Annotated in this window: 50 protein-coding genes (2 of these 50 cut by a window edge); 32 read left to right on the top strand and 18 right to left on the bottom strand. The window is 67.0% G+C overall.

Features of this window, described 5'->3' with window-relative positions; translation table 11 throughout:
• From FBY30_RS18095 to FBY30_RS18085, 3 genes are all read right to left on the bottom strand, one after another.
• On the bottom strand, positions 1-59 hold the 5' portion of the coding sequence (locus tag FBY30_RS18095) for a hypothetical protein (protein ID WP_142133968.1). 184 nt of this gene lie to the left of the window's left edge; only the first 59 of its 243 coding nucleotides appear in the window; the start codon lies at positions 57-59; its stop codon lies beyond the left edge, outside the window.
• Between the two features lie 19 nt (positions 60-78).
• Entirely contained in the window at positions 79-1,512 is a 1,434-nt protein-coding gene (locus FBY30_RS18090; RefSeq protein ID WP_142133967.1) for a flotillin family protein, read from the bottom strand.
• A 247-nt stretch (positions 1,513-1,759) separates the two neighbouring features.
• Positions 1,760-2,548, bottom strand: coding sequence for an IclR family transcriptional regulator (locus tag FBY30_RS18085; protein WP_142133966.1), 789 nt, complete (start codon positions 2,546-2,548; stop codon positions 1,760-1,762).
• Positions 2,549-2,761: 213 nt separating this feature from the next.
• On the opposite strand from FBY30_RS18085, the gene FBY30_RS18080 reads away from it, so the two are divergent.
• From FBY30_RS18080 to FBY30_RS18070, 3 genes are read left to right on the top strand one after another with little or no spacing between them, the layout of a single operon-like run.
• Complete coding sequence (locus tag FBY30_RS18080) at positions 2,762-4,084, top strand: MFS transporter (RefSeq protein WP_142133965.1); 1,323 nt, start codon at positions 2,762-2,764, stop codon at positions 4,082-4,084.
• 5 nt (positions 4,085-4,089) lie between these two features.
• On the top strand, positions 4,090-4,725 hold the full coding sequence (locus FBY30_RS18075) for a flavin reductase family protein (RefSeq protein WP_142133964.1): 636 nt from the start codon (positions 4,090-4,092) through the stop codon (positions 4,723-4,725).
• Between the two features lie 17 nt (positions 4,726-4,742).
• Positions 4,743-5,501 (top strand): enoyl-CoA hydratase/isomerase family protein, encoded by a 759-nt coding sequence (locus FBY30_RS18070; RefSeq protein ID WP_160141492.1) that lies wholly within the window; start codon positions 4,743-4,745, stop codon positions 5,499-5,501.
• 11 nt (positions 5,502-5,512) lie between these two features.
• Here FBY30_RS18070 and FBY30_RS18065 read toward each other — a convergent pair whose 3' ends face one another.
• Together FBY30_RS18065 and FBY30_RS18060 are read right to left on the bottom strand one after the other, a co-directional pair.
• Entirely contained in the window at positions 5,513-6,412 is a 900-nt protein-coding gene (locus tag FBY30_RS18065; RefSeq protein WP_142133962.1) for an SDR family oxidoreductase, read from the bottom strand.
• Between the two features lie 46 nt (positions 6,413-6,458).
• Positions 6,459-9,044 carry an excinuclease ABC subunit UvrA gene (locus FBY30_RS18060; RefSeq protein WP_142135417.1) on the bottom strand — a complete coding sequence of 862 codons (2,586 nt, stop codon included), beginning with the start codon at positions 9,042-9,044 and terminating at the stop codon, positions 6,459-6,461.
• 184 nt (positions 9,045-9,228) lie between these two features.
• Between FBY30_RS18060 and FBY30_RS18055 the strand changes: the two genes are divergently transcribed.
• Positions 9,229-10,053, top strand: coding sequence for a DUF1206 domain-containing protein (locus tag FBY30_RS18055; RefSeq protein ID WP_142133961.1), 825 nt, complete (start codon positions 9,229-9,231; stop codon positions 10,051-10,053).
• A 27-nt stretch (positions 10,054-10,080) separates the two neighbouring features.
• Here FBY30_RS18055 and FBY30_RS18050 read toward each other — a convergent pair whose 3' ends face one another.
• A complete protein-coding gene (locus FBY30_RS18050) occupies positions 10,081-10,860 on the bottom strand; it encodes an MBL fold metallo-hydrolase (protein ID WP_142133960.1) in 780 nt (259 codons plus the stop codon).
• A 241-nt stretch (positions 10,861-11,101) separates the two neighbouring features.
• Here FBY30_RS18050 and FBY30_RS18045 point away from each other — a divergent pair, with 241 nt between their 5' ends.
• Positions 11,102-11,845, top strand: coding sequence for an SGNH/GDSL hydrolase family protein (locus FBY30_RS18045; protein ID WP_142133959.1), 744 nt, complete (start codon positions 11,102-11,104; stop codon positions 11,843-11,845).
• Positions 11,846-11,899: 54 nt separating this feature from the next.
• On the opposite strand, the gene FBY30_RS18040 is transcribed toward FBY30_RS18045, so the two are convergent.
• Complete coding sequence (locus FBY30_RS18040; protein ID WP_142133958.1) at positions 11,900-12,601, bottom strand: SCO1664 family protein; 702 nt, start codon at positions 12,599-12,601, stop codon at positions 11,900-11,902.
• Between the two features lie 28 nt (positions 12,602-12,629).
• Positions 12,630-13,259, bottom strand: coding sequence for an MSMEG_4193 family putative phosphomutase (locus tag FBY30_RS18035; RefSeq protein ID WP_142133957.1), 630 nt, complete (start codon positions 13,257-13,259; stop codon positions 12,630-12,632).
• 79 nt (positions 13,260-13,338) lie between these two features.
• Here FBY30_RS18035 and FBY30_RS18030 point away from each other — a divergent pair, with 79 nt between their 5' ends.
• The 3 genes from FBY30_RS18030 to FBY30_RS18020 are packed head-to-tail and all read left to right on the top strand — an operon-like array spanning position 13,339 to position 17,357.
• Entirely contained in the window at positions 13,339-14,727 is a 1,389-nt protein-coding gene (locus tag FBY30_RS18030; protein ID WP_142133956.1) for a sigma 54-interacting transcriptional regulator, read from the top strand.
• Between the two features lie 14 nt (positions 14,728-14,741).
• On the top strand, positions 14,742-16,742 hold the full coding sequence (locus FBY30_RS18025) for a vWA domain-containing protein (protein ID WP_142133955.1): 2,001 nt from the start codon (positions 14,742-14,744) through the stop codon (positions 16,740-16,742).
• Between the two features lie 6 nt (positions 16,743-16,748).
• Positions 16,749-17,357, top strand: a complete 609-nt coding sequence (locus FBY30_RS18020) for a dihydrofolate reductase family protein (protein WP_142133954.1) — start codon at positions 16,749-16,751, stop codon at positions 17,355-17,357.
• A gap of 16 nt (positions 17,358-17,373) precedes the next feature.
• Here the strand turns inward: FBY30_RS18020 and FBY30_RS18015 are convergent, their stop codons facing one another.
• Complete coding sequence (locus FBY30_RS18015; RefSeq protein WP_142133953.1) at positions 17,374-18,669, bottom strand: BNR-4 repeat-containing protein; 1,296 nt, start codon at positions 18,667-18,669, stop codon at positions 17,374-17,376.
• Positions 18,670-18,825: 156 nt separating this feature from the next.
• Between FBY30_RS18015 and FBY30_RS18010 the strand changes: the two genes are divergently transcribed.
• From FBY30_RS18010 to hrpB, 5 genes are all read left to right on the top strand, one after another.
• Positions 18,826-19,764 carry a 5'-3' exonuclease gene (locus FBY30_RS18010; protein WP_142133952.1) on the top strand — a complete coding sequence of 313 codons (939 nt, stop codon included), beginning with the start codon at positions 18,826-18,828 and terminating at the stop codon, positions 19,762-19,764.
• 199 nt (positions 19,765-19,963) lie between these two features.
• Positions 19,964-20,479 carry a flavin reductase family protein gene (locus FBY30_RS18005; protein WP_142133951.1) on the top strand — a complete coding sequence of 172 codons (516 nt, stop codon included), beginning with the start codon at positions 19,964-19,966 and terminating at the stop codon, positions 20,477-20,479.
• Between the two features lie 149 nt (positions 20,480-20,628).
• Positions 20,629-20,931 (top strand): hypothetical protein, encoded by a 303-nt coding sequence (locus tag FBY30_RS18000; RefSeq protein WP_142133950.1) that lies wholly within the window; start codon positions 20,629-20,631, stop codon positions 20,929-20,931.
• Positions 20,921-21,538, top strand: a complete 618-nt coding sequence (locus FBY30_RS17995) for a hypothetical protein (RefSeq protein WP_235009486.1) — start codon at positions 20,921-20,923, stop codon at positions 21,536-21,538. The genes FBY30_RS18000 and FBY30_RS17995 overlap by 11 nt, the downstream gene beginning before the upstream one ends.
• A 43-nt stretch (positions 21,539-21,581) precedes the next feature.
• On the top strand, positions 21,582-24,218 hold the full coding sequence (hrpB, locus tag FBY30_RS17990; protein WP_142133949.1) for an ATP-dependent helicase HrpB: 2,637 nt from the start codon (positions 21,582-21,584) through the stop codon (positions 24,216-24,218).
• Between the two features lie 17 nt (positions 24,219-24,235).
• On the opposite strand, the gene FBY30_RS17985 is transcribed toward hrpB, so the two are convergent.
• Complete coding sequence (locus tag FBY30_RS17985) at positions 24,236-24,913, bottom strand: alpha/beta hydrolase family protein (protein WP_142133948.1); 678 nt, start codon at positions 24,911-24,913, stop codon at positions 24,236-24,238.
• 68 nt (positions 24,914-24,981) lie between these two features.
• Here FBY30_RS17985 and ligD point away from each other — a divergent pair, with 68 nt between their 5' ends.
• A complete protein-coding gene (ligD, locus tag FBY30_RS17980) occupies positions 24,982-26,004 on the top strand; it encodes a non-homologous end-joining DNA ligase (protein ID WP_200830716.1) in 1,023 nt (340 codons plus the stop codon).
• A 117-nt stretch (positions 26,005-26,121) separates the two neighbouring features.
• Here the strand turns inward: ligD and FBY30_RS17975 are convergent, their stop codons facing one another.
• The gene (locus FBY30_RS17975; protein WP_142133947.1) at positions 26,122-26,742 is read right to left on the bottom strand and encodes an L-threonylcarbamoyladenylate synthase; all 621 of its coding nucleotides are present in this window, start codon (positions 26,740-26,742) and stop codon (positions 26,122-26,124) included.
• 105 nt (positions 26,743-26,847) lie between these two features.
• Between FBY30_RS17975 and FBY30_RS17970 the strand changes: the two genes are divergently transcribed.
• The 8 genes from FBY30_RS17970 (at position 26,848) to FBY30_RS17935 (ending at position 33,668) form a co-directional block, all read left to right on the top strand.
• Complete coding sequence (locus tag FBY30_RS17970; protein ID WP_235009485.1) at positions 26,848-28,851, top strand: DUF4118 domain-containing protein; 2,004 nt, start codon at positions 26,848-26,850, stop codon at positions 28,849-28,851.
• Positions 28,848-29,564, top strand: coding sequence for a response regulator (locus FBY30_RS17965; RefSeq protein ID WP_142133945.1), 717 nt, complete (start codon positions 28,848-28,850; stop codon positions 29,562-29,564). The genes FBY30_RS17970 and FBY30_RS17965 overlap by 4 nt, the downstream gene beginning before the upstream one ends.
• 111 nt (positions 29,565-29,675) lie before the next feature.
• Positions 29,676-30,107, top strand: coding sequence for a VOC family protein (locus FBY30_RS17960; RefSeq protein ID WP_142133944.1), 432 nt, complete (start codon positions 29,676-29,678; stop codon positions 30,105-30,107).
• Between the two features lie 91 nt (positions 30,108-30,198).
• Complete coding sequence (locus FBY30_RS17955; protein ID WP_200830715.1) at positions 30,199-30,873, top strand: hypothetical protein; 675 nt, start codon at positions 30,199-30,201, stop codon at positions 30,871-30,873.
• A 15-nt stretch (positions 30,874-30,888) separates the two neighbouring features.
• On the top strand, positions 30,889-31,395 hold the full coding sequence (locus FBY30_RS17950) for an HAD domain-containing protein (protein WP_142133942.1): 507 nt from the start codon (positions 30,889-30,891) through the stop codon (positions 31,393-31,395).
• A 152-nt stretch (positions 31,396-31,547) separates the two neighbouring features.
• A complete protein-coding gene (locus FBY30_RS17945) occupies positions 31,548-32,807 on the top strand; it encodes an inorganic phosphate transporter (RefSeq protein ID WP_142133941.1) in 1,260 nt (419 codons plus the stop codon).
• Positions 32,804-33,025: a hypothetical protein gene (locus FBY30_RS17940; RefSeq protein WP_142133940.1), complete on the top strand. Its 222-nt coding sequence runs from the start codon at positions 32,804-32,806 to the stop codon at positions 33,023-33,025. Before FBY30_RS17945 ends, FBY30_RS17940 begins: the two co-directional genes overlap by 4 nt.
• A gap of 82 nt (positions 33,026-33,107) precedes the next feature.
• Complete coding sequence (locus FBY30_RS17935) at positions 33,108-33,668, top strand: dihydrofolate reductase family protein (RefSeq protein WP_142133939.1); 561 nt, start codon at positions 33,108-33,110, stop codon at positions 33,666-33,668.
• A 24-nt stretch (positions 33,669-33,692) separates the two neighbouring features.
• Here the strand turns inward: FBY30_RS17935 and FBY30_RS17930 are convergent, their stop codons facing one another.
• On the bottom strand, positions 33,693-34,157 hold the full coding sequence (locus FBY30_RS17930) for a hotdog fold thioesterase (protein WP_142133938.1): 465 nt from the start codon (positions 34,155-34,157) through the stop codon (positions 33,693-33,695).
• Positions 34,158-34,374: 217 nt separating this feature from the next.
• Between FBY30_RS17930 and polA the strand changes: the two genes are divergently transcribed.
• The 3 genes from polA (at position 34,375) to rpsA (ending at position 40,105) form a co-directional block, all read left to right on the top strand.
• A complete protein-coding gene (gene polA / locus FBY30_RS17925; protein WP_235009574.1) occupies positions 34,375-37,017 on the top strand; it encodes a DNA polymerase I in 2,643 nt (880 codons plus the stop codon).
• Between the two features lie 77 nt (positions 37,018-37,094).
• The gene (locus tag FBY30_RS17920; RefSeq protein WP_142133936.1) at positions 37,095-38,390 is read left to right on the top strand and encodes a GNAT family N-acetyltransferase; all 1,296 of its coding nucleotides are present in this window, start codon (positions 37,095-37,097) and stop codon (positions 38,388-38,390) included.
• A 239-nt stretch (positions 38,391-38,629) separates the two neighbouring features.
• Positions 38,630-40,105 (top strand): 30S ribosomal protein S1, encoded by a 1,476-nt coding sequence (gene rpsA / locus FBY30_RS17915; protein ID WP_142133935.1) that lies wholly within the window; start codon positions 38,630-38,632, stop codon positions 40,103-40,105.
• Between the two features lie 135 nt (positions 40,106-40,240).
• Here rpsA and FBY30_RS17910 read toward each other — a convergent pair whose 3' ends face one another.
• The gene (locus FBY30_RS17910) at positions 40,241-40,738 is read right to left on the bottom strand and encodes a GNAT family N-acetyltransferase (protein WP_142133934.1); all 498 of its coding nucleotides are present in this window, start codon (positions 40,736-40,738) and stop codon (positions 40,241-40,243) included.
• Positions 40,722-41,432 carry an IMPACT family protein gene (locus tag FBY30_RS17905; protein WP_235009484.1) on the bottom strand — a complete coding sequence of 237 codons (711 nt, stop codon included), beginning with the start codon at positions 41,430-41,432 and terminating at the stop codon, positions 40,722-40,724. The genes FBY30_RS17910 and FBY30_RS17905 overlap by 17 nt, the downstream gene beginning before the upstream one ends.
• Positions 41,433-41,508: 76 nt before the next feature.
• Here FBY30_RS17905 and FBY30_RS17900 point away from each other — a divergent pair, with 76 nt between their 5' ends.
• From FBY30_RS17900 to uvrB, 3 genes are all read left to right on the top strand, one after another.
• The gene (locus FBY30_RS17900; protein ID WP_142133933.1) at positions 41,509-42,144 is read left to right on the top strand and encodes an SRPBCC family protein; all 636 of its coding nucleotides are present in this window, start codon (positions 41,509-41,511) and stop codon (positions 42,142-42,144) included.
• A gap of 59 nt (positions 42,145-42,203) precedes the next feature.
• Entirely contained in the window at positions 42,204-43,418 is a 1,215-nt protein-coding gene (gene coaE, locus FBY30_RS17895) for a dephospho-CoA kinase (protein WP_142133932.1), read from the top strand.
• An 80-nt stretch (positions 43,419-43,498) separates the two neighbouring features.
• On the top strand, positions 43,499-45,622 hold the full coding sequence (uvrB, locus tag FBY30_RS17890; protein ID WP_142133931.1) for an excinuclease ABC subunit UvrB: 2,124 nt from the start codon (positions 43,499-43,501) through the stop codon (positions 45,620-45,622).
• A gap of 116 nt (positions 45,623-45,738) precedes the next feature.
• Here the strand turns inward: uvrB and FBY30_RS17885 are convergent, their stop codons facing one another.
• Positions 45,739-47,061 (bottom strand): ABC transporter substrate-binding protein, encoded by a 1,323-nt coding sequence (locus FBY30_RS17885; protein ID WP_235009483.1) that lies wholly within the window; start codon positions 47,059-47,061, stop codon positions 45,739-45,741.
• Between the two features lie 330 nt (positions 47,062-47,391).
• Here FBY30_RS17885 and FBY30_RS17880 point away from each other — a divergent pair, with 330 nt between their 5' ends.
• Complete coding sequence (locus FBY30_RS17880; protein WP_142133930.1) at positions 47,392-48,420, top strand: TerC family protein; 1,029 nt, start codon at positions 47,392-47,394, stop codon at positions 48,418-48,420.
• Positions 48,421-48,551: 131 nt separating this feature from the next.
• Entirely contained in the window at positions 48,552-49,931 is a 1,380-nt protein-coding gene (locus tag FBY30_RS17875; RefSeq protein WP_142133929.1) for an MFS transporter, read from the top strand.
• On the opposite strand, the gene FBY30_RS17870 is transcribed toward FBY30_RS17875, so the two are convergent.
• From FBY30_RS17870 to FBY30_RS17860, 3 genes are all read right to left on the bottom strand, one after another.
• Positions 49,917-51,182: an alpha/beta fold hydrolase gene (locus FBY30_RS17870; protein WP_142133928.1), complete on the bottom strand. Its 1,266-nt coding sequence runs from the start codon at positions 51,180-51,182 to the stop codon at positions 49,917-49,919. The two genes, FBY30_RS17875 and FBY30_RS17870, sit on opposite strands and share 15 nt — an antisense overlap.
• Positions 51,183-51,246: 64 nt before the next feature.
• Positions 51,247-51,753: a GNAT family N-acetyltransferase gene (locus FBY30_RS17865; protein WP_142133927.1), complete on the bottom strand. Its 507-nt coding sequence runs from the start codon at positions 51,751-51,753 to the stop codon at positions 51,247-51,249.
• Positions 51,754-51,829: 76 nt separating this feature from the next.
• A complete protein-coding gene (locus FBY30_RS17860) occupies positions 51,830-54,373 on the bottom strand; it encodes a DEAD/DEAH box helicase (protein WP_142133926.1) in 2,544 nt (847 codons plus the stop codon).
• Positions 54,374-54,470: 97 nt separating this feature from the next.
• Here FBY30_RS17860 and FBY30_RS17855 point away from each other — a divergent pair, with 97 nt between their 5' ends.
• Positions 54,471-55,253: a trans-aconitate 2-methyltransferase gene (locus tag FBY30_RS17855; protein WP_142133925.1), complete on the top strand. Its 783-nt coding sequence runs from the start codon at positions 54,471-54,473 to the stop codon at positions 55,251-55,253.
• A 139-nt stretch (positions 55,254-55,392) separates the two neighbouring features.
• On the top strand, positions 55,393-56,878 hold the 5' portion of the coding sequence (locus tag FBY30_RS17850) for an ABC transporter ATP-binding protein (protein WP_235009482.1). It continues 269 nt past the right edge of the window; 1,486 of the gene's 1,755 nt are visible here — the first part of the coding sequence; it begins with the start codon at positions 55,393-55,395; its stop codon lies off the right edge, out of view.

Below are 56,878 nucleotides of genomic sequence, written 5' to 3'. Positions count from 1 at the left end.
ATCCGCCCGGTCACCCGGCCGATTTTTCCGGTCAGGCTTCGATCAACGTTCTTGCGCATCCAGTGATCCTCAAACCCGCTAGGAGCCCTGTGCCCTGGCCGGGCGCTTGGCGTCTTCGCCCTTGCGCAGCGCGGACGCGAGGGCGGGGAGGTAGTCGCCTGCCTGGGCCAGGATTCCGCCCAGCATCTGGTTGACGCCCTCTCCGCCGTTCAGGACGGTCATGTTGCCCACGTGGGAGAAAGGCTCGGCCGCCGCGGCAATGATGGCCGGCATGTTTTCGGCAAGCTGCTGGGATATGACTGCGTCCTGGTTAGTGCCCAACGCTTCGGCGCGCGCCTTGATGCCGTCCGCCTCGGCGAGTGCCTTGGCCTTGATCGCCGAGGCCGCGGCATCACCCTTGGCCCTGGTGGCGGAGGCTTCGGCTTCGCCGGTGACCTTGGTGGCCCCCGCCGTGGCGGCGGCTGCGGTGGCGTTCGCCTGGGCCAGCAGTTCCGTCCGCCTCGCGTTGGCCTGGGCTTCCAGCTCGGTACGGCGGGCCAGTGCCTCCGCGGCGCTGATGTCCGCAGCCTTCTTGCCCTCCGCTTCGGTCCGTGTGGCATAGGCCTTGGCATCGGCTGGCTTCCTGACAATGGTTTGGAGCTTCTGTTCCTCCCGGTCTGCCTCGAGCTTGGCCACCTCCGTTTCCTGGACCACCACCTGCTGCCTTGCCGTCGCTTCGGCCAGCGGCCCGGCCTGGGAGGCGTTTGCCCTGGCGCGCTCGGCGTTGGCCTGCGCCACGGATTGCCTGATCGCGGAAGCGCTCTGCGCGTCAGCAATCAACGCTGCCGCCTCGGCTTCCTTCTCCGCCGCTTCCCGGTTCCGGGTGGCCTCGGCGATCCGGGCCTCCATCTTCACCTGGGCGATATGCGGCTTGGCGATGTTCTGGATGTAGCCCGTCGGGTCCTGGAGGTCCTTGATCTGCAGGGAGTCCACCACCAAGCCCAGCTTCTCCATCTCCACTCCACTGGCGCTGCGCACTTGGGAAGCGAGCTTGTCCCGTTCGCGGATAATCTCCTCCACGGTCATGCTGCCGATAATGGAGCGCAGGTGGCCCTCGAAGACGTTATATACCTGGCTTTCCATTTTTGGCTGCTGGCCCAGGAAACGGCGGGCCGCATTGGCGATAAACGGTGGGGCATCACCAATTTTGTAAATGACCACGCCCTCCACAATGACCTGGATGCCCTGGGAAGTAACGCAGGAAACCTTGAGCTCGGTTTCATTCAATGTCAGCGACAGCGGCCGCACCGTCTGGAGGCCGGGCAGGACCAGGGCACCTTTGCCGGTGACGATCTTGAAGTCCATTCCTTCCCGGGTTTCCAGGGTTCCGCGGGTCAACCCGGAAATTATGAGGGCCTCATTGGGTTCAGCTACTTTCCACATCAGCTTTGTGGCCAACCAGATAAAGGCGATGGCAAAAAGTACCCCCAAAATGATGGAAATAAGCGGGAAGAACGGCGCAAAGTCCGGCATAACCAGATCCTTTCGATGCCCTGAAGTGTCATCAGGGAAAAGCCCTAACAAATGCAGCCGTCCATTTACCGCAGCGTTGAAGTGCCCTCAATTCCGGCGTTCAAGGCCAGCTGTTGTAGACAGTCTGGTTGGGCCCCGCCCAAGAGTCCAGAGATGGGCTGATATTTGCCTGCGGCAACGGAAAAAGACTGACGACGGCGGCACGCGGCTTTCGTGGCCAGGCCCCGGGCCGCCGGGGCGGACCACGTCAAGAGGGGAGGCTTTCCTCCCGGTAGCCAAGGGCTGCGCTGGCTGCCCTGGCCGCGTCCGCCACCGCCGGACCCAGCCGCCCGACGTCGTCCGGGCCAACGCGCTGGGTGGGAAACCCGACGCCCAGGACTGCGGCCAGGCGCCCGGCGTGGTTGAAGACCGGAGCGCTGATGGAGCCCACGTCCGAGTTCCGCTCGCCGAAGGCCGCATAAAAGCCAGCCGCTTTCGCGTTGTTGACCTGGCTGTCGAGTTTCTCCCACGTATCCGGCGTCGCCGGGGTGTAGCTGGTCAGCTCCGTGTCCTCGAGGGCCTGGCGGGCTTCGGGATCGTAAGCAAGGAAGATCTTTCCCGGAGCCCCGGCATGCATCGGCATGACTTGCCCCACGAGGAAGGGCCGCATCACCACGTGGCGGGTTTCGGCCACTGCAACCACAGTGCGGAAGGCGCCGTCCCGCATGTACAGGCAAGCCGTCTCTCCGGTCCGGTCACGCAGTTCCTGCAGGAAGGGATGGACCAGGCGGACCACATCGAGGCCGAACGTGCCGGGGGTGGCCCACTGGACCAGGCGCAATCCGATCCGGTAGCGGTCTCCGTCGCGGTCAAGGAACCCTTCCCGGACCATGTTCTGCACCAGCCGTTGGCATGTACTCGACGGCAGTCCCGTTTCCCGGACGATCTGCTGGAGAGTTGGTTCCGGGAATTCAATGGAAAAGCAGTTCAGAATCTCGCTGACTTTGCGCAGCACCAGGAGGGGCTGCGCGGATCCGCTGCTTCGCTCTGACGCCAACGTCTTTGTCCCTTGTCTCCAGTGATTTTGCCGGTGTGAGTGGTCATTCTATGGCGCCGCGCCTGGTCAAGATAATCGTTGACATAGGCAACAAGGACCCGCACCATGGGTTGGAGAACCGCATTGCGGGTCCAGCGGCCTGATTCGGAAGCCTCTTTATCCGATATTCGAAGCCAGGCCGGCGCCCTACTACATCTGACCAATGGAGTGATGATGAGTATTCAAGGAGTGACCCGGGAGCAGGCCGTACGGCGGGCCACCGTGGCGAGCGTCGTTGGTACAACCATCGAGTGGTACGACTTTTTCCTTTATGGCACCGCCGCCGCCCTGGTGTTTCCCCAGCTGTTCTTCCCGGGCCAAGTAGCCTTCGCCGGCGTGCTCGCGGCGTTCGGCACGCAGTTTGTCGGCTTCGTGGCCCGGCCCATCGGTGCGGCCGTCTTCGGACACTTCGGTGACCGGATTGGGCGGAAGACAACGCTCATGGCCACGCTTTTCCTCATGGCTTTCGGAACCGTGCTGATTGGCCTGCTTCCGACATACGAAAGCATCGGCGTTGCCGCGCCGGTCCTGCTGGTGCTGCTCCGGATCATCCAGGGCATCGGCGTGGGCGGCGAGTGGGGCGGTTCGGTGCTGCTGAGCATGGAATGGGGCGACCAGGCCCGCCGCGGCCTGTCCGCCTCCTGGCCACAGATCGGGGTGCCGCTGGGACTGGTCCTGTCCACCGGCGTCGTCCGGCTGACTACTGCCGCCACCGGCACTGAGGGATTTGTTGCCTACGGCTGGCGGATCCCCTTCATTCTCAGCATCATCCTGATCGGTGTGGGCCTGTTCGTTCGGCTGCGGGTTATTGAAAGCCCCGAGTTCGACGCCGTACGGCAGTCCAACAAGGTGGTCAGGGCTCCGATCATCGAGGTGATCCGGAGGCAGCCCAAGGAGATCCTCCTGTCCGCCCTGGTGCGTACGTCGGAACAGGCACCCTTCTACCTGTTCATTACCTTCGTGATCACGTACGCCACCAAACAGCTGAAGCTGGACAGCAACTCCATCCTCGATGACACGCTGATCGCAGCGGCTTTGGGGCTGATCAGCGTGCCCCTCTTCGGACGCCTTTCAGACCGTTTCGGCCGGCGCCGCGTCTACGGAACAGGGATCGTGCTGACGGCACTGTTTGCCTTCCCCTACTTCGGGCTGCTGAACACCCGGGACGCCCTGTGGGTAGGTGTTGCGGTGGTGGTCAGCCTGATCCTGCACGACATTCAGTACGGCCCGCAGGCTGCCCTGATCGCCGAAAGCTTCGACACCGACATCCGTTACACCGGCGCCGGACTGGGATACCAGCTGGCCAGTGTGATCGCCGGTGGTCCCGCGCCGCTGATTGCGGCCGCACTGCTGGCAAACTACGGCAACTCGACGTCGATCTCGCTCTACATCATCCTCTGCTGCGTCATCGCCATGCTGGCCCTGATCTTCCTGCCCAGGGCCAAGGGGGCGCTGGCCAAGGACGCCGCTGCCGCCGCGGCGCCCAGGAACCTGTAGGCCGGATGCGGTCTGACTTCGACCCCGGGCAGCTGGGCCCGCGGGAGTTCTACAAGTTCCTGACGTCGGTGGTTGTTCCACGGCCCATCGCCTGGGTGTCGAGCACGTCCCCGGCGGGGGTGGACAACCTGGCACCCCACTCCTTTTTCACCGTTGCCTCGGTGGACCCTCCGATCATCCAGTTCACCTCCGTTGGGGAAAAGGACTCGCTGCGGAACATCGAGGCGACGGGGGAGTTCGTGGTGAACCTTGCGCCGGCCACACTGATCCAGGAGGTCAATGCCACCGGGACGAACTTCAGCTCCGATGTCAGCGAGTTTGATGCCGCGGGCCTCACCCGCGAGCCCAGCGCAGTGGTCCGGCCGCCCCGGGTCAAGGAATCGCCGGCGGTCCTGGAGTGTTCCCTGCACCAGACCCTGCGGATGGGCGACTGCGTCCTGGTCTTCGGGGCGGTGGTACACGGATCAGTCTCAACCGGGGTGCTCCGCAGTGGCCACCCCGACGTCACCGGGCTTGATCCGCTCTCAAGGCTTGGCGGTGATGAGTGGTCCACGCTGGGTCCCATCCAGGACCTTCCGCGGATCCGGGCATCCCAATGGCCCGGCAGCTTCACGCCACGCATCCCGCGGCACCCGGAATAAGGGAGGAAAGCCGACGTATGGCCGCCACCGTAAGTGTTGAGGAAGTGGGATCTGTCGCCACGCTGTCCTTCGGCAGCGGGCAACGGCTCAATGCCCTCGGGCGCGCCGAGTGGCAGGAGCTGGGGAACGCAGTCCACCGGCTGGCAGCCATCCCGTCCCTGCGCGCCGTGGTGGTGCGGGGCAGGGGGGGAATGTTCTGTGCCGGCTTTGACGTGCGCGAATGGGAGGGGCGGACGGACGCGGAGATCAGCCGGACGTTCGACGTGATCGAGGCCGCCCTGCAGGCGCTCGAGGACTTGCCCGTTCCCACTGTGGCTGTTGTAGAAGGAGCGGCTGCCGGCGGGGGCTGCCAGCTGGCCCTGGCCTGCGACCTGCAGCTGCTCACCCCGTCGGCCCGCATCGGGATGCCTGTGGCACGCCTGGGACTGCTGGTTCCGGCCACCTTTGCCAACCGCATGGCGCTGCGGATTGGCCCGTCACGAACCAAGGACCTTCTCTATGGCGGCCGGATGCTGACCGCGGACCAGGCCTGGTCCACGGGCCTGGTCACCACCTTGGCCCCTGATGAGGACGCCGATGCGGCGCTGGATGCGATCCTCGACAATTGGAAGGAAGGTTCGGCGGCGTCGCTGCGGGCATCAAAGGCAGCGGTGAATGCGGGTCTTGGCCTGTTGACGGACGCCGGCCGCCGGGCAACACCGGGGCCCGCAGTGGATCCCGCCGAGTTCCAGGGCCGCGTCAAGGGCTTTCTGTCCCGTCAGCGAAAATTCCCTTAACCAAGGCTCCGTCAGGGCCTGCCCCCGTGTGAGGGGCGTACCCCGGGAAAAGGCTGCTGCGCCGCTTCGAGGACGGTGACGTCCAGGGCCATCCGGTGTCTCCGGCCCAGGCTGCCGCACAGGGCGTTGTGCAGCCCGTGCGTCACCAGCCTCCGCCTGGTCAGGAACCGGAATTCCGCCCTATCGGAAGTCACTAGGTCCACAATGGGCCATGCAGCTTCGTCGGCGCTCTGGCCCCAGAGTCCGACGACCACCGGCAGGGCGCTGAGGCGGTACTGGTACCCGGGCTGGGACGTCACCCGGGCCAGGAGGTCGGTCCGGACCAGGCCGGGGTTGATGCCGTGCACCCTAACGCCAGTGCCTTTGGTTTCCAGACGCAGTGTCTCCGTGAACTGGCGGACCCAGCGCTTGCTTGAGGCGTACGCGTTCTGCAGCGCCACCGGTCCGCGGTCGCCCTGGCCGTACAGATTCACCAGGTCGCCGTGGCCCTGGGCAAGGAACACAGGCAGGGCCACGCGGGCCCCATGAAAGGTCCCCAGGATGTTCGTTCGCACCACGTGGGTGAAGTCAGCCACGGGCGTGGAGGCCGTGGGCCCGAACACGCCGGACACGCCTGCGTTGTTGACCCAGATGTCCAGCGTTCCCCGGCTGAGGGCCTCGTCGCGGATCGCCTCGACGTCCCCTGGCTCTCCGGTGTCGCAGCGCATCCCCGACGCCGCGATGCCTTCAGCCTGCAGGCGTCCGACGGCGGCAGCAACGCCGTCGTCCGACCTGGACGCCAGCACCACTGCTGCGCCGTGCAGGCCCAGAGCCCGTGCCATGGCAAAGCCGAGCCCGCGGGACGATCCGGTCACCACCGCTACGCGGCCTCGAAGCACGTCACTGGCAAGGGCGCTGCGTTGTAAACGCATCCCTCAGTGATACGCGCCGGCGGGGGAGAGGGCAAGGGGGCCGGGGCTACCGCTCCCTGCCCGCAGAACGGGCCCGGAGTGCGGCGGCCAGGTAGGGTGCGGTGCGGCTGTTGGTGGAACGCGCGACGGCGGCCGGGTCACCGGCGGCGACGATCTCCCCGCCGGCGTCACCACCGGCGGGCCCCAGGTCCATCACCCAGTCGGCGGCGGCCACCACATCCATCCCATGCTCCACCAGGACCACGGTGTTGCCAGTGTCCACCAGTCGGTTGAGCTGCGCCATCAGGAGTTCGACGTCCGCGGGGTGCAGTCCCGTGGTGGGCTCATCCAGCAGGTACAGTGTGTGCCCGCGCCGGGCGCGCTGCAGCTCTGTGGCCAGCTTGATCCGCTGCGCCTCGCCGCCGGAGAGTTCGGTGGCGGGCTGGCCCAGCCGGAGGTAGCCCAGCCCCACGTCCTGCAGCGTCTGCAGGGAACGTGCCGCGGTGGGAACACCCGCCAGGAAACCGGCGGCGGCGTCGACCGTCATGCCCAGCACCTCGGCGATGTTCCTGCCCTGGTAGGTGACCTCCAGGGTCTCCGGGTTGTAGCGCGAGCCGTGGCATTCCGGGCACGGACCGTAGCTGCCGGGCAGGAAGAGCAGTTCCACTGCCACGAACCCTTCGCCCTGGCAGGTCTCGCAGCGCCCGCCGGGCACATTGAACGAGAAACGGCCGGGCCCGAAGCCCCGGCTCCTGGCAGCCTCGGTGGCAGCGAACTCCTTGCGCACGGCGTCAAACAGTCCGGTGTAGGTGGCCAGGTTGGAGCGCGGGGTGCGGCCGATGGGTTTTTGGTCCACCTTGACCAGGCGGTCGATCCGCTCCAAGCCAGTCACGGAGCCCACGGTCAGGGGCTCCTTGTCTTGGGCAGAATCCGGGTCCTGCTCATCGGCTGCAGGCCCGGCCCCGGACGCCATCCGCAGTGCCGCGCCGGCCACGCCGGCCAGGACCTGGCTGACCAGGGTGGACTTCCCGGAACCGGAGACACCGGTGACCGCCGTCAGGACGCCGAGTGGAAAAGCCGCGTCCAGGTTTCGCAGGTTGTGGCGGCTCACATCGCGCAGCTCAAGCCAGCCCGCCGCCCGCCGGGGCGCACCCTTGCCGGCGTCAGCGCCGCCGTCGACCGTTGCCGCTTGCCGTTCCTCCCGGAACTCTCCCTCCTGGAAAAGGAACGGCCGCGTCACGGACTCCTGCACTGCCTTGAGGCCCTGCACCGGGCCGCTGTACAGCACCTCTCCGCCGTCTTCGCCCGCACGGGGTCCCACATCCACCAGCCAGTCCGCGCGGCGGACCAGGTCCATGTTGTGCTCCACCACGAACACGGAATTCCCGGACGATTTGAGCTGGTCCAGTACAGCAACAAGGGGTTCGGCGTCTGCCGGGTGCAGGCCTGCGGACGGTTCATCGAGCACGTAGATCACGCCGAAGAGCCCGGAGCGCAGCTGCGTGGCAATCCGGAGCCGCTGCATTTCGCCGGGGGAAAGCGTTGGCGTGGGCCGGCCCAGCGCGAGATAGCCTAGGCCAAGCTCCAGCAGCACGTTGATGCGCTGCAGCAAGTCCCGGGTGATGGCCACTGCCACTTCGTTGGACTCGGAGGAGTGCTTTCGGGAGGCGGTTCCCGCAGCGGCCAGTTCCGTGGTGGGGCGGATAAGCTCCGCCAGTTTGGCCATGGGCACGGCGTTGAGTTCGGAAATGGTGTGGCCGGCGAAGGTCACCGCCAGAGCCTCGGGCCGGAGCCCCGTCCCGCCGCAGCGGGGGCACGCTCCCGTCTCCATGAACCGCAGCACCTTCTCCCGCATTGCAGGGCTCTTGGAATCGAGCAGCGTGTGCATCACGTAGCTCTTGGCGCTCCAGAACCTGCCTTTGTAGGGCTTGGCCACGCGGTCCCGCTGCGGCGTCACTTCCACCACGGGCTGTTCTTCGGTGAACAGGATCCAGTCGCGCTGCTTCCGGGGCAGCTGATGCCAGGGGGTGTCGACGTCGTAGCCCAGGTGCGTCAGGATGTCGCGCAGGTTCTTGCCCTGCCAGGCGCCGGGCCAGGCCGCGATTGCGCCGTCGCGGATGCTGAGGGACGGGTCTGGAACCAGTGAGGCTTCAGTGACGGTGTGGGCAGTACCCAGTCCATGGCACTCCGGGCAGGCGCCGGCCGCGGTGTTGGGGGAGAAGGCGTCCGAGTCCAGCGAAGGCGCCCCGTCTGGGTAGGTGCCTGCGCGGGAGAAGAGCATGCGCAGCGAATTGGACAAGGTGGTGACGGTTCCAACAGTGGACCGGGAGGTGGCAGTGCCGCGGCGCTGTTGGAGCGCGACGGCGGGCGGCAGCCCGGTGACCTGTTCCACCTTGGGGTTGTGCCCCTGCTGGATGAGCCGGCGGGCGTAAGGTGCCACCGATTCGAAGAACCGGCGCTGCGCTTCGGCATAGATGGTGCCGAACGCGAGGGACGACTTGCCGGAGCCGGAGACACCGGTGAACGCCACAATCGCATCCCGCGGCACGTCCACGCTCACGTTCCGCAGGTTGTTTTCGCGGGCCCCACGCACCCGGACGAACCCGTCTTCGGCGTGGCCGGCCGCACTGGAGGGTAGGGCCAGGGCGGTCAGTTCGTCGGGGTTCTGTTTGGCGTACACCGGTTCGACTGTAGTGCCGATCCGGAGATGGCCGGAATTTCAGGACCTGTTGGGCCGGCGCGGGCGGATTTACACTGAAGCATTCCGCGACGCTGGCAGGCCGGGGGAAGCTGACCGGGGAAGAGAAGATCAACTACATATTTGGGAAGGGCCGGCCATGGGCAACGCATCGCAGGGAGCTAACAGGGCAGTATCGGAGGCCGCATCCGCGACCCGCAGCCCGGCGGTCCGCATGCTGGCCCGGGCAGGATTTGTCTTCATCGGCCTGGTCCATATCCTGATCGGCGTCATTGCCCTGCAACTGGTCCAGGGCCGGGGCGGCGAGGCCGACCAGTCGGGGGCAATCGGAACCCTGGCATCGAAGCCGGGAGGCGGCATCCTGCTGTGGGCCGGCGCCGTGGCCTGCGGCGCCCTCGCCTTGTGGATGCTCAGCGAAGCCTTTTATGGTGCCCGCAGCGAGACGGAGTCCAAGAAGAAGGTGAAAGAGGCGGCCACCGCCGTGGGCAAGGCCGTGGTGTTTGGTTTCCTGGCCTTCACCTTTGCCGTCTTCGCCGCCGGTGGCAGCAAGAACTCCAGCCAGTCGGCCAGCGACTTTACAGCAAAGCTGATGGGAGCGCCTGCCGGGGTGGTGTTTGTCATTGTCGTGGGGCTGGCGATCGTCGCTGCCGGCGTCTTTTATGCCTATCGGGGTGTTTCCAGGAAGTTCATGGAGGACCTGCAGGATCCGGGCAGTGCCCGCACGGCCGTTGAATGGCTCGGAACAGTCGGCTATGCGGCCAAGGGCGTGGTGCTCGCCGCCGTCGGTGTCCTGATTGTCGTGGCTGCTGCCACCGCCGACCCCTCCAAATCCTCGGGTCTCGACGGCGGCCTGAAGGCCCTCGGCTCGCAGCCTTACGGGGTGTTCCTTCTCGCCGCCATCGCCGCCGGGCTTATCTGCTACGGCGTGTATTCCATGGCACGGGCACGCTACGGACGGTTCTAGACCCAGCCTTGCCAGTCCAGTCGGGAATTACGGGGTCCCAGGCGCCCGGCCGCGTACGGCGGCCAGGGCCGCGCCCAACGGGAGGTGCACTGCAGGCCCGTGGCCGGGGAGGATTACCGAGGCGTCCACTCCCTCCAGTTTCCGCAGGGCGGCCAGGGCCTCGGCCGGGTCTGAGTGATACATCCTGTGCAGCATTTGCGGGCCGCTGGTCCGGCTGATCGGGTGGCCTGTGGCGAACGAATCACCGACGGCGATGACGCCGGCCGCAGGAAGGAGGAGTGCCGCGTTGCCTGAAGTATGTCCGGGCAGCGAGACAGCTTCCGGCCTGCCGGGCAGGGCCCGGAGAGCGGCGTCGTCCCATGCCTTTGCGCAGGAAACAGGCTTGGCCGCCAGCGCCCCGGCCTTGATGGCGTGCAGCATCCAGCGCAGGACGCGGGGCCGCCATGCACGGCGCAGTACCTGGGCAAGGCTGACCTGGTGCTTTTCCGTCCCGCGTACGTGGGCCAGTTCTTCGGGGGCGCACAGTACCGGCGTTCCGAACTCCTCAGCGAAGTACGCCGCCGAGCCGGTGTGGTCCACGTGGCCGTGCGTGACCAGCAGCGCAAGGGCGTCGGCAGGGTCCAGGCCCAGGTAGCGGAGTGAGGCGAGGACGTGGTGGCGGTCAGCGGGGTAACCGCTGTCGATCAGGATGAATCCCGTCCCGTCCCGGACGACGATCCAGTTGGCGGCCGGGCCTTCAGCGAAGTAGACGCCGGGTGCCTGAACGGAAAGGCTGGTTGCGGGGTTCCAGGGGGTTTGCTGCTGCACGGGGTCAAGGGTAGCTGCTCGAGCGCGGCGGGACGCCCGGGTGCCCGCCTGCCCCCAACGGAGGCGGACGGGGTACCTAATGCCCTAAGACTTCCTGTGCAGTCGCTGTGCATCCTGTTGATTCTGGTCACCTTCGCCCTACAGTGATCCCACAATTGCCTACGATTGGACACGGACAAAGAACAGATCAGCGGCAGCGAGTCAGCTGCCGCCACGCATTTCCAGGGAGGAGGCAGCACCCATGCACCACAATGCGTACCTCCACGCGCATCCCGGGCGTCTTTTGGCGGCGGGAGCTGTTGCCCTTCTCCTGGCCATCACATCCGGAAGCACCGCCCAGACCCAGCCATCCGCCACGGAGGCGCCTCCGGTCCGCGTGGTGGTGGTGGGGGACTCGCTGAGCACCGGCCACGGTACCTCTCCGCAGCAGGCCTGGCCTGCGCTGATGCGGAAGGACCCGGAGGTGGCCGGCCTGGAAGTGGTCAACGCCGCCGAGGACGGAAGCGGCTACCTCAGCCTGGGCGACTACAACGGAACTTTCGGCAGCCAGGTTGAAGATTTCGTCACCCCGGACACGGGGATCGTGGTCTTCTTCGGGTCCGAGAATGACCTGGGCTACCCGCCGGCCGATCTAGGCAGCGCCGCCTTGGCAGCCATGGACCGGGCGGAAACCCTGGCCCCCGAGGCCAGAATCATCGTGGTGGGCCCGCCGTCGTACACCACAACCCCGGACCCCGGGCTGGTGGAGATCAGCGACCAGCTCAAGGCCGCTGCACTGCAGGCGGGCGGGGAGTTTGTGGACCCCATCGCCGAGGGCTGGATCAGCGATGATTTTGACGACCTGATTGGTCCGGACGGCGACCATCCGACCGTTCAGGGGCAGCACTACCTGCTGGACCACATCGGCGCCTACCTTGAGCAGGCAGCCCCGGCGGCTGCAGCGGCACTGGAAGGGCGCCAGGACCCGCGCAAGGCTGCAGCCTAGGTGCACGGCAAGGACCACTAAAAGGCCTGGACCCAAGCGCCTGGACTGCATCACCTAGACCAAAGGCCAGGGGTAGCGCATGCCCGTGCGGTCCACGGGGAGGACCCCTTCCTGCAGCATGCGCTGGACCCGGCGCTGGAGCGCGGCCACCTCGGCGTCGTTGAGCAGCTCGGCCAAGTCGGCCGGCACCGTAGTGGCCAGGGGGCTGATGTCGTCGAGCAGGGCCTCTGGAATGGGCTCGCCGGCGAAGTCCCAGATCACCGTCCGCAGTTTGAACGCGGCCGAGAAGCACAGGCCGTGGTCGATGCCCCAGATATGGCCGTCGGCGCCGCGCAGCACATGCCCGCTTTTCCGGTCCGTATTGTTCGCCACGTAGTCGAACAGGGCGATCCGCGCCAGTGCGCCATGCGTTTCGGGGGAGTCTTCGTACAGGGTGAAGTAATGCTCCCCGAGGTCGCCTTCGATAAACCACTGCAACGAGCCCACCCCAAGCGGTGCGTCTGTGCGGACCACCGTAGGTGGGACGATTCCCCACCCCAGTGCTTCGCTGAGCAGGTACGCGGCGCGCTCGCGGCGGTGCAGGCCGGCGTCGAAATCTGCGAGCGGACGTTCGCCGGCAACTGGTTTGTAGACTGCCCAGGCGGAGTCGTCCCCGCACGAAAGCTCCGCGAGGAAGGTGGCATTGCTGCCGCTCATGATGCGGCCCAGCAGCTGCACGCGGCCTTCCGTGAGGAGGGTCAGTTGACGTTCAGGCACCACGGGCTCCATGCGGATCCACGCCTGGTCACGGCGCCCTCAGCCCGCTAAGTGGTTCAGACGTCGAATTCACCGTGAGTACGGCGGGTGCCTGGCCGTCGGTGTAGGAGATTGCCGAGACCGACGCCGGGCTGATCATGATGCGCTGGAAGAGGTCCAGGTGGGTGCCCAGCGCGTGGGCCACGGCAGCCTTGATGGGGTCTGCATGGGAGAAACAAACGACGACGGAACCCGGGTGGGCGGCCCGAAGGGCGTCCAGCGTGCCGACGATCCGGGCCTGCATCCCGGAGAATCCCTCGCCATTGGGAAAGCGGAAAGCGGACGGGTTGTGCTGGACGGTTTGCCACTCCGGGAGGCCGGTCAGGCCGGCGAGCGCCGCACCTGTCCAGTCGCCAAAGTCGCACTCCAGGAGCCCGGCATCCTCGCTGATAGTGAGCCCGGCACGGGCAGCGGCCGGCTCGGCTGTCTCCCGTGCCCGTTCCAGCGGCGAGGAATAGATGGCGTGCACGGGCAGGCCGGAAAGGCGTTCGGCCACGGCGTCGGCCTGGGCGCGCCCACGCTCGGAAAGGTGCAGCCCCGGGGCGCGGCCGGGCAGGACCGTACCAGTGGTGGGCGTCTGGCCGTGCCGCACTAAAAGGATCAAGGTGCTCTGTGTCACGCGATCAAGCTTACGGCCGGCTCCGGGGAATCTGGAGGAATCTCTCGATTAGCCGCAGGGCGGGGCTTACGGTAGAGAGGTGACTGATCGCCCCGATATCTACACCGTTGGTGAACTCCGTGCGGCAGGCTACGTCCTCAAGGACCTTCGCCACGAGATCCGCGACAATCTCCTCGCCGCCCTGGCGGAGGGGCGGGACCCCTGGCCGGGCCTGTACGGGTTCAGCAGGACGGTTATTCCGCAGCTTGAGCGGGCCTTGATCGCAGGCCATGACATTGTCCTGCTGGGCGAGCGCGGCCAGGGCAAGACCCGCCTGCTCCGTACGCTGGCCGGGCTGCTGGATGAATGGTCGCCCGTAATTGAAGATTCGGAGCTCAACGAGCATCCGTTCGAACCGATTACCGAACAGTCCCGTACCCGTGCCGTCACCGAAGGGGACCGGCTGCGGGTTGCCTGGCGGCACCGTTCGGAGCGCTACGTCGAGAAACTGGCAACGCCGGACACATCGGTGGCAGACCTCATCGGCGATGTGGACCCCATGCGCGTGGCCGAAGGCCGGCGCCTGGGCGACCCCGAAACCATCCACTACGGCCTCATCCCGCGCTCCAACCGCGGCATCATCGCCATCAATGAACTGCCGGACCTTGCCGAACGCATCCAGGTGGCCATGCTCAACGTCATGGAGGAGCGGGACATCCAGATCCGCGGCTACGTGCTGCGGCTGCCGCTGGACGTGCTGGTGGTCGCATCCGCCAACCCGGAGGACTACACCAACCGCGGCCGGATCATCACGCCGCTAAAGGACCGCTTTGGTGCGGAGATCAGGACGCACTACCCGATCGAACTGGAAGACGAGGTCTCTGTCATCAGGCAGGAGGGCCGGCTGGTGGCGGATGTCCCGCCATTCATCCTGGAGATCCTGGCCCGCTACACCAGGGCGCTCCGGCAGTCGCCGGCGATCAACCAGACCTCCGGTGTTTCCGCCCGGTTCGCCATTGCCGGGGCGGAGACCATCGCGGCCGCTGCCCTGCGTCGGGCCAGCCTGCGGGGTGAGGACCAGGCTGTGGCCCGGATCATCGACCTGGAACCCGCCGTGGAGGTCCTGACCGGGAAGATCGAGTTCGAGTCGGGTGAGGAAGGGCGGGAACAGGGCGTCCTTGACCACCTGCTGCGCAACGCCACCGCCGAAGCAGTCAGGGCCCACTTCCAGGGGCTGGACATGGGCCCGCTCGTGGCCGCCCTCGACGGCCACCGGACTGTCAGCACCGGCGAGCAGGTCACAGCCCGGGAGTTCCTTGGCAACCTGCCGTCGCTGAATGGCTCCGGCCTCTACGACGAAATTGGCCGGCGCCTCGGTGCGGTGAACGACGGCCAGCGCGCCGCCGCCGTCGAACTTGCCTTGGAAGGCCTGTACCTGGGCCGGCGGATCTCCAAGGAGTCCGACGACGAGGAAACCATCTACGGCTAAGCCCAGGAGGCACCATGGCCATCCACAAACGGCACGCCAAGTACGGCCGGTACACCGGCGGCCCGGACCCGCTTGCCCCGCCGGTGGACCTGGCCGAGGCCCTCGACGCCGTCGCCGAGGACGTCATGGCAGGCTATTCGCCGCGCCACGCCTTGCAGGAGTTCCTGCGCCGGGGTGGCCGGAACCGCGACGGGCTGGACGACCTTGCCCGGCGCGTCCAGCAGCGGCGGCGCGACCTGCTCGGCCGGCACCGCCTGGACGGCACCCTGGACGAAGTGAAGAAACTCCTGGATACTGCCGTGCTGGAAGAACGCAAGCAGCTGGCCCGGGATGCCATGATGGACAACACCGACCGTGCCTTCCGGGAAATGCAGCTGCAGAACCTGCCGCCCTCCACCGCCGCCGCCGTCAATGAGCTGGCGTCCTACGACTGGCAATCCAGTGCAGCACGCGAAGCGTACGAACAAATCAAGGACCTGCTGGGCCGGGAAGTCCTTGAACAGCGGTTCGCCGGAATGAAGCAGGCGCTGGAGAGCGCCACCGATGAAGACCGCGAGGCCGTGGGCGCCATGCTTCGGGACCTCAACGAGCTGCTGGGCAAGCACCGGCGCGGCGAAGACACCGAGGCGGACTTCCAGGAGTTCATGGCCAAGCACGGCCAGTACTTTCCGGAGAACCCGCAGTCAGTCGAGGAACTGGTGGATGCCCTGGCGCAGCGCGCCGCCGCTGCCCAGCGGCTCCTGCAGTCCATGACCCCGGAGCAGCGCGATGAGCTGATGCGCCTGTCTGCCCAGGCCTTCGGCTCACCCGAACTCATGGCCCAGCTCAGCGAGCTCGACGCCGCCCTGCAGGCACTCCGGCCGGGGGAGGACTGGAACGGATCGGAACGCTTCGAGGGGCAGGAAGGCCTGGGACTGGGCGACGGCACCGGGGTGCTCCAGGACATCGCGGAACTCGACGAACTGTCGGAGCAACTGTCCCAGAGCTACAACGGCTCCCGGCTGGATGACCTGGACCTGGACGCCCTTGCGCGCCAGCTTGGGGAAAACGCCGCGGTAAGCGCCAGGACGCTCGCGGAGATTGAGCGGGCCATGCAGGACGGCGGCTACCTGCGGCGCGGGGCAGACGGCGACCTTCGGCTGTCTCCGCAGGCGATGCGCCGGCTGGGAAAGTCGCTGCTGCGCGACGCTGCCAGGCAGCTGTCCGGGCGGCAGGGCAGCCGGGACACCAGGATGGCAGGGGCCGCGGGTGAACTGACCGGGTCCAGCAGGCAGTGGGAGTTCGGCGACGCCGAGCCCTGGGACGTCACCCGCACCATGACCAACGCCATCCGGCGGACCATGGCCGACGGCGGCGACCCGGCCCGCGGACTGCGGCTTGCGGTGGACGATATCGAAGTAGCGGAGACGGAAGCCCGGACCCAGGCCGCCGTTGCCCTGCTGGTGGACGTGTCCTTCTCCATGGCCGCCGAGGGGCGGTGGGTTCCCATGAAACGGACGGCGCTTGCGCTTCACCACCTGGTGTCCACCCGCTTCCGCGGCGACCGGTTGCAGCTGATCACGTTCGGCCGCTACGCGCAGTCCATGGACATTGGCGAACTGACAGCGCTGCCAGCCCTGCGCGAACAGGGAACCAACCTGCATCACGGCCTGCTGCTGGCGGGCCGCTTCTTCCGCCAGCACCCGTCCATGCAGCCCGTCCTGCTGGTGGTCACGGACGGCGAACCCACAGCGCACCTGCTGCCCGACGGGGACTCCTGGTTCAACTGGCCGCCGGATGCCGAGACCATCCGGGCCACCATCGGGGAACTGGACCGGCTTGGCCGCATGGGGGCCCAGACCACCTTTTTCCGCTTGGGAACCGACCCCGGCTTGGAACGGTTCATCCAGCGCATGGCGCGGCGCGTGGATGGCCGCGTGGTGGCGCCCGAGGTGGGCGATCTTGGGGCCGCAGTGGTGGGCGAGTACCTCCGCGCCCACGTCCGCAGCGCCTATGCCGATGGCGACTGGTTCTGACCCGCCATGGCCGAGCTGATGGTGGACCTGATCATCACCCTGGACGGGTGCGCCTCCGGCGAGGGCTGGCCGGGCTGGTGGGGCCTGGAGGGTCCGGAATACCTGGCCTGGCTCCAGCAGGAGGCCCGTACCCAGCGCACCTATCTGATGGGGGCCAACACCTACCGCCTCATGTCCGGGATGTCGGAGGACGCAGCGGCCGGGGGTACAGGCTACTCCGAGGACGAGAGCGCTTCGTTGACGGGCCTCGCTGCCGTTCCCAAGGTGGTCTTTTCGGCCAGCCTGGCGGCGCCCCTCCAGTGGCCGAACTCCGAGCTGGTGGCCGGTGACGCCGTTGAGGCCGTCAGGCAGATGAAGCAGGTCCATGCGGGACCCTTGAGTACCCTGGGCAGCCTCAGCCTTTGCCGGTCCCTGGTGGCAGCCGGCCTGGTGGACCGCTTCCGCCTGGTTGTCTTCCCCCTGATCACCGGCCGCACCGGAAGCGAACGGATCTATGACGGCTACCCCGACGTTGCCCTGGAGATGGTGGACAGCAGGACCTTCGACGGACGCCTCCAGCTGCTCGAGTACATCCCGCGCGTGATCGACGCGCCGCAATGGAGGGGACAGGCGTAGCGCCCTGCTCGCCAGGTTACCGGGAAAGCACCACGACTTCAGTTTCGTAGGCCTGCGAGGAGCGCATGGTGCCGCGGAACCAGCACACCGCGTGCACCCCGGCGTCTCCGGGCGGCACTATTGGACGAAGGTTGTTCACCCGGGAGTTGGCCGTCACTGCCTCCCACTCCCACGTGGCTCCGCCGTCCCGGGTCCGGCCGGCGTAAATCTCGTAATGCGCGGTGGCGTCACCAGTCCGGGGATCGACCGGAGCGGAGATGTACACCCGGTCCAGGTCGTAAGGGTCCACCGCACCCAGCCCGGTGTAGTCCTGTTCGTGGGGGAGCAGGGCCGGACCGGCGGCTGCGAGAGGGTGCAGCTGCCAGCGCGTCCCGTCGAAGCGCGCGTAGAGCAGGCGGTGATCGTCGACGTCGAGCACCTGCTCCCGCTCAAGGGCGCCGTTGACGTCGTTCGCCCGGCAGCTGATGATGGCGGCCAGCTGCGGACCCTGGCCGCGGAGGTCGACAGTCCAGCCGTGGGTGAGGACGTCCCCGTCGAGTTCGGTGCCTGCCTGGAAAACCGTGCTGAGGGAGCTCTGGTTGATGCCGGCGGAACCGAGCAGGGGCTTGGACACCACCTGGCCCTGTCCGTCGTGCAGCGCGTTGTCCCGGATAAAGCCGTGATAGATGCTGTTGTTGAAGTCGCGGGGGTGGTGGTCCGTGGTGATGAGGTCGATGCGGTCGGTGCCGTTGCCGAAGTAGCGGGTGTAGCCGTTGACGTAGCCCACCTTGGGCCGGGTGAAGAGCTTTCCGCCGAAACTCCAAGTGGTGCCGTCGTCCTCCGAGACCATCATGGTGGGGTCGTCGTTGATGGCCCGGACAAAGTTGTACACGCGGGACTCGGAGTCCAGGCGGTGCAGGTTGGAGTAGGTGGCTCCGCGCCCGTCCGCCAGTTCCGTCCAGTCGAAGCACTGTTCGGCGCCCCATTCGGAGGCATCGTGGGGCTGCGTGGAGATCCGCCAGCGGGAAACGTTGTCCGTCTTGTGCTTGGCGTACATGGCCAGGTACCGGCCGTCCGGCCTGATCAGCAGCGCAGGGGCGTCGTGGTCGTCAGGCTCCAGCTTCCGGTGCAGGACATGCACCGTGCTCTGCCCGGTGGCCAGGTCCAGGACTGCGATTTCGATGTTGCCGCCCCGGCTTTCGCCGCCCGGGCCTTCCGGGGCAGCCACGGAACCCACCAGCAGGGTGTTGGCAACGGGATCGACCACGGCCCGCTCGTCCTGGAACCAGCACCATGCTCCGTTGTCATTGATTGAGATCGGGTCCGGGGACATGGCACTCCTGGTGTGGATGGGAAAGCGTATTCCGTAATCCTTACCCATGCTTCTTCCGGGGTCAACGCTTTTGCACAGCCCATCCCGGGTCAACAGCCGCTTCGGTCACCGGTCCGCCTCCTGCCGTACGGAGCCATTCCGTGTCAGGATCAAGGTATGCCCCAGCGCCTTATGCTGCTCGACACTGCCTCCCTGTACTTCCGTGCCTTCTACGGCCTGCCGGACACCATCCGCCGTCCGGACGGAACGCCGGTCAACGCCGTCCGCGGGCTGCTGGACATGATCGCCCGCCTCACCACCGACTACCAGGCCACCCACCTTGTAGCCTGCTGGGACGACGACTGGCGGCCCCAGTGGCGCGTGGACCTGCTTCCCACCTACAAGGCCCACCGCGTGGCCCGGGCGGTACCGGACGGCACCGACGTCGAGGTGGTCCCGGAGGGGCTCGAAGCGCAGCTGCCCATGATCCGGCGGGTGCTGGAGCTGGCCGGCATCGCCATCGTGGGCGCGGCACAGCATGAGGCCGACGACGTCGTGGGCACCTATGCGAGCCAGGCTGCCTTTCCCGTAGACGTCGTTACGGGCGACCGCGACCTCTTCCAGGTCTGTGACGACGACCGCGGAGTCCGGGTCATCTACACCGCCCGCGGCATGAAGAACCTCGAAGTCATCACCGAAGAAAGTGTGGTGGCCAAGTACAAGGTCCTGCCCCAGCAGTACGCCGACTATGCCACCTTGCGCGGGGACGCCTCCGACGGCCTTCCCGGTGTGGCGGGAATCGGCGAGAAGACGGCGGCCTCCCTGCTGCTCAAGCACGGCACCCTGGAACGGTTGCTGGCTGCGGCGGAAGATCCCGACGGCGGGGTGTCCGGGCCCGTCCAGGCCAAGCTTGCCGCCGCCGCCGCGTACCTGGAAGCAGCCCCCGCCGTCGTCCGTTTGGTGCGCAACCTGGAACTGCCCACCCTGGACGAGGCAGGCGCCCTGCTGCAACCGGTGGCGGGCGGGCCGCGCGCTGAACTCGAGCAGCTAACAACGGACTGGAACCTGGGCGGATCGGTCCGCCGGCTGCTGGCCGCTTTGGACCAGCGCGGGTAACAGGCGTGCCTGGCGGAGAAGACCGCCTTATGTTGCGTCATCCAAGGACGCGGCAGGCGCTCCGGGATCCCTGCCGGATGACGCCGGATGTGCAGGCGTGACGCTGGGTTGCGGCCCGTGTCCGTTCGTTTCAGGCGGCTTGAACAGGCCTTTTGGGGATGCTTGGGTGAGGTAACGATCCAGACGAGAGGCCTCTTCCATGACAGTCACTTCAGATCTTGCTCCGCGCCGGCTTCGCGACATTTTCGGAACCTTCGCCAGCGGCCTGACCGTAATCACCGGTTCCACCCCGGACGGACCCGCCGGCTTCACCTGCCAGTCCTTTGCATCCCTGTCGCTGGATCCGGCCCTGGTCACGTTCAGCCCGGCGCGCACCTCATCCACGTGGCCGGTGCTGCGGAAGGCCGGTTCCTTCACCGTGAACATCCTTCCTGCAGAGCACCAGCACCTCGCCGGGCAGTTCGCCCGCCCGGAAGCAGACAAGTTCGCAGGAGTCGGCCACACGTCGTCGCCGCTGGGAAGTCCCGTGCTCGATGGTGCGCTCGCCTGGATCGACTGCGAGCTTCACGCGGAGTACGACGGCGGCGACCACACCATCGTGGTGGCCGCGGTGCGCCATCTCCACGCGCGGCACGACGCAGAACCGCTGCTGTTCTTCAGGGGCCGGTACAGCGGGCTTGCACCGGCGGAGGGCCTGCTCGAAGCGTCGCGCTGAGGGGTCCTGCCAACCCATTGGCGGAAGGGCTTGCACCCCCGGGCCCGGGAACGCCGGCCGTCAGCACTCTTGCTTCAGGGCCATCCAGTAGTAAGCTTACTGAGCATTACTAGTAAGCTTGCTGATTAAATGGGATGGGAGCAGGAGCCATGGGCGCAATTTTCGGTACGGCCCTGTCACTGATGCTGACCGTTGGCGGCGCGGCGGTTGCCGCGGAGGGTGGCCCCGGAGCAGCCCAGCACTATCTTGCCGGACATGTGCTCCTCGGACTGGGCATCGGCCTGTTGATCGCCACCATGCTGCGGACGGTTGCCCGGTTCCTCCTTGCCCGGGCCGCTTCGCCCGCGGAGAAGACCATGGCGCTGCCCGCCGGGACTGACCCGGCAACGGTCACCGTGCTGCCCTTGCGGTCCGCCGCTCCCATGCCGATGCGGGGCAGGCATGCAGCCTAAGGTGGAACCGGCCGCGGCACCTGGGCTTGCCGGTGAGGCAGCCGGGGCGCGTCCCGTACCCCTGCGCCGTCGGAAGGCCCATGCCCTGATCGTCCTGTGCTGCACCCTGGTTGCCGCCGCACTGGTGGTTGGAGCGGCGGGCATCCGGTCCGCAGACGCCGACGAAAACGTCCTCCGCGGCTTCCAGATCCGCGTCCTGAGCATCAGCCAGGCGGCGGCAGAGAACAGGATGGACGGGGCGCTGGCCGCCCTGCAGGCACTCGAGAAGGACCTGGGCGACGCCGCGGCAGCAGGCCGGCTCTCCGCTGCACGGTACCGCGGCATCGAGACCGCACTCTCGGCAGTGAAGTCGGATATTGCCACGAAAGTAGCGGCCGCCGCAGCACCTGCCGCGCCGGAACCCAGCGCAGCGGCTCCTGCCCGTCCCGACACCAACCAACTCGCCGACACCGCACAAAGTGAACCCGTCCCCGCGCCCGTTGAACCGGCGGTGCCTGCCGTGGCTCCCGCCCCTGCTCCGGCGGCGGCCGTTCCCGGTGACCAGCGTTCGGACACCGCCAAGGAAGCCAAGGACAAGAACAAAGGCAAGGGGCAGGGCAAGCCCTGAGACCCCAACGGCGGGGCCCACGCCGTCAGGGCAGAATGGACGGATGACTCCACCTGAGGGCTCCCTGACTGCCGACGCTTTCGACCTTGCGGCCATCGGCGCCGGGCTCGCCTTCGAAGCTTCCCTTCCCGCGTTGCGAAGCGCGCTGCAAAGCGGCGGTTCGCCGGGCGCCGCCGTAGTGCAGGCGCCGCCCGGAACAGGCAAGACCACGCTCGTCCCGCCGCTGATGGCGAATCTGTACGGCCGCCACGGGCGCATCGTCGTCACCCAACCGAGGCGCGTTGCCGCCCGGGCCGCCGCCCGCCGCCTCGCCGTTTTGGACGGAAGGGGACCGGAAGCCGGCGGGAAGGGCAGCCGCGTGGGCTACACCGTCCGCGGGGAACGCCATGCAGGCCCCGGCACCCGGGTCGAATTTGTCACCCCGGGCATCCTGCTGCACCGCCTGCTGGCCGATCCCGGGCTGGACGGGACCGCCGCCGTCGTCCTGGACGAGGTGCACGAACGCGGGCTGGAGACGGACCTCCTGGTGGGCATGCTCGCGGAGGTCCGGACGCTCCGGGGCGACCTGGCCGTCGTCGCCATGTCCGCAACGCTGGACGCGCCAAGGTTCGCCGCGCTGCTGGGGGATCCCGACGGCGGCGGTCCGGCACGCGTCGTCGACTGTCCTTCTGTCAACCATCCCTTGGAGGTCCAGTGGCTCCCGGCGCCGACCGCGCGCCTGGACGCCAGGGGAGTAAGCCGCGCCTTCCTGGACCACGTGGCCGCGGCAGCGGCGGACGCCCACGCCCGCGCCCTTGCCGCTGACCAGTCGATTGACGCCCTGGTGTTCCTTCCTGGTGCCAGGGAAGTCTCCCACGTGGCTGCACTGCTCCGTACCCGGACGGGCCGCACCGTGGAGGTCCTCGAACTCCACGGCCAGGTGGGCGCAGCGGAGCAGGACAGGGCGGTGTCGGGGCGCGGTCCCGGAGATCCGCCGCGCATCATCGTCTCCACCGATCTTGCCGAGTCCTCCCTTACGGTGCCCGGCGTCCGGCTGGTCATCGACTCCGGGCTGGCGCGTGAACCGCGGCGCGACTCGGGCCGGGGCATGAGCGGGCTGGTGACAGTTTCCTGCTCCCGCGCATCCGCCGACCAGCGTGCGGGCCGTGCCGCCCGGCAAGGGCCGGGAACCGTGGTCCGCTGTTACTCCCAGCAGGCGTACGGGGCGGCCCCCGCCCACGTGACGCCGGAAATTAGTGTGGCAGACCTGACCGGCGCCGCCCTCACCCTCGCCTGCTGGGGAGCGCCGGGCGGTAAGGGACTCACCCTGCCGGACGCGCCGCCACGGCTGGCGATGGAGGACGCCATCGAGGTGCTCCGCGAGCTCGGCGCCGTGTCCGACGACGGCCACGTGACGAAGGCCGGACGAGCGCTTGCCGGAATACCCGCCGATCCCCGGCTGGCCCGGGCATTGCTCGACGGCGGTGCCTCCCTTGGCCCGCAGCTCGCCGCAGAGGTGGTGGCCGCGCTTTCCGGGGACCAGCGTGCCCCGGGCGCAGACCTGCCCCGCCTCGTGTCCCAGCTCCGCGCCGACCCGGGCCCGGCCGGTCGCCGCTGGGCAGAAGAGGCCAAACGCCTGGCCGGGCTGGCACGGCGGCAAAAGACCGCTGCCGCGGCGGGCCCCGCCATACCTGCCACCGGAGGGGAAGCTGTGGGCGCCGTCGTCGCCCTCGCCTATCCGGACCGGGTGGCCCGACGCGTGCCCGGCAGCGGGGGTGCGGGGCAGTACCTGCTGACCTCCGGCACCCGGGCGGGCCTGCCCGTTGGCAGCAGCCTGTCCGGGGAGGAATGGCTGGCCGTGGCGGAAGTGTCCCGGGCGGAAGGCCGCGACGCTGCCGGCACCGGCGCCGTGATCCGCGCCGCTGCACCGCTCCCGGCCACGGTGGCCGAATGGGCGGCTTCGCACCTGTTGGCCGACACGGTGGATGCGGAATTCTCCGGCGGCCGGGTGAGCGCACGCAGGACCAGGCGGCTGGGTGCCATCGTGCTGTCCGCCACGCCCGTCCGGCCCACGGCTGAGCAGGGCAGGAAGGCCGTGGCGGCGGCGCTGCAGTCCGGGGGGCTCACGGCGCTGGCATGGTCGACGGCGGCATCCTCCTTCCGGCGCCGGCTCGCCTTTCTGCATCGTGGGTTGGGAGAGCCCTGGCCCGACGTGTCGGACGCTGCGCTGCTGGCGCGGGTGGAAGACTGGCTGGGGCCGGAGCTGGAGGAGCTCGCTGCCGGCAAGCCGGTCACTTCCCTTGACCTGGCCCAGCCCCTGCGCCGCCTGCTGCCGTGGCCCGAAGCCGCACGGCTGGACGAGCTTGCGCCGGAAGCCCTTGAGGTGCCCAGCGGCTCCAGGATCCGGATTGACTACCCTGAGCCCGGTGCTGGCGCTGCTGCGCCCGTGGTGGCGGTAAAACTGCAGGAGTGCTTTGGCCTGGCAGAGTCCCCGAGGCTGCTGGGAGGCCGGGTCCCCGTGCTGTTCCACCTGCTTTCGCCGGCCCGCCGCCCCCTCGCCGTCACCGGTGACCTCACGTCATTCTGGTCGGGACCGTACGGCCAGGTACGTGCGGAAATGCGGGGCCGCTACCCCAAGCACCCCTGGCCGGAGGATCCTTGGTCTGCCGCGGCCACCGCGCGAACCAAACAGCGTAAATAGCTGCAAGCCCAGGACGCTCAGGAGTGCCTGGCAATGAAGTCGGCGACAGGGGCGCCCAGGGATGCCCCCACCTCGTCGGCAGGGCGCTTCCTGCCTCCCACCGCGAACGAATGGTCGCCGCCTTCCACCCACTGCAGGACGGCATTGGGCCCGATCCGGGACACGACGTCCGCGAGGATGTCAGCGGTGGCAAAGGTGTCCCGTGTTCCCTGCAGGAACAGCATGGGCGTGGACAGCCCGTACAGGTGTTCGTCCCGGAGCTTCTCCGGTTTCCCCGGAGCGTGCAGGGGGTAGCCCAGGTACACCAGGCCTCCTGTCTCCATGCCCTCGGCAACGGCCATGGACGCCATCCGTCCACCGAACGACTTGCCGGCCACCCACACGGGCCCGCGGTCAGCATGGGCCGCAGCCTGGGCTCGGGCAGTGTCCATGGCTGCCCGCCAGGTTGCGATGGCCAAGGGAGGGCGGTCGGGAAATTTCCGCCCTGCCTCGCGGTAAGGGAAGTTGAACCGCAGGGTGGCCAGGCCGTGGCTGTTCAAGGCATCGGTGAAGCCGCGAAGGAACGGGTGCTCCATGCCGGCGCCAGCGCCGTGTGCCACCACCACGGTAGCCGTGGGATTCGCGGGGCGGGCATAAATGGCGGAAAAGGTGGCGTCACCTGCGGTGATGGTGAGCTGCTGTTCGGTTGCTGGCATGGGTCCATCATGCCGGAGCCCTGCCGGATGTGCCGGTCCCTGCCTGCGCCGGGGTGTACGTTGTCCCCATGGCGAGTGAACAGACCACCATTACTGTCCCAGGTCCCAACGGCGAGCGCGAGATGCGGATTTCCAGCCCCAGCCGGGTCCTCTGGCCGGACCTGGGCCTGACCAAGCTGGACCTGGTCAACTACATCTGCGATGTGGGGGAGGCGTTCATCGCCGCCAACGGGGACCGGCCCGTCTCACTCCAGCGGTATTCGGGCAACATCGACGGCGAGATGTTCTTTTCCAAGAACCCGCCCAAGGGCACGCCGGACTTCATCCGCTCCGTCAAAGTGGTCTACCCCAGTGCCCGGTCCCACCCCCAATTGGTGTTCGATGAGCCTGCCGCCGCGGTCTGGGCCGTCCAGATGAACACCGTGGTGTTCCACCCCTGGCCTTCGCGCGCCGAAAACACGGACAACCCGGACCAGTTGCGCATCGACCTCGACCCTCAGCCCGGCACCGACTTCGACGACGCCGTCCCCGCCGCCATGGTGCTGAAGGAGGTGCTGGCCGAGGCGGGGCTCACCTGCTTCATTAAAACCTCAGGGAACCGCGGACTCCACGTTTACGCTCCTATCGAACCCGTCCGCGAGTTCCTGGACGTCCGGCACGCGGTGATCGCCGCTGCGCGGGAAGTGGAGCGCCGCATCCCGGACAAAGTGACCACCGCCTGGTGGAAGGAAGAGCGGGGCCGGCGCGTGTTCCTGGACTTCAACCAGGCCAACCGCGACCGCACCATCGCCGGCGCCTACAGCCCCCGGGCGCTGCCGCATGCCCCCGTGTCCTGCCCCATCACCTGGGACGAACTGGAACACGCCGACCCGAAGAACTTCACCATCCTCACCGTCCCCGAGCGGCTGAAGACGGTGGGCGATCCCTGGGCGGACTTCGGCGCCCGGCCCGGCACCATTGACACGCTGCTCCAGTGGTGGGACCGCGACTGCAAGGCTGGCCTGGGCGAGATGCCCTTCCCGCCGGACTACCCCAAGATGCCGGGCGAACCGCCGCGGGTCCAACCCAGCAGGGCACGCAAGCAGGACTAGGCCGCACACCCCCTAAAGGGGCACTTTGGCACAGACACGCCGGCCGCCGTCGTACTGGACGACGGCGGCCGGCGGCAAAGTGCCCCGCGACGGCTCGCTGCGGCACTCCCGGGCCTGTTATTCAAACCGGGACGGATCGCCCATGCCGCGTCGGACAACCTCTGCCACCCCGCTGGAGAAGTCCACCACGGTGGTGGGCTCGGCGCCGCAGTCCCCGGCATCAATCACGGCATCCACCTGGTGGTCCAGCCGCTCCTTGATCTCCCAGCCCACGGTCAGCGGTTCCTCCTCATCCGGCAGCAGCAACGTGCTCGACAGCAACGGCTCGCCCAGTTCGGCCAGCAGAGCCTGCACCACCCGGTTGTCCGGGATGCGCACACCCACAGTCTTCTTCTTTGGGTGCAGCAGCCGCTTGGGGACCTCCTTGGTGGCAGGCAGGATGAACGTGTAGCTGCCCGGCGTGACGGCCTTGATGCTGCGGAATACGTCATTGCTGATGTTTACGAACTGCCCCAGCTGGGCGAAGTCCCGGCAGACCAGCGTGAAATGGTGCTTGTCGTCCAGGTGCCGGATGCTCCTGATCCGGTCCAGGGCCTCCCGGTTTCCCATCTGCGCGCCCAAGGCGTAGCAGGAGTCGGTGGGGTAGGCGATCAGGCCGCCGTCACGGATGATCTTCACTGCCTGGGCAATGGCGCGGGGCTGCGGGTCATGGGGGTGGACATCAAAGAATCGGGCCATGCCCCGAGCCTACGTTCCCGCGGGCCGGGGCGCACGCATCGTTCGCCGCCGGCTGGGGCGGGGGCGGCACGCACCCGCGGTACCAATGGTGGGAGAATGTGCGTCATGGCTAGGGAACGGATCGTCATAGGCCTCAACGGCAGCGGCGACGGAGACCTCCTGGTGCACCGCGCCGCCAAGCTCCTCGAGCGGGCGGGCGGTGGTGACGTCCTTGCAGTCCACGTCCGGACACCGTCCGGCGCGCAGGGTGAATCGCCGCACGCGCTGGAGTCCCAGCGGCGGCTTGTGGCCGGGATGGCCGGCAACTATCACGCGCTTTCGTCCGCCGACGTCGCCGGAGCCCTGCTCGAGTACGCCCGTGCGCATAATGCCACACGCATCCTGGTGGGACAGAGCCGCAACCGGTTTGCAGTGCTGTCCGGCGGCAGCGTTGAAGCCCAGGTGGTACGCGGTGCCGGGGACATCGACGTCCAGGTGGTGCCCCGGCCGGTGGTGTCCCGGGCAATGTCGGCGAGGGGTGCCGGGCAGCGGACCGCACTGGGGCGGCGCAGGGTGATGATCGGGTTTGCGCTCGCTGCCGCTCTTCCGGCCGGGCTGCAACTGCTGCTGGGAGTCTTTGACCACAGTGTGGCCACGGCCGCACTGCTCCAGTTGGCCGGCGCGGTGGCCATCGCCCTGGTGGGGGGCCTCTGGCCGGCGGTGGCGGGAGCCCTCTGGAGCAGCGTGCTGGTCAACTACTTTTCCACACCGCCGCTGCGGGACCTTGCCATCCACGATCCGCAGGACATCCTGTCGCTGGCCGTGTTCGCCGGCGTGGCCGTCGCGGTGGCAGGGGTGGTGGACCGCTCGGCCCGGCGGTCAAAGGAGGCCGCCACGGCACGGGCGGAAGCCGCCACCCTGGCCGATCTGGCCCTTGCAGCATCCCGGGACGAGGACAACCTGACGGGGCTTTTGGCGGAGGCGCTGAGCGTTTTCGGTGCTACAGGCGCTGCTGTCCTGGCCCGGCCGGGCGCCGAATCCGGTGCAGGCAACGGTTCCGGAGGGAGCGGTGATGCTGCGGACACCGCCACGAAGCACGACGCCGGAGCGGACCTTGGTCCGGGCGGCTGGCAGGTTCTTGCCGCGGCCGGGAGCGCAGTGGGCCGGCTGGGCGCGCCACTTGGCGGACCCCTTGGCGCCGGGGCTCCTGGAACCACCGTCGAGCAGGTGGATGAGGAGACCACGCTGGTGCTGCTGGGCCGGGACGTTCCGCCGTCCGGGCGCAGGCTGCTGGCCGCTTTCGCGGTCCACGTCAAAGCCCAGCTCGAGCGCCGCCAGCTGGCAGCCACCCGGACCGAAATGCTGCGCCTCGCCGAGGGGAACGCCATGCGCACGGCCATCCTCCGGGCAGTGTCACACGACCTCCGCACGCCCCTGGCCGGTATCAAGCTGGCTGCCGGCGGGCTCCTGCAAAACGGCGTCTCCTATACCGCGGCGGAGCAGCGTGACCTGCTGGAGACCATCGATGCCTGCACGGACCGGCTGGACCTGTTGGTGGCCAACCTCCTGGACATGTCGCGGATCACCGCGCAATCGGTGGAACCCCTGCTGGGCCCGGTCCGCTGGTCCGAGGCCGTTGAGGCGGCGCTGCGGGGCCTGCCCCAAGGAGCCGTGCGGATCGCGCTGCCCGCCAACATGCCCGCGGTGGATGCCGATCCCGGCCTGCTGGAGAGGGCGGTGGCCAACATCCTTGAGAACGCGCTGAAGTATGCCGCCGGGACGGCTGTGGCGGTGACGGGCGGTGCCGGCGGCAGTGTCCTGGACGGCCATCCCTGCGGGGAGTTGCAGATCATTGACCACGGTCCCGGCGTTCCGGCCCGCAAAGTGGTGGAGATGTTCCAACCGTTCCAGCGGCTCGGCGACACCTCCCCGTCCACGGGGATTGGGCTGGGACTTTCGGTGGCGCAGGGCTTCGTCCAGTCGATGCGGGGAACGCTCACCGCCAAGGAAACCCCGGGCGGCGGCCTGACCATGGTGATCCGCCTGCCTCTCTCCACCGGCGTACCGGCAGGTGTCCCCGCCGGTGGCAGCACCGACGCTGCCCACGCAGGTGCCGGGGTGCTGCCATGAGGGGGAACGATGCCGGCACTCCCGGCAGCGGCCAGGCCAAGGCCCGGGTGCTGGTCATTGACGATGATCCGCACCTGTTGAAGGCACTCCGGATCACGCTCGCCGCGCACGGCTACGCCGTGGAGACGGCCGGGGACGGCGCTTCCGCGCTGGCGGCCGCCTCCCGGCTGGCGCCGGACCTGCTGGTCCTGGATCTGGGCCTGCCCGACATGGACGGGACCGAGGTGCTGCGGAACCTGCGCCGCTGGAGCGCTGCGCCCGTCCTGGTCCTGTCCGCCCGGCATGGCTCACCGGACAAGGTGGGTGCCCTGGATGCCGGCGCCGACGACTACATCACCAAGCCCTTCGGCCTGGATGAGCTGCTGGCGCGGCTGCGTGCCCTGCTGCGGAGGGTGCCCCAAGCCGAAACACACCCCCTGGTCAGCTCTGCCGGCTTTACCGTTGACCTCCTGGCGAGGCAGGTCCTGCGTTCCGGGCAGCCGGTGAGGCTCACCCCCACGGAGTGGAACATCCTGGAAATCCTGGTCCGCAACCCGTCCCGGCTCATCTCGCAGCAGCAGTTGCTGGCCGATGTCTGGGGCCCGTCCTACGGCAAGGAAGCCAACTACCTCCGCGTCTATATGGCCCAGTTGAGAAGAAAGCTGGAGGACGATCCCGGCAACCCCCGCCACCTGCTGACCGAAGCCGGCGCGGGCTACCGCTTCGTACCGTGAACCCTGGTATCAATAGGGGAGCGTTCCGTTGCCGGGCGCCGGATGGGGCAGGATGTTGTCTGCCCCAGTTCCGGCCGACGCGGTTCCGGCCCCTGAGAAGGAGACCCTGCCATGCCAACAGTCCTTAACCCCTACCTGAGCTTCCGCGATAATGCCCGCGAGGCCATGAACTTCTATCAATCCGTGTTCGGCGGCGAACTTTCGCTCAGCACCTTTGGCGACTTCCAGGCCAGCGACGATCCCGGGGAAGCGGAGAAGATCATGCACGCCATGCTGGTCACCACCCAGGGCCTGGTGCTCATGGGCGCCGATACTCCCAACAGCATGCAGTACCACCCTGGCTCCTCCATATCCATTTCGCTGAGTGGTGACGATGAGGTTGAGCTTCGCGGCTACTACCAGAAGCTCAGCGCCGACGGAGGAGCAGTGACCGTTCCCATGGAAAGGGCTCCATGGGGCGATGTCTTTGGCATGTGCACCGACCGGTTCGGTGTCTCCTGGCTGGTCAATGTCAATGCCGCCCCGGTAACTCCGGCCCCCTGACCTCCGTGCGCCTGCCGGCCGGCTGAGCGATCTTCCCTTGCTTCTTGAGGCCGGGCCCCCGGACTGCGAGGATTAAGGGGTGAGGCCCGTCATGGAGTTCTTGTCCGACAAATGGTGGATGGTGTTTCCGCTGATGGCATTCGCCGGCCGCTGGGCAAGCGGCTGGCGCGGAGCAGGCGAACGCCGGCACCGGCGCCGGGTTGAACTGTACACGCTAAGGAACCAGGCGCTGGAGGCCGAAGAAGCGTCCGTGGCGGAGGTGCAGGCGCTGATGAATACCCATGACGCCACCAACCGGCGCTGGCTCGAATACGAGCTGGACGTGGGCAAGCTTATCGATTTCCCCATGATGACCGACGTCCGCGAACCCCTCACGGTGGCCTTCCTCCGCGCCAAGCGGGAAGCGGACGGCCAACGGCCCGCCTCCGCCGAAGACCTCCGGTCGGCGGCCGGCCTTGACGTGTACCGGCAGGCGGTCAACAATTTCGCGGTGGCGCTTGACGTGGCCGAGCGCGAAGCCCGGCGCGTCAGGGACAGCAAGTTCAGTGGGCCCGAACGCGAACGGCTGGCCACCGCACGGCAACTGCTGATGATCGCCGAGAACGACGCTGCCACTCCAGCCGAACGGCAGGCCGCCTACAAGCGGGCACGTCGTGAACTGGACGGCCTCATTGTCCTGCCCGACGTCACCGTGGCGGCCCTCGAAGAGAAGATCGCGCCGGAGCTGGATGCCGGGCCGCGGCCGCCCCAGTTCCACCAGGGCTGAACTGCTCGGTGCAGTGTGGGGCGCACGCTCTATTTGGATGTGGACGGTGTGGTCTGTCCGTTCGGCCCGGAGGGGGCCACCGCTTGGGGTTCGGCATGGCGGCGCGCCGACGCCGGATTGCTGCCCGTCGCCTTCGCTGCCGAACTCGTGGCCGGGCTCAACACCCTGGCCCGGACGCCCGGGCTGCGATGTGTCTGGCTCACCAGCTGGGAGGAACTGGCCCCGCAATACCTGTGTCCCGCCGTCGGACTTGCTGGCCGGAACTGGCCGTACCTCGCCGCAGACGGGGCCGCCGGCGGGAGCGGCTGGTGGAAGCTCCGGGCCATCCAGGCGGATGTCGAAAAAACGTGCCCGGAAGCGGTGGCATGGGTGGATGACCAGCTGGCCTTCGAGGCCGAAGCGCAGCAGTGGGTCCGGATCCTTGGCCGGCGCATCCTGGCGGTCTCGCCGCATCCCCGGCGCGGAATAACGCCTCCGGAACTGGAGCGGCTCCGGTCTTTCCTGCTCCAACCCGTGTTTTGACCTCATGCCCGGGACGCGTACGATCGATAGGGTTTCCCGCCGGTTGTGCCAGCGCCGCAAGTCATTCCACGCAAACAGCTGGTGAACTATGCTGTGCAAGGCAGCCTGGTAAGTGAAACTGCTGAACGTCGACTCTGCAGATTGGGCAACAGGTGGATATCACCTTCATGGTGGCGCTGGTCATCGCACTGGCACTATTTTTCGACTTCACGAACGGCTTCCACGACACCGCTAATGCCATGGCAACGCCCATCGCGACAGGTGCCATCAAGCCCAAGACCGCGGTGGCCCTGGCAGCGGTCCTGAACCTCGTGGGCGCATTCCTTTCCACCGAGGTCGCCAAGACGATCTCCGGCGGCATCATCAGGGAGGGGTCCGGCGGCGTCCAGATCACCCCGGACATCATCTTCGCCGGGCTCATGGGAGCCGTCCTGTGGAACATGATCACCTGGCTCAAGGGCCTGCCGTCCAGCTCGTCCCACGCGCTGTTCGGCGGCCTTATCGGCGCAGCGGTCGTCGGCGCGGGATTCAACTCCGTCAACCTTGAAACCCTGCTCCAGAAGGTCATCCTTCCGGCTGTTTTCGCCCCGGTCATTGCCGGCCTTGCCGCCTATGTCTGCACGCGCCTGGCCTACGCGCTGACTTCCCGCCACGACCCCGAGACGGGCACCAAGCTCACCCAGAAGCGTGGCGGCTTCCGCACCGGCCAGGTCTTCACCTCCAGCCTGGTGGCCCTGGCCCACGGCACCAATGACGCCCAGAAGACCATGGGCATCATCACCCTGGTCCTGATCGCCGCCGGAACCCAGGCCCCCGGCTCCGGCCCCCAGCTCTGGGTCATTGCTTCGTGCGCCATGGCCATCGCCATCGGAACCTATGCGGGCGGCTGGCGCATCATCCGAACCATGGGTTCGGGCCTGACCGAGGTCAAGCCCGCCCAGGGCTTCGCGGCCGAGACCAGCACCGCGTCCGCCATCCTCGCGTCCTCGCACCTCGGTTTCGCCCTTTCCACCACGCAGGTGGCCTCGGGCTCCGTGATCGGCTCCGGAATGGGCCGCCGCGGGACCACGGTCCGCTGGAACATGGTTGGCAAGATCGCGCTGGGCTGGCTCTTCACACTCCCGGCCGCGGGCGTCGTCGGCGCCCTGACCGCCCTCCTGGTGAAAACCGGCGCTGTGGGCGTCCTCATCGCCGCCATCGCAGGCAGCGCGGCTGTCCTGTTCATGTTCTTCTACTCACGCAAGTCCTCCGTGAGCCACCAGAACGCCGTCGAGGTGGAGGAAGCAGGCCAGGCCGTCCGGTTTGCAAAGAAGAAGGCCCGGGCGGAAGCCAAAGCAAAAGCCAAGGCCGCCGCAAAGGCCAGGGCAGAAGCAAGAGCAACAGCAAACAACCGCAAGGAGACTCAACGATGAAGTGGTTGGAACTCCTGACCGTTGCAGGCGCCACCCTCGTGTCCGCGGCCATTGTGGTGACCCTCTACTCGCTTGGGGTCCGGTTCACGGCCATTGCCGCTGACGCCGAGCAGGCGTCCCCCGGCGTCAAGCGCTCCTTCGCCTACGTATGCTTCGGGCTGTGCGGTGTGGCAGTCCTCTTCGGGCTGTACCTGATCATCCCGTACTTCACCAAGTAGCCGCCCCTTTCCACGCAGCACCGCCGGCGGATGCCCAAGCCTGCTGATTGGCGGGTTGGCCCCCGCTCGTTAGGCTGGGCCCATGCCACGCATCCAGTACTTTGTTGCCGCATCCCTGGACGGCTTCATCGCCACCGCCACGGACGACCTGGGCTGGCTGTTGCAGTTCGACGGTTTCGAAGGCGGAGCGGAAAGCTACAACGACTTCATGTCGGGTGTGGGCTGCATCGTCATGGGCGGGGAAACGTTCGCCTGGTTGATGGAGCACGAGCCGGGCAAGTGGCCGTACACCGGCACGCCCAGCTACGTGTTCACCCACCACGAATACCGTGCCCCGGAGGGCGCGGACATCACTTTTGTGCGCGGGGACGTTCAGGAATTCATTCCGGACTTCCGGCGCGACGCCGGGGACAGGAACATCTGGGTGGTGGGCGGCGGCAACCTCGCGGCCCAGTTTGCTGACGCCGGACTGCTGGATGAGATCATCCTCTCCGTCATTCCGGTGGTCCTGGGCGCAGGGAAGCGGCTGTTGCCGATGAAGGGCCCGACGCCGGCACTGGAGTTGGCTGCCTCCCGCACCCTGGGCAGGGGAATCGTCGAGCTGCGCTACCTGCTGCCCGCTGCATCCGGCCCGCAAGGCTGAGGTAAGCCTCGGGGCGGGCCTGGCTCAGCCGGCGTTGTCCCTGAGCATGTTCGTGATCCGGGCCGTTGAAAGGCGGCGCCCCTGGCCGTCGGTCATGACCACCTCGTGCGTGGTCAGGGTACGCCCCAAGTGGATCGCGCTGCAGGTGCCGGTCACCAGGCCACCGGCGATGGACCGGTGGTGCGTGGCGCTGACTTCGATGCCCACCGCGTGGCGGTCCGGACCGGCGTGCATTCCCGCCGCGAAGGAGCCAAGGGTTTCTGCCAGCACCACGTGCGCGCCGCCGTGCAGGATTCCCGCCACCTGCGTGTTGCCCTCCACAGGCATGGTGGCAACCGTGCGTTCCGGGCTCATCTCCAGGAAATGGATCCCCATCTTCACCACCAATGCGCCGACGCCGAACCTGCCCAGCCAGCCATGCATGTGGTCGGGAATGCCGGCGGCTGCCAGCTCTTCGGCGAAAGCGCCCGGCGTGAAATTGTCTGTCATGGCAACTAGGCTGGCACCTGTGAGTGAAACAACCAAACCGGCTCCTTTCCCGTCCCCGGCCATCGATGAGGGGGCTGCCGCCCAGCCCCGCTCCGCCGCCCCAAAGCCTGCTGCCAAGAGCGCCGCCCCCGCTGCCGGAGGGTCTGTTTCAGCTACCGAAGCGCCCGTCATTCCCATTACCGACCAGCCGCGGCTGCTGGTGCTTGACGGCCACTCCATGGCGTTCCGTGCCTTCTTCGCCCTGCCGGCGGACAAGTTCTCCACCTCCAACGGCCAGCACACCAATGCCATCCACGGCTTCACCTCAATGCTGATCAACCTCATCAAGGAGCAGCAGCCCACCCATATCGCAGTGGCGTTCGACGTCTCCGACGAATCCACCCACCGGAAGACCGAGTACAGCGAATACAAGGGCGGCCGGAACGAAACTCCCCGCGAGATGAGCGGCCAGATCGACCTCATCGCCCAGGTCATGGAGGCCTGGGGCATCAAGACGATCAAGATGCCCGGCTACGAGGCCGACGACATCCTGGCCACTCTTGCTGCCATGGGGGAAAGGGCGGGTTTCGAAGTGCTGCTTGTCTCGGGTGACCGGGACGCCTTCCAGCTGATCACGGACAACGTTTTCGTGCTGTACCCGCGGAAGGGCGTCAGTGACATCCCCCGGATGGACGCCGCAGCCATCGAAGCGAAGTACTTCGTCAGCCCGTCCCGCTACTCCGACCTCGCAGCGCTCGTGGGGGAGACGGCGGACAACCTCCCGGGCGTGCCAGGCGTCGGCCCCAAGACGGCGGCCAAGTGGATCAACCAGTACGGCGGCCTGGAAGGCGTCCTGGAACACCTCGACTCCATTGGCGGGAAGGTGGGTGACGCCCTCCGGGAGAACATCGAGAACGTCAAGCGCAACCGGCGGCTGAACCAACTCCACACCGACCTCAACCTCCCCGTCACTCTGGAGGACCTCCACCAGCCCCGCCCTGACCAGGCGGCCATGGAGGACCTCTTCGACCAGCTTGAGTTCAAGGCCATCCGCGGCCGCCTTTTCGCCCTGTATGGTGACGCGGACGCCCCCGCTGCCGAACGCGAGAGCATCGACACCCCTGACTACACGGTTCCTGCCGATGCCGCTGAGCTGGCCGCCTTCCTGGCTGCAGGGGCAGGGCAGCGTTCCGCCCTCGCCGTCGACCTCGTCCCGGGCCGCATCGGCGAGGACGCCGCTGCGGTGGCCATCGTCCGTGGCGACGCCGCGGTCTACGTCGACCTGTCAGGCCAGGACGCGGAGACCGAGAACGTGCTCGCGGCATGGCTGCGCGATCCCGAAGCGCCCAAGGTCATGCACGGCTTCAAGGCCGCGCTCAAGGCGCTGACGGCCCGCGGCCTGGAGCTGGAAGGCGTGGTGGACGACACCTCCATTTCCGGCTACCTCATACAGCCCGACCGCCGCACCTACGAACTCGCCGAGCTCGCCCAGCACCACCTCAATGTGGGCATTCCCGCGGCCACGGCCAAAGCGGGGCAGCTGGAGCTGTCCTTCGACGGCGAAGACACCGCCGCCGCCGATTCCCTGGTCCAGGCAGGTGCGGTCGTGCTGGCCCTGAGCCGCTACTTCGAGGACGAACTCAAGAGCCGCAAGGGAGAGGAACTGCTGTCCACCCTTGAGCTGCCGGTCAGCCGCGTCCTGGCGGACATGGAACTCGCGGGCATCGCCATCGACATGGACAAGATGGACGATCAACTCGCCGATCTGGCCCGTGTGATCGACCAGGCCCAGGATCAGGCCTTCGCCGCCATTGGGCACGAGGTGAACCTGGGCTCGCCCAAACAGCTGCAGACCGTCCTGTTCGAGGAACTGCAGCTGCCAAAGACCAAGAAGATCAAGTCCGGCTACACCACGGACGCCGCGTCGCTGAAGAACCTCCTGGAAAAGACCGGCCACGAGTTCCTGGTCCAGCTCATGGCGCACCGTGAGGCCGCCAAGCTGCGGCAGATGATCGAGTCGCTGAAGAAATCCGTGGCGGAGGACGGCCGCATCCACACCACCTACGCGCAAAACGTGGCCGCCACGGGCCGGATCTCATCCAACAACCCCAACCTGCAGAACATCCCCATCCGCAGTGAGGAAGGCCGGCGGGTCCGCGGCATCTTCGTCGTCAGCGACGGCTACGAATGCCTCCTGTCCGCCGACTACTCGCAGATCGAGATGCGCATCATGGCCCACCTCTCCGGAGACGCGGGGCTGATCCAGGCGTACAAGGACGGCGAGGACCTGCACCGGTTCGTCGGCTCCAACATCTTCCACGTTCCCACGGACCAGGTCACCAGCGCCATGCGCTCCAAGGTCAAGGCCATGTCCTACGGTCTTGCCTACGGATTGACCTCCTTCGGCCTGTCCAAGCAGCTCGAAATTTCCGTTGATGAGGCCCGCACCCTCATGAAGGACTACTTCGACCGCTTCGGCGCCGTCCGCGATTACCTCCGGGGCGTGGTGGACCAGGCCAGGGTGGATGGGTACACGGCCACCATCGAGGGACGCCGCCGCTACCTGCCGGACCTCACCAGCACCGACCGGCAATTGCGTGAGAATGCTGAACGCATCGCACTGAACAGCCCCATCCAGGGCTCTGCCGCGGACATCATCAAGCGCGCCATGCTGGGAGTCCACGCCGAACTGCAGGCCCAGGGGCTGAAGTCCCGCATGCTGCTCCAGGTCCATGACGAACTGGTCCTTGAGGTGGCTGCGGGGGAGCGGGCTGCCGTGGAGAAACTGGTGACCGAGCAGATGGCTGCCGCGGCCGACCTCAGCGTTCCCCTGGAAGTCCAGATCGGCGTCGGACCCAGCTGGTACGACGCCGGCCACTAGGTCCGCCGCGGGCGCTGCGGAGATGCCGCAGCGTTTTTGCTGGTCAGGCGCCGGATCCATTGGCTAGGCTCGGGTAAATGGGTGATCTGAGCGGAAACTATGAAATCCGGCGCTTTCCTGCTGTTTCCAAAGGCAAGGACGGGTACGCCGAAGCCGAGGCCTGGGGGAGGGCGGTAGGTTTCGGTTTCCACGATTCCACCCGCACCCCCGAGCACGTGGCGCAGTCCATGGCCACCTACGAGGCCGATGGCAGGATTTTTACCGGCGCCTACCAGACCGGAACGCCGGCGCAGCACTCGCTCCCGGCCGAGGTGCCCGTGGCCACCTTCGGGACGTTGCGGAAAACCCTCAACATCGGTTTTGGCAGGATGCTCGAGGCCCAGATGGTCACGGCGGTCACCGTGCGGACCTCGCACCGCCGGCGCGGCCTGCTGCGCCGCATGATGACCGGGGACCTGCAGGCAGCCAAGGATGACGGCATCGCGGTGGCCGCCCTGACCGCCTCCGAGGGAAGCATTTACGGGCGCTTCGGTTACGGCGTGGCCAGCCTGGAGCGGACTGTGAAGGTGGACACCACGGCCCGGTTCAACCTGCACCACCAGGCTACGGGGACCGTGGAGGTGGCGGACCCCAAAGTCCTGCTCGACGTTGCCCCCAAAGTCTTCGACCGCGTTCATCGCCACACCCCGGGCTCCCTCGGGCGCCAGGAGTGGTACCGGCTCCTGGCATCGGGGACGCTGGGCCGTGATGGCAAGGAGGACCCGGCCATCAAGGCGGCGCTGCACTACGGCGCGGACGGCGGCGTGGACGGCTACGTCTCCTACAAGTTCGCCGGCTGGGACACCACGCCCGCCACGGTGGAGGTGGTTGACCTGGTTGCCGCAACCGACCACGCCTACCTCGAACTTTGGCAGTACCTCGCGGCCATCGACCTCGTGGAACGGGTGTCCTGGAACGAGGCCCCCGTGGATGATCCCCTGGCCTGGGCGCTGGCGGACCCGCGCTGCATCGACGCGTCGGACAGCCGCGACATGCTTTGGCTCCGCATCCTGGACGTCCCGCAGGCGCTGGCCGCCCGGCACTACCCTGCGGACGGACGGCTGGTCCTCGAGGTGGCGGACCCGCTTGGCCTCACCGCTGGAACCTTTGCCCTCAACGTCCAAGGCGGCCAGGGCGTCGTCGAACGCGTATCAGCGGGGAAAGCCGACCTGAGACTGGACGTCTCGGCACTGTCCTCCATCTACCTCGGCGGGATCAGCCCCGTCACCCTGAAGGCGGCAGGCGCGGTCTGCGAGGCAACTTCGGGTGCAGCCTTCAAAGCGCAGCAGATGTTCGCGGTGGAGCGGCCCACGCACTGCCTGACGCACTTCTAGGCGCCCGCCCCTGCCTCGCTCCCGCTTTGACCCGCGTTGCCGGCAGCGACTAGAATAAACGGGCGTGTACCACGTGCACGCACTTGCTGCTCCCCAGGGGCGGCATTGAAAAGCAATCCACAAATCAGGATGACCCGGAGGATCCGTTCGGATTCACCGCGAATCGCGCCTGCGTTCCATGACGCGGGCGCGCTGGTTTTGCCTGACCGACTAACTATCCACAACGGAGCCCCTACTACATGACCATCACCTCCACCGAGAAGCCCGGTACCCCGCAGGTCGCCATTAACGACATCGGTACCGCTGAGGACTTCCTCGCAGCTGTCGACGCCACCATCAAGTACTTCAACGACGGAGATCTCGTCGAAGGTACCGTCGTCAAGGTCGACCGCGATGAAGTCCTGCTCGACATCGGTTACAAGACCGAAGGTGTCATCCCCTCCCGCGAGCTGTCCATCAAGCACGACGTTGACCCTGGGGACGTTGTCTCCGTTGGCGATCAGGTCGAAGCCCTGGTGCTCACCAAGGAAGACAAAGAAGGCCGTCTGATCCTCTCCAAGAAGCGTGCTCAGTACGAGCGTGCCTGGGGCGACATCGAGAAGGTCAAGGAAGAAGACGGCGTCGTCACCGGTACCGTCATCGAGGTTGTCAAGGGTGGTCTTATCCTCGACATCGGCCTGCGCGGCTTCCTGCCCGCATCCCTGGTCGAGATGCGCCGCGTGCGCGACCTGGCTCCGTACATCGGCCAGCAGATCGAAGCCAAGATCATCGAACTGGACAAGAACCGCAACAACGTGGTCCTGTCCCGCCGTGCATGGCTCGAGCAGACCCAGTCCGAGGTCCGCTCCACCTTCCTCAACAAGCTGGAAAAGGGCCAGGTCCGTCCCGGCGTCGTTTCCTCCATCGTCAACTTCGGTGCCTTCGTGGACCTGGGCGGCGTAGACGGCCTGGTTCACGTTTCCGAGCTGTCCTGGAAGCACATCGACCACCCGTCCGAGGTTGTCGAAGTTGGCCAGGAAGTCACCGTCGAGGTCCTCGAGGTCGACCTGGACCGCGAGCGCGTCTCCCTGTCGCTCAAGGCTACGCAGGAAGATCCGTGGCAGACCTTCGCCCGCACCCACGCCCTGGGCCAGGTTGTTCCGGGTAAGGTCACCAAGCTGGTTCCGTTCGGTGCGTTCGTCCGCGTCGAAGACGGCATCGAAGGCCTGGTCCACATCTCCGAACTCGCCGTGCGCCACGTCGAACTGGCCGAGCAGGTTGTCTCCGTTGGCGACGAACTGTTCGTCAAGGTCATCGACATCGACCTGGAACGCCGCCGCATCTCGCTGTCCCTCAAGCAGGCCAACGAGGGCGTCGACGCCGACAGCACCGAATTCGATCCCGCCCTGTACGGCATGGCCGCAGAGTACGACGAAGAGGGCAACTACAAGTACCCCGAGGGCTTCGACCCCGAGTCCAACGAATGGCTCGAGGGCTACGAGAACCAGCGCGCAGCTTGGGAGCAGCAGTACGCTGACGCCCAGGCCCGTTGGGAAGCACACAAGAAGCAGGTTGCCCAGCACGCTGCCGACGACGCTGCAGCTGCAACGTCCGGTGACAGCGATTCCGGCGCTACCAGCTACTCCTCCGAGCCTGCTGCCACCGATTCCGGTGCCGGCACCCTGGCCTCGGACGAGGCACTTGCTGCCCTGCGTGAGAAGCTGACCGGCAACTAATTGCCGCCGGCCCGGACTTCCGGGCTGACAGCGACAGACCCCCTGCCCACAAGGCAGGGGGTCTGTTGGTTTAAGGCGCTGGGCACTGCAGGAAATGCGTCAGTCACCCCGCAAGGTATTTCCGGCGTGCCGGCGCTAGAGCTCGACGACGGCCAGGACAGTGCCGTCATCGTGCGTCAGTTCCGCCCCGGCGGCCGCCAACAGCCGCTGCGCGCCCTTGTTTCCCACGAGGGTGCGGGCAGTGACGCGTTTCAGGCCCGCCCGCCGGGCTTCCGCCAGCACCAGGTCCAGGGCGGCGCTGCCGACACCCCGGGAACGGAAGCTGCGGCCAAGCCAGATGCCGGTTTCCGCCGACGGGATGCCGGCCTCAGGGTCGCGCTTGAGGCGCACGGCACCGGCAATGTGGCCGCCGCTGAAGACAGCCCAGGACTTTTCCGCCGCGGGGCCGTCCAGTCCGCCGGCCGCAGCGCGATGGTAGCTGAAGAACCAGGCGGTCCGCTCGAGGTTCCAGCCGGGGCCGCCCAGCGGTGGCGCCACCTCATCGGGCGAGGCGTCACGCTTGGCCAGCTCGAGCAGTTGGTCCGCCATTTCCCGGTCAATGTCCACGAGGGTCACGTCAGCCGAGGGGTTCATCCACCCATTCCGTTCCGCCGGGAGTCAGCGTGGCCGACCCTGCCGTGAGCTGCAGGATGCGGTCGGACGCGGCAGCGATGGCGTCAGCGTCGTCGGACACGGCAACCCGCAGCACGGTATGCCGGTCCTGGTAGGTAGTGTGCGCCATGACCATGCCGGCGGCCCGCAGTTCATTTTCGAGCCGCCCTGCTGCTGCGTGCGGCACTGCAGTGGAACAAATGCGCCGCCGGCTGCGCCTGACCAGCGGTGCACGCTCCAGGGACGCCGAAACTGATTCAGAGTATGCCCGCACCAGCCCGCCTGCCCCGAGCAGGACCCCGCCAAAGTAACGCACGACGACGGCACTGACGTCGCTGAGGTCCGTCACCCCGGGAGCGGTTTCCCTCTTCAGGAGGGCTTCGAGCATGGGGGTGCCGGCGGTACCCGCAGGTTCGCCGTCATCGCTGGACCGCTGGACAGTCCGGTCGGGGCCAATGACAAACGCGGAGCAATGGTGGCGGGCATCATGGAACTCGCGGCGCAGGCCTGCCACCAGGTCGCGGGCTTCGTCCTCGGTGCCGGTCCGGCGGAGCACGGTGATGAACCTGGAACGCTTGACCTCGAGCTCGTGCCGGTAGTCCGGCCCCGCTGCCAGGGTGGTGTAGGTAGTGGCCCGGCTGTCCGTGTCCTGTGGTGGGTCCGCCGGGTTCAACACCGCTTCAGTCTAGTGGAGAAGCACGTTGGGGCTAACGGCCCATGACAGCGCAGGCGGCCGCCTGGAAAATCGACCCATGTCACGAAAATTCCGGCAGCTTGCCGCCCCGGCAGCGGCGCTGGCAGGGGCGGCGGCATCGGCTGCCTGGTTCCGGAGGCACTACCTGCGCTGGGGTGCAACTGACGCCGAGACCGTCGGCACCCTTCCCGGCGACGAATTCCTGCCCAACCCCCACCTGCAGGCCACACGTGCGGTCACCGTCAGGGCACCGGCCGAGGCTGTATGGCCCTGGCTGGCACAAATGGGCCAGGGCCGGGGCGGTTTCTACAGTTACGACTTCCTGGAGAACCTCCTGGGCCTCGACATCCACAGCACCGACCGGATCCACCACGAGTGGCAGGACATCCAGGCGGGGGACCATGTCCATCTGGCCCCCGCGGCGTCCTCGGACCTGCAGGTGGCCCGCGTTGACACTGGAAGCGCCCTGGTCTTCCGCGTTCCACCCGACTCACCTCCGGGGCCGTTCGACTTCACCTGGGCCTTCGTGCTGCGGCCGCTGCCCGACGGCACCACCCGGCTGCTGGTGCGGGAGCGGTATGCCTACCGTCGATGGTGGACAGTCTGCATGGTCGAAGCCGTGCAGGTGGCAAGCTTCATCATGTCCCGGCGGATGCTCCAGGGAATCAGAATCCGCGCCGAGGGACAAGCGTAATCGCAGGCGGGGGAGGCGGGGCCCCCGGGGGTCCGGAAGGCGTGCCCTAGGGTGGGAGGGTGCTGAAGATCGGATTGACAGGCGGAATCGCCTCTGGGAAATCGGTGGTGGCTGCGCGTTTGAAGGAACGCGGCGCAGTGTTGGTGGACGCGGATGCCCTGGCCCGTGAGGTGGTTGAGCCCGGGACCGAGGGCCTGGAGCGCATCGTCGCGGAGTTTGGCGCAGGGATGCTCGACGGCGAGGGACGGCTCAACCGGCCCCGGCTCGGCGAGGCGGTGTTCGGCAACCCGGAACGGCTGGCTGCGTTGAACGCCATCGTCCATCCCCTGGTGCGTGCCCGTGCGGCGGCCATCACGGCGGCCGCCGCCGCTGACGCGGTGGTAGTCCAGGACATTCCCCTTCTGGTGGAGACCGGGCAGGGCGCTGCCTTCCACCTGGTCGTCGTAGTGGACGCCCCCGACGATGTGCGGCTGCACCGCATGCAGGAGTTGCGGGGAATGACCGCGGAGGCCGCGCTGTCCCGCATGGCCGCCCAGGCCACCAGGGAGGAACGGCTGGCCGCCGCCGACGCCGTCCTTGACAACTCAGGAACCGTGCAGCAGCTGCTGGACCAGGTGGACGGGCTCTGGGACGGGCGCCTGCTGCCGTTCGCCCACTACCTGGCAGAAGGGAAACGCGCACCGCGGCGAGGGGGAGCGGTGTTGGAGCCGCACCGCGCAGGGTGGGCGCAGGAGGCAGGCAGGATTGCAGCGCGGATTGCTGCGGCCGCGCCGGACCTCATCCTGGCGGTGGACCATATCGGATCCACCTCAGTGCCCGGCCTGGCCGCCAAGGATGTCATCGACCTGCAGGTGGCAGTGCCGGATCTCGAAGCTGCGGAAAGGCTTGCCCCGCTGCTTGCTGCGGCAGGCTTTCCAGCCGTCCGGGGAGTGGAGGCCGACACCCCGAAGCCCGGCGATCCTGACCGGTCGGCATGGTTGAAGCGCTTCCACGCCAACGCTGACCCATGCCGTGCCGTCAACGTCCATGTCCGTGCGGCCGGTTCGGCAGGCTGGCGTTACGCCCTGATGTTCCGGGACTGGCTGCGGAACGACCCCTCCGCGCTGAAGCTCTACGCCGAGCACAAGGCGGACCTGGCAGCACGGTACGCCGGTTCGCCCACCACCAGGGCCTACGCCGACGCCAAGGAACCCTGGTTCACGGACGAAGCCTGGCCGCGGATGTCCGCGTGGGCTGAGGCAACCGGGTGGGAACCGCCGTCGTACGCGTCCTGACGCCGGGCCGCGCACGGGCGGTTGTTCGCCGGTAACGGACGTGGCAGTCCACTGTCAGTGCCCGGTTGTAAATTAGAACCATGAGCCTTGCGCAGGAAGTCAACCGTGTTGTAGCGCCCTTCGAAGTCATCAGCGAATTCCAGCCTGCGGGCGATCAGCCGGCCGCCATCGCGGAGCTGACGGAGCGCATCAACAACGGCGAGAAGGACGTGGTGCTGCTGGGCGCCACGGGTACCGGTAAGAGCGCCACCACTGCCTGGCTGATCGAGCAGGTGCAGCGCCCCACCCTGGTGATGGTGCAGAACAAGACCCTCGCCGCGCAGCTGGCCAACGAGTTCCGCGAACTCCTGCCCAACAACGCGGTGGAATACTTCGTCTCCTACTATGACTACTACCAGCCCGAGGCCTACGTGGCCCAGACGGACACCTTCATCGAGAAGGACTCCTCCATCAACGAGGAAGTCGAACGGCTCCGGCACTCGGCCACCAACGCGCTGCTGACCCGCCGCGATGTGGTTGTGGTGGCCACTGTCTCCTGCATCTACGGCCTGGGTACCCCGGAGGAATACATCGCCGGAATGGTTACCCTGCGAAAGGGCGCCGAGATGAACCGGGACGACCTCCTCCGGAAATTCGTCTCCATGCAGTACTCCCGCAACGACATGGACTTCCACCGTGGAACGTTCCGGGTCCGCGGCGATACCGTGGAAATCATTCCCATGTATGAGGAACTGGCCATCCGGATCGAGTTCTTTGGCGACGAGATAGAGAACATCCACACCCTTCACCCGCTCACGGGCGAGGTTATCCGCGACGAAGAGGAGATGTACGTGTTCCCGGCGTCGCACTACGTGGCCGGACCGGAGCGGATGGCGCGGGCCATCAAGCGCATCGAGGATGAACTGGCCGACCGGCTGAAGGTGCTGGAAAGCCAGAACAAGCTGGTGGAAGCACAACGGCTGCGCATGCGCACCACGTACGACCTCGAAATGATGCAGCAGATGGGCTTCTGCAACGGCATCGAGAACTATTCGTCCCATATTGACGGGCGCGGGCCGGGCACCGCCCCCCATTGCCTGCTGGACTACTTCCCGGACGACTTCCTGCTGGTGGTGGACGAGTCACACGTGACCATTCCCCAGATCGGGGCCATGTACGAAGGCGACATGTCGCGGAAGCGGAACCTGGTGGACTTCGGGTTCCGGCTGCCGTCGGCCATGGACAACCGGCCGCTGAAGTGGGACGAGTTCCTGGAACGGGTGGGCCAGACGGTCTACCTTTCGGCCACGCCCGGTAAATACGAGTTGGGCAAGGCAGACGGGTTCGTCCAGCAGATCATCCGGCCCACCGGGCTTGTTGATCCGGAGATAGTGGTCAAGCCCACCAAGGGCCAGATCGATGACCTGCTCGGTGAAATCAAGACGAGGGTGGAGAAGGACGAGCGGGTCCTGGTGACCACCCTGACCAAACGTATGGCCGAGGACCTCACGGACTACCTGCTGGGCCACGGCGTCAAGGTGGAATACCTGCACTCGGATGTGGATACCTTGCGGCGCGTGGAGCTGCTGCGCGAACTCCGCATGGGGTCCTTTGACGTCCTGGTGGGCATCAACCTGCTTCGTGAAGGACTCGACCTTCCAGAGGTATCCCTGGTCAGCATCCTGGATGCGGACAAGGAAGGCTTCCTGCGGTCATCCACGTCGCTCATTCAGACCATCGGGCGCGCCGCCCGCAACGTGTCCGGCGAGGTGCATATGTACGCGGACCGCATTACCGACTCCATGGCCAACGCCATCGACGAGACCAACCGGCGGCGGGCCATCCAGGTGGCCTACAACAAGGAACACGGCGTGGACCCGCAGCCGCTGCGGAAGAAGATCGCCGACATCACTGACCAACTGGCCAAGGAAGACGCCGACACCGATGCGCTGTTGAACAGCTTCGACTACGGCAAGGGCAAGCGCGGTATCACCGGGGCAACCAAGCCGGGTGCGAAGGGGGCCAAGAAGGGTGCGGCCATCGTCCGGGCGGACGGCCTGGCTGCGGCTCCGGCCGAGGACCTGGTGGGCCTGATCGCGCAGCTGACGGAACAAATGCACGGAGCGGCTGCCGACCTGCAGTTTGAGGTGGCGGCCCGGATCCGCGACGAGGTCAGCGAACTGAAGAAGGAGTTGCGCCAGATGCAGGCCGCAGGGCACGCCTAGGCCCGGGATCGCCCTCCAGCTGCGGCGTGGTTTCTGGGCAACTGCTTCACCGGAAACGGCGGGCACCCCGCCAGGGGATGCCCGCCGTTTTCGCTGTCTGAGCCGGTCCCGGGGGCCTACTTCTTCCTGGCCGAGTCGATCATGTCCTTTGCTTCCTGCATGAGGCCCTTGGCCGCGTCCGAAGGTGACCTGCGGTCAAAAAGGACGTCGCTGCTGTACCGCTGGATCAGTGCCTGCACCCCGGAGGAACCGGTGGGAGGTACGGGAGGAACGCCCTTCAGATCCGGCTTGATGTCCTTGAGGAACGCCGCGGCTGCCTTGTCAGCGGGCGTCAGCTGCGGGTCGATCGCTGTCTGGACCTCGGAGTTGGTGGGGAAGCCGCGCTCCGTCAGGATGGTCTTGGCCGCGTCCAGGTTGTTGAGCAGGTAGTTGACCACCTCGGAGGCTTCCTTCGGATGCTTGCTGCGCGAGGAAACGGACCAGAACATGGACGGCTTGTAGGACATGCCATTGTCCTTGGCGCTGCCGGTGGAGCTGGGCGCGCGCAGGATCTTTACCTCACTCTTCAGTGCGGACTGGAGCGCATTGACCTGGTTGGTCCACCACCACGACATGGCGGTCTTGCCGGTGGCAAAGAGAGTTTGCTCGACCGGAGCGCTGATGTCCTCCGTTGCGATGTTGGCAGGAGCGGCCGCTCCCTTGTTGCGCAGGTTCAGCACGTTCTCGAAGAAGGACGTGGCGGTGCCTTCCTTGAAGCCGAGGCCGCCGTCCGCGGAGTACAGCGACTCGCCGTGCTGCATGGCCCACGTGTTGAGGTCGGAGTCGGTGAGTGAGTAGGAACTGCCGTAGTTGGTCTGGCCGGCTTTGGTTGCCGCGGCAGCGATCTGGGCGGCCGTTTTGGTGTAGTCGTCCCAGGTCCAGGTCTTGTCGTCCGGGATGGGCACCCCGTAGTCCTGGAACATCCTGGTGTTGATCATCACGGCCTTGGCGTTCTGGCCCGTGCTCAAGCCGTACTGCTTGCCGTCCACCTGGCCGGACTTCAGGGCGTCCTGGTCAATCTTGGAGGTGTCGATGTTGCCCTGCTTCGACAGGTCCAGCAGTGCTCCGCGGCCGCCGTACTCAGCGATGTAGGCCTGGTCCATCTGGATCACGTCGGGGGAATCGTTGGCGGCGGTGGTGGTGGCCAGTTTGTCCCAGTAGCTGCTCCAGACGCCTGGCTCGGCCTGGATCTTGATGTTGGGGTGCGAGGCCTGGAAGGCATCGATGACCTGCTGCGTCTCTTTGTTCCGCAGGTCGTTGCCCCACCATGTGAAGCGGACGGTGACGTTGCCGCCGCTGTCGCTGGATGAAGCGGGGGAGCAGCCGGTAGCGAGCAGTGCCACCGTGGCTGCGGTGGCGAGGGCCTTGGCCACCATGCCAGTGCGAAGCGGAGTCTTCATTGACCAACCTTGACTTTCTGGACGAATACTAGGTCGAAGTGAGAAAGCGTTTTCTCACTGCGGACGATTATTACAAGCCCCGCAGGGTGGGTCAATAGTTTGCGGGAAACCGTTATCCGAACCGCTTGAGGCCGCTCGCCGGGGGCATCCGGCCAGTACGTGCTGGGGTACAGTTAAAGGCACGTAGGGGAGTATCCCAAGCGCTACGATCGTCAACACGCAGGGCACAGTTGCCCCGCCGGGCGTAGCGGGCCGCCACATCAGCACCAAGTGCACGGGCAGGCCGGAGAGACTTACACCATTTTTGTGTACCCTGCGAAAGGCTGCCCTGTGCTCGACTTGCCTGTATGGTTCGAGGTTGGCTCATTTGCCGTCCTCGGCCTGATTCTCCTGATCGATCTCCTCCTGGTGGTGCGGCGGCCGCACGAGCCGTCCATGAAGGAGGCCGGATTGTGGGTGGCCTTCTACGTCACGTTGGCCCTGGCCTTCGCCGGCGCCATGTTCGCTTTCACCGGCCCCGAGTTCGGCAGCCAGTTCGTTGCCGGCTGGGTCACGGAGTACAGCCTCAGCATCGATAACCTTTTCGTGTTCATCATCATCATGGCCAGGTTCTCCGTGCCCCGGAAATACCAACAGGAAGTGCTGATGGTGGGCATCATCATCGCGCTCATCCTGCGCGGCATCTTCATCCTGCTGGGTGCCGTGGTCATCAACCAGTTCAGCTGGGTGTTCTACATCTTCGGCGCCTTCCTGCTCTGGACGGCGTGGAAGCAGGCCCAGGACGAGGGCGAAGAGGAAGAAGACCGTGAAAATCCGCTGATTGCCAAGATCCGCAAGGTCATTCCCATGTCGGAGAAGTTCGACGGCGGCAAGCTGCGGACGGTGGTCAACGGCAAGAAGGTGTTCACTCCAATGGTGATCGTCTTCATTACGATCGGCCTGACGGACCTGCTGTTTGCCGTGGACTCCATCCCGGCAATCTTCGGCCTGACCCAGAGCCCCTTCATCGTCTTCACCGCCAACCTCTTTGCGTTGATGGGCCTGCGGCAGCTGTACTTCCTCCTCGGCGGCCTGATGAACCGGCTGATCTACCTCAAGCACGCGCTGTCCGTCATCCTTGCATTCATCGGCGTCAAGCTGGTCCTGCACGCCATGCATGTCAACGAACTGCCGTTCATCAACGGTGGGCACCACATCGAGTGGGCGCCGGAGATCCCCACCTTCGTATCGCTTGCCGTCATTGTGGGCACCATCATTATTGCCGTGGCGGCGAGCCTGCTCAGCTCCAAGGCGCAGGTTGCCGAAGTTGACCCCCGGCTTGAAGAAGACGCCCGCAAGAGCCACAGCGACGCCGAATAGGCCCGCGCCGCGCGACGCAATCACGGTAGTCCCGGCCGCCTGCGCGGCCGGGACTACCCGTTTTAAACATTGGTGGAAACGGCGACCCAAACCCCCTACAGAGCACTCCGGCACGGGTCTATGCTCGGAACATGGCCCGCACACTTGTGACGGATCGGGGCGCGCGCCAAGTGCAGCAGCGCACCATTGTGCTCTTGAGCGCGGCCCAGGTGTTCGGTGGACTCGGGACGGGTTCAACCGTGTCCATCGGCTCCATCCTGGCCGTCGAACTCTCGGGGTCCAGTGCATGGGCGGGATCCGTTGCCACCGTCATTACCCTCGGGGCGGCAGCCGCAGCGCTGCCGCTGGCATCCCTGGCCGAACGGCGTGGCCGCCGCATGGGTCAGGTGGCCGGCCTGTCCGCTGCCTTGGCGGGCGCGGTGCTCATGGTCCTGGCAGTGATATCCGGTTCCTTCGTCCTGCTGGTCCTGGGAGCGGCAGGCATCGGCGTGGGAACGGCCGCGAGCTTGCAGGCCAGGTTTGCCGCCGTCGATCTCGCTGCCTCCGAGCATCGTGGCCGGGCGCTTTCCACGGTCGTCTGGGCGGTCACCGTCGGCGCCGTTGCCGGGCCCAATCTCATCCAGCCCGGTACGGCCGTGGGAACCGCACTGGGCCTGCCGCCCATCGCAGGACCCTTCGTGATCTCCGCGGCCGGGCTCCTGACGGCCACCGTGCTCGTGTTCGCCGGCCTTCGCCCCGACCCGCTGCTGCTGGCACGCGAACTTGCAGCTGCCGGCAAGAACGTCGTCACGGACCACCTCGAGGCCCTGCACACCGGCGGCCCTGCGTCTGATCTCTCCGGGCGGGGCGTCCCCGCCGCGCCACCAGCCGTCGGAGGCTCCCTTGGCCGTGGGCTACGGGCCATCCGCAGTTCGCGGACGGCGCTGCTGGCCGTGACCGGAATCGTCGCCGCCCATGCCGTGATGGTGGGTGTGATGTCCATGACTCCGCTGCACCTGCAGCACCTCGTGGAGGCGCCCGGTCCGCATAGTGGACATGCCGAGGGTGACGTGCTGGTCATCATCGGCTTCACCATTTCGCTGCACATTGCCGGGATGTTCGCGCTCTCCCCGGTCATGGGCTGGCTGACAGACAGGGCAGGCCGGATCGAAACCATCATGATCGGCTTCACGGTGCTGGTGGCCGCGGTCGCGATTGCCGGATTCGGGCAGTCCTCAACCGCCGCCGTAGCCATCGGGCTGGTCCTGTTGGGGGTGGGCTGGTCTGCAGCCACCATCTCTGGGTCCACGCTGCTGGCTGACAGCGTCGGGCGGGACGCCAAGGTGGCGGTGCAGGGCGTCTCCGACATGCTGATGGGCGCCGCGGGAGCGCTGGGCGGCGCGTTGTCCGGACTGGTCCTGGGCTACGCCGGCTACCTGGGCCTGAACCTCCTGGGCGGAACCATCGGCGCCGCTGTCCTGGCCGCCGCCGTCGTCACCCGGACGTCGCACCGGCAGTCAGCGGCCGCTTGACCGGGCCATTCCCAGCAGGCGGGCGAAGATCCTCTCACCGTCATCTGCAATTCCGTCGTGATGGAAGTCGGCGGTCTCCCAGACCTGCAGGCCGTGCACTGCTGCCGCGGTGCGCAGGGAGAGGTCCCGGTCCACGTAGATGTCGTCCGAGTACACTGCCGCCGCGACGGGGACGGTGTTGCCGGCAAGCATTTGGGAATCGTAGAGCGGTTGCCAATCCTGCTTGCAGGCCAGCAGCTCCGCGACCTCCCGCAACGGCTGGAGGGCCGGGTCCTGCTCGAAGTACCACGGGTAGACCATCTCGCCGGTCAGCAGCAGCGGTTCGGCGTCCGGCCTGAACCACGGGTTCTCGGCGAGCATCCGCCAGGCGGACCAATTGGTGGCCTGCCCTTGGCCGTAGATGGATTCGTGCATCAGGGCATAAAGCGGGTTGGAGCGGCGGGAAACGACACCCTGGAGCTGCTCCAGGAACGTGTCCGAAAGCCTTGGGCCGCCGGCGGTCTCCACGAAGGCGTCTTCCAGCAGGTAGTGGAGGCTGTCCACCCGGGTGTTGCCGCCCAGGAATGCCCCTGCCATCTGGAACCGTTCCACGGTCAGGGGGCCGCCGTCGGGCATTAACTCGGTTGTTGAGCGCAGGTGGCGGGCAATCCGCTCCACCGTATCGCGGTCCTCCGGATACCAGCCGAAGTACTCCTCGTTCCGTGCCGCCACGCGCTGGTAGGTGGCCCGGTACACGCCGTCCGCGCTGCCGGTGAGCGGCGCAAGGCCGCCGGTGATGAGCACTTCACGCAGTCCCTCCGGTGCGAAGGACAGGTACGTCAGGGCGCAAAAGCCGCCGTAGCTTTGCCCGTAGATGGTCCAGGGGCCGGAACCAAGGGCCGTGCGGATCAGCTCCGCGTCCGCCACGATTGAGTCTGCCCGGAAATGTTCCAGGTAGGCGGCCTGCGCGGATGCGGTTCCACGGCCGGGCAGGGTGGTGCGGTCGAGGGGAGTGGAGAGTCCGGTGCCACGCTGGTCCAGCATCAGGATCCGGAAGTCCTGCGCCGCGGCCTTGCTCCAGCCGCCCAGGGAACCCCACCTGTTCCCGCGTCCGCCGGGGCCGCCCTGCAGGAACAGGAGCCACGGCAGCGCGCCGGCCGCCTCCTCGCTGTGTGCCGCGGAGACATACTCGCGTGCGAAAACGGTGATGGACTCGCCGGAAGGCTCCGAATGGTCCAGCGGGACCGTGAAGTAGTGCTCCACGGTGCGCATGCCGCGAAATTCGTGCCTGGCCCTGACCTCGTGCCGGACCGCTGCGGCAGGGCCCCGCCGCACGTCAACCACGGGCGGGAGCCGGGAGGGAGGCTGTCCGGCCGAACATATCCAGCGCCTCGCCGGTGAGCCGGAAGGTGGACCAGCCGTCCATGGGCCGGGCTCCGAGGCGGCGGTAGAAATTGATGGACGGTTCGTTCCAGTCCAGCACGCTCCAGTCCACCCGGGCGTAGCCGTTCTCGACGGCGATCGCGGCAAGGTGCTGCAGCAGCGCCTTGCCGTGCCCATCGCCGCGCGCTTCCGGGCTGACGTACAGGTCCTCCAGGTAGATCCCGTGCACGCCCTCCCAGGTGGAGTAGTTCAGGGACCACAGTGCGAAGCCCTGCACGTCCCCCGCGTCATCTTCAGCCATGGCAGCGAACACGCGGGGGTTGTCGCCAAAGAGCGCCTGGTCCAGCAGCTCGGGCGTGTTCCGGACAGCGTCGGGTTCCTTTTCGTAATGAGCCAGTTCGTGGATCATGCGGAGGATGGCGGGGACGTCATGCCGGGTTGCGGGGCGGATTACACTCATGGTTCGAGCTTACCGCCGGCACCGGCACGGCCACCGCAGGACCGTGGAGAGCCCGCGGGAGCGCAAGTAGCCCCCGTCAGAGGCGGTTTACCTCCGTCACTCTGACCATGGCCGTTCCGGTCGCATCGGACTCCGCCAGGTCCACCTCGGCCGAGATTCCCCAGTCGTGGTTGCCCGCCGGATCGTCGAAGATCTGGCGAACTTTCCAGGTCCCGGGTTCCTCGGTGATCATCAGCAGGCCGGGGCCGCGGGCGTCGGGACCCGTCCCAATGTCGTCGTGTTCGTCGAAGTAGTCGTCCAGCGCGTCCTCCCAGCGGTCGGCACCCCAGCCGGAGCCGCCGTCGAGCTCGCCCAGAGCCGCGGAGTCCTCGTCGGCGAACAACTCCACGCGGCGGAACATCTCATTGCGCACCATCACCCGGAAGGCGCGGATGTTGGAGGTGAGGGAGGGCGGCGGGGGCGGCGGTGCGTCGTGCGGCGTCGGAGCGGCGCCGGAGGCCAGTTCCTCCCACTCGTCCAGAAGACTGGAATCCACCTGCCGCACCAGCTCGCCCAGCCATGCGGTCAGGTCCGCCAGGTCCTCCCGGAGCATGTCCTGCGGAACGGTCTGGCGCAGCGCCTTGAAGGCGTCGGCGAGGTACCGCAGTACGATGCCTTCAGAGCGCGCCAGGCCGTAGAACTGGACGAATTCGCCGAAGTTCATGGCCCGTTCGTACATGTCGCGGACCACCGACTTGGGTGCCAGCTCAAAGTCGCCCACCCACGGCGCGGCTTTCCGATACACCTCGAACGCCTCACCCAGGATCTCCGCCAACGGCTGGGGGTAGGTCACCTCATCCAGCATGGCCATTCGCTGGTCGTAGTCGATGCCGTCGGCTTTCATGGCGGCCACAGCTTCGCCGCGGGCCTTCTTTTGCTGTGCGGAGAGGATCTGGCGGGGTTTCTCCAGGGTCGCCTCGATCACGGACACCACGTCCAGGGCGTACGACGGCGACTCCGGATCGAGCAGGTCAAGTGCGGCAAGTGCAAAGGGGGAGAGCGGCTGGTTCAGGGCGAAGTTCGGCTGCAGGTGGACGGTCAGCCGGACAGTCCGGCCGTCGGGACCCTGTTCCTCCGGCGGAATCCGCTCGATGACCTCGGCGGCCAGCAGTTCCCGGTAGATGCCCAGCGCCTTCTTCATCAGCCGCAGCTGGTTGGGGCGCGGCTCGTGGTTCTCGGTGAGCAGACGCCGGGCCGCCGCGAACGGGTCGCCGGGCCGTTCCATCAGGTTCATAAGCATGGCGTGCGTCACCGTGAAACTCGACGTCAACGGGTCCGGGACAGACTCCACCAGCCGGTTGAAGGTCGGTTCGCCCCAGGACACGAAACCCTCCGGCGGTTTCTTCTTCACCACCTGGCGGAGCTTCTTCTGGTCGTCGCCGAACTTGGCGGTGGCCTTGGCCATCGCCTTGACGTTCTCGATCACGTGCTCGGGCGCCTGCACCACCACCGTCCCGGCGGTGTCGTAGCCAGCGCGGCCGGCCCGCCCCGCAATCTGATGGAACTCGCGTGAGTTAAGCAGCCGCGTGCGGACGCCGTCGTACTTGCTCAAGGCCGTGAGCAGCACCGTCCGGATCGGCACGTTGATGCCCACGCCCAGCGTGTCCGTACCGCAAATCACCTTCAGCAGTCCCGCCTGTGCCAGCTGCTCCACCAACCGGCGGTACTTGGGCAACATGCCGGCGTGGTGCACGCCGATTCCGTGGCGCACCAGCCTGTTCAGCGTCTTCCCGAACCCAGCCGCAAACCGGAAGTTGGCGATCAGCTCCGCGATCTTGTCCTTTTCCTCCCTGGTGCACACGTTGATGCTCATCAGGTTCTGGGCGCGGTCGATCGCTTCGAGCTGGCTGAAGTGCACCACGTAGACAGGCACCTGCTTGGTGGACAGCAGCTCCTCCAGGGTCTCGTGGACGGGAGTCTGGTGGTAGTAGTAATGCAGCGGAATGGGCCGCTCCGCCGAGCTCACCGTGGTGGTGGCGCGGCCGGTCAACGCGGTCAGCCCCTCCTCGAACCGGGTCACGTCGCCCAGGGTGGCGGACATGAGCAGGAACTGTGCCTGCGGCAGCTCCAGGAGGGGGACCTGCCAGGCCCAGCCGCGCTGGGGGTCGGAGTAGAAGTGGAACTCGTCCATAATTACGGCGCCCAGTTCCGCCGCCGGGCCTTCCCGCAGCGCGATGTTTGCCAGGATCTCTGCCGTGCAGCAGATGATGGGCGCGTCCTGGTTGACCCCGGAGTCGCCGGTGATCATGCCTACGTTCTCTGCGCCGAAAATGTCGCAAAGGGCGAAGAACTTTTCGGATACCAAAGCTTTGATGGGTGCCGTGTAGTAGCTTCGCCGGCCCTGGGCCATGGCTTGGAAGTGCGCCGCGATGGCCACCAGCGACTTCCCGGACCCGGTGGGCGTCGCCAGGATGACGTTGGCGCCGGTTGCGAGCTCCATGATGGCCTCGTCCTGCGCCGGGTACAGTGACAGCCCGCGGCTCTCCGTCCACTCCACAAACCGGGTGTAAAGGGCGTCGGGGTCGACGGGGTCGGCTTGCCTGGGGGTGGACAGATCGCTCAGCTGGTCAACGAGTTTCATTGAGTTCAACCTTAGTGCCACGTTGCGGAGGGACCGGGCGCTCCTGCCGGGTTAGGCTACGGCTTGCCCGTGTGCGCGTCAGAATCTGGAGATATTCATGAAATGGGACCCCGCAAAGTATGCCGAGTTTGGCGACTACCGGAACAGGCCGTTCTTCGACCTCACAGCCCGGATCCATGCGGAGGGGCCGGCGCACGTGGTGGACCTTGGGTGCGGGCCCGGGAACCTCACGGCAACCCTGGCCGAACGCTGGCCGGACGCGCGTGTGGTTGGCCTGGACTCGTCCGCGGAGATGCTGGCAAAGGCCGCCCCGCTGGCGGCGAAGATTCCCGCCCTGGCATTTGAGCAGGCGGACATTGCCGACTGGATGCCCGGTCCCGGGACCGACGTCGTGGTGAGCAACGCCGCCCTGCAGTGGGTCCCGGGCCACCAGGACCTCATGCGGAAGTGGCTCGAAGCCCTCCGGCCAGGCGCCTGGTTTGCCATGCAGGTGCCGGGGAACTTCAACGCACCGTCGCACGCCCTGATGCGGGAACTGGCAGCGTCGGAACTATGGGCGCCGAAGCTGGACGGGGTGCTGCGGGGCGGGGAAACAGTGGGGGAGCCCGGAGACTACCTGGGCATCCTGCTCGACGCCGGCTTCGCGGCGGATGCATGGGAAACCAGCTACCAGCAGGTGCTGCATGGCCAGGACCCGGTGCTGGCTTGGGTCAGGGGCACCGCGCTCCGCCCGGTCATGGCCGCCCTCAGCGAGGACGACGCCATGCGCTTCGAATCCGAGTACGCCGCCGCCCTGCGGGACGCCTATCCCCAAGGCGCGCACGGCACGGTCTTCCCCTTCCGCCGGATCTTCGCAGTAGGGCGCAAGGCTGCGGGCTGATAGTTTTCAACACTGTCACACGCCGTGACAGTGATGAAAAGTGATGTGGCTTACAATGGCGTCTGTGGTTTAGGGGTCAAGCCGCTGGCCCCCACTTCGGCCAAACGCACATACAGGGGGTATTTTGCTGGTCGGACTCATGAAGCGGCAGCTTGCGGGCCAATACGCGCAGGTCGGCGCCATCGTCTTCCTTCAGTTGGTCCAGGCGGCGGCGAACCTGCTGCTGCCAACGGTGAACGCAGCCATCATCGATGACGGCATCGTCGCCGGAAGGCCTGAGGTGATCTCGCGGCTCGGAGTGCTCATGGCCGTTATCGCCGTGGTGCAGGCCGCCTCGGCCGTTGCCGCGGGCTACCTCGGCGCCGTGGTGGCCATGAGGATCGGGCACCGCCTGCGGGCGGAGGTGTTCACCAGGATCCAGTCGCTGTCCTCGCAGGACGTGGCCCTGTTCGGAACCCAAAGCCTGACCACCCGCGCAACGAACGATGTCCAACAGGTCCAGGCATTTGCAGTGCTGGTCTTCACGATGCTCTTCGCCGGTCCGGCCATGGGCATCGGAGGGATCGTACTTGCCGTGCAGCAGGACGTGGCGCTCTCCGTGGTGGTGATTGTCATCGTGCCCCTGCTCCTGCTGATTATGTACCTGATCGTCCGCCGGCTGATCCCGCTCTACCGGGAAGGCCAGGACCTGCTGGACCGGTCCGGCGGCATCCTCCGCGAGCAGATCATTGGCGTGGACGTCATCCGCGCCTTTGTCCGGCAGGGCCACGAAGCGCGGCGGTTCGCGGCGACCAACGCGGGCCTGACGGCCAACAACCTGCAGTCGGCGCTCCTGGTGGCCGGGATGCTGCCGATGATCATGCTGGTGGTCAATATCAGTTCGGTCGCGGTCGTTTGGTTCGGCGGACACCGTATCCAGGCCGGACTGATGAACCTCGGGGCGCTCACCGCGTTCATCGCCTACATCATGCAGATCCTGCTCGCGATCATGATGTCGATGTACGTCCTCATGACGGCGCCCCGCGCCGCCGTCTGCGCCGAACGGATCCAGGCGGTCCTCGTCACCGAGCCGTCCGTCAGCAGTGCGGCGCAGCCGCACCCCGGTTTGGACCGCCCCCGTTTGGACCACCCCCGTCTGGACCCGGCCCGGCCGGCGGCGCTGACGTTCCAGGACGTTGGCTTTTCCTATCCGGGCGCAGAAGCCCCCGTGCTGGCCGGCATCAGTTTTACCGCCGTTCCCGGTACCACCACCGCGATTGTTGGCTCCACGGGCAGCGGCAAGACCACCCTGCTCAATCTGGTTCCGCGGTTCCTTGACCCCACCGAGGGGCGGATCATGCTGGCCGGCCAGGACATCCGGAACCTGCCCCTGGACCAGCTCCGCGCCGCCATGGCCATCGTGCCCCAGCACTCCCACCTGTTCACCGGAACCATCGCCGAGAACCTAAGGATGGGCGCCCCGGACGCAGCGGACGAGGAACTGTGGGCCGCCCTCGAGGCAGCACAGACTATGCGCTTCATGCGTGACCTCCCGCTGGGGCTTGCCACCCCTGTTGGCCAGGGCGGCGCCAGCCTGTCGGGCGGGCAGCGGCAAAGGCTCTGCATTGCCAGGGCCCTGCTGCGCA

It is taken from the genome of Arthrobacter sp. SLBN-83 (assembly GCF_006715285.1).
Classification (GTDB): Bacteria; Actinomycetota; Actinomycetes; order Actinomycetales; family Micrococcaceae; genus Arthrobacter.
This window is presented reverse-complemented; position numbering and strand designations above follow the sequence as displayed.

Coding starts and splice junctions, on each gene's coding strand:
- FBY30_RS18090 (WP_142133967.1), bottom strand. CDS start 1,512: ATGCCGGACTTTGCGCCGTTCTTCCCGCTTATTTCCATCATTTTGGGG.
- FBY30_RS18080 (WP_142133965.1), top strand. CDS start 2,762: ATGAGTATTCAAGGAGTGACCCGGGAGCAGGCCGTACGGCGGGCCACC.
- FBY30_RS18075 (WP_142133964.1), top strand. CDS start 4,090: ATGCGGTCTGACTTCGACCCCGGGCAGCTGGGCCCGCGGGAGTTCTAC.
- FBY30_RS18070 (WP_160141492.1), top strand. CDS start 4,743: ATGGCCGCCACCGTAAGTGTTGAGGAAGTGGGATCTGTCGCCACGCTG.
- FBY30_RS18065 (WP_142133962.1), bottom strand. CDS start 6,412: ATGCGTTTACAACGCAGCGCCCTTGCCAGTGACGTGCTTCGAGGCCGC.
- FBY30_RS18055 (WP_142133961.1), top strand. CDS start 9,229: ATGGGCAACGCATCGCAGGGAGCTAACAGGGCAGTATCGGAGGCCGCA.
- FBY30_RS18045 (WP_142133959.1), top strand. CDS start 11,102: ATGCACCACAATGCGTACCTCCACGCGCATCCCGGGCGTCTTTTGGCG.
- FBY30_RS18025 (WP_142133955.1), top strand. CDS start 14,742: ATGGCCATCCACAAACGGCACGCCAAGTACGGCCGGTACACCGGCGGC.
- FBY30_RS18020 (WP_142133954.1), top strand. CDS start 16,749: ATGGCCGAGCTGATGGTGGACCTGATCATCACCCTGGACGGGTGCGCC.
- FBY30_RS18015 (WP_142133953.1), bottom strand. CDS start 18,669: ATGTCCCCGGACCCGATCTCAATCAATGACAACGGAGCATGGTGCTGG.
- FBY30_RS18010 (WP_142133952.1), top strand. CDS start 18,826: ATGCCCCAGCGCCTTATGCTGCTCGACACTGCCTCCCTGTACTTCCGT.
- FBY30_RS18005 (WP_142133951.1), top strand. CDS start 19,964: ATGACAGTCACTTCAGATCTTGCTCCGCGCCGGCTTCGCGACATTTTC.
- FBY30_RS18000 (WP_142133950.1), top strand. CDS start 20,629: ATGGGCGCAATTTTCGGTACGGCCCTGTCACTGATGCTGACCGTTGGC.
- FBY30_RS17995 (WP_235009486.1), top strand. CDS start 20,921: ATGCAGCCTAAGGTGGAACCGGCCGCGGCACCTGGGCTTGCCGGTGAG.
- hrpB (WP_142133949.1), top strand. CDS start 21,582: ATGACTCCACCTGAGGGCTCCCTGACTGCCGACGCTTTCGACCTTGCG.
- FBY30_RS17985 (WP_142133948.1), bottom strand. CDS start 24,913: ATGCCAGCAACCGAACAGCAGCTCACCATCACCGCAGGTGACGCCACC.
- ligD (WP_200830716.1), top strand. CDS start 24,982: ATGGCGAGTGAACAGACCACCATTACTGTCCCAGGTCCCAACGGCGAG.
- FBY30_RS17975 (WP_142133947.1), bottom strand. CDS start 26,742: ATGGCCCGATTCTTTGATGTCCACCCCCATGACCCGCAGCCCCGCGCC.
- FBY30_RS17970 (WP_235009485.1), top strand. CDS start 26,848: ATGGCTAGGGAACGGATCGTCATAGGCCTCAACGGCAGCGGCGACGGA.
- FBY30_RS17965 (WP_142133945.1), top strand. CDS start 28,848: ATGAGGGGGAACGATGCCGGCACTCCCGGCAGCGGCCAGGCCAAGGCC.
- FBY30_RS17960 (WP_142133944.1), top strand. CDS start 29,676: ATGCCAACAGTCCTTAACCCCTACCTGAGCTTCCGCGATAATGCCCGC.
- FBY30_RS17955 (WP_200830715.1), top strand. CDS start 30,199: ATGGAGTTCTTGTCCGACAAATGGTGGATGGTGTTTCCGCTGATGGCA.
- FBY30_RS17940 (WP_142133940.1), top strand. CDS start 32,804: ATGAAGTGGTTGGAACTCCTGACCGTTGCAGGCGCCACCCTCGTGTCC.
- FBY30_RS17935 (WP_142133939.1), top strand. CDS start 33,108: ATGCCACGCATCCAGTACTTTGTTGCCGCATCCCTGGACGGCTTCATC.
- FBY30_RS17930 (WP_142133938.1), bottom strand. CDS start 34,157: ATGACAGACAATTTCACGCCGGGCGCTTTCGCCGAAGAGCTGGCAGCC.
- polA (WP_235009574.1), top strand. CDS start 34,375: ATGGCGTTCCGTGCCTTCTTCGCCCTGCCGGCGGACAAGTTCTCCACC.
- FBY30_RS17920 (WP_142133936.1), top strand. CDS start 37,095: ATGGGTGATCTGAGCGGAAACTATGAAATCCGGCGCTTTCCTGCTGTT.
- rpsA (WP_142133935.1), top strand. CDS start 38,630: ATGACCATCACCTCCACCGAGAAGCCCGGTACCCCGCAGGTCGCCATT.
- FBY30_RS17910 (WP_142133934.1), bottom strand. CDS start 40,738: ATGAACCCCTCGGCTGACGTGACCCTCGTGGACATTGACCGGGAAATG.
- FBY30_RS17900 (WP_142133933.1), top strand. CDS start 41,509: ATGTCACGAAAATTCCGGCAGCTTGCCGCCCCGGCAGCGGCGCTGGCA.
- uvrB (WP_142133931.1), top strand. CDS start 43,499: ATGAGCCTTGCGCAGGAAGTCAACCGTGTTGTAGCGCCCTTCGAAGTC.
- FBY30_RS17885 (WP_235009483.1), bottom strand. CDS start 47,061: ATGAAGACTCCGCTTCGCACTGGCATGGTGGCCAAGGCCCTCGCCACC.
- FBY30_RS17875 (WP_142133929.1), top strand. CDS start 48,552: ATGGCCCGCACACTTGTGACGGATCGGGGCGCGCGCCAAGTGCAGCAG.
- FBY30_RS17870 (WP_142133928.1), bottom strand. CDS start 51,182: ATGCGCACCGTGGAGCACTACTTCACGGTCCCGCTGGACCATTCGGAG.
- FBY30_RS17865 (WP_142133927.1), bottom strand. CDS start 51,753: ATGAGTGTAATCCGCCCCGCAACCCGGCATGACGTCCCCGCCATCCTC.
- FBY30_RS17860 (WP_142133926.1), bottom strand. CDS start 54,373: ATGAAACTCGTTGACCAGCTGAGCGATCTGTCCACCCCCAGGCAAGCC.
- FBY30_RS17855 (WP_142133925.1), top strand. CDS start 54,471: ATGAAATGGGACCCCGCAAAGTATGCCGAGTTTGGCGACTACCGGAAC.